The sequence below is a fragment of the Pseudobutyrivibrio sp. 49 genome (assembly GCF_900100545.1).
In the GTDB taxonomy this organism is placed as follows: Bacteria; Bacillota; Clostridia; order Lachnospirales; family Lachnospiraceae; genus Pseudobutyrivibrio.
Genome location: NZ_FNDP01000002.1, coordinates 115,343 through 173,013 on the forward strand (window position 1 = coordinate 115,343; position 57,671 = coordinate 173,013).

The following is a 57,671-nucleotide window of genomic DNA, read 5'->3' on the forward strand; positions in this document are numbered from 1 at the left end:
TATCTGGCGATATACTCTCTGAACCATTGATTCATAATTGCCGTCTTTATCTTTAAATATTTTTATAAATTGTTTTGATCTTATATCATTTGATAAAGGCCAAAGTCTTTTACCCGACCCGCCTGAAAGCAAAATAAGATTCATACATTTTTCTCCTTACACTCAAATAGACTGTTGTATTAACAACAGTCTATTGTATTTTACTATATATTCTTTTCTAATGCTACTTTCTTGGTATCATACTCAACCATGATTCTTACCAAATCTTCAAAGCTTGTCTTCGTAGGATTCCAACCAAGTTCTGTTTTAGCTTTTGTAGGGTCACCCCAAAGATTAACAACATCTGTAGGTCTATAAAACTCTGGTGATACTTCCACAACCACCTTTCCAGTAGCCTTATCGATCCCCTTTTCATCCATTCCATCACCCTGCCATTCAAGGTCAATGCCAGCATGATGGAAAGCTAATGTAGCAAATTCTCTGACTGAATGCTGCACTCCTGTGGCAATAACAAAGTCCTCTGGCTTTTCATTCTGAAGAATGAGCCACATACATTCTACATAATCTTTTGCATAGCCCCAATCTCTAAGAGATGAAAGATTTCCAAGATAGAGCTTGTCCTGAAGCCCAGCCGCTATTCTAGCAGCAGCAAGTGTAATCTTTCTAGTTACAAATGTTTCACCACGACGTTCAGATTCGTGATTAAATAAGATACCAGAACAGCAAAACATGTTATATGCTTCTCTATATTCCTTTATAATCCAGTAGCCATACTGTTTAGCAACAGCATACGGACTATATGGATGAAATGGTGTAGTCTCGCGCTGTGGTACTTCTTCAACTTTTCCAAAAAGTTCTGAAGTTGATGCTTGATATATTCTACATGTTTCAGCCAACCCGCAAATTCTTACAGCCTCAAGCACCCTTAATACACCTGTAGCTACGACATCTGCAGTGTATTCAGGAACATCAAATGAAACGCCTACATGGCTTTGAGCAGCAAGATTATAAATTTCATCCGGCCTGCATTCTCCTATAATTTTAACAAGGCTAATTGAATCACTAAGATCACCATACTTTAAATGAAAATGAGTATTTCCCTCTAGATGATTAATTCGTTCCCTGTACTCTGTTGAGCTACGTCGAATCATCCCATAAACCTCATATCCTTTTTCTAAGAGAAACTCTGATAAATATGAACCATCCTGCCCTGTTACTCCTGTAATAAGTGCTACTTTCATAATTTTACCCTTCTGATTTTATCAATATTTTATCCAGCATTTTGACCGCTGGTTTTTCTATGTAGTTAGTAATTGGAACTGCAATAATAAACGATACTATCGTTATAATCAAATATCGCACCCCACAATTCATCCACGGGTTAGTGAAGTGTATTTCACTATAGTTATAAAGATACAATAATCCATAATGGACTAAATATATTGCATAGGAATATTTTCCTAACATACAAAACACCGAATTACAAATTAGTTTGTTCTCATGCGCAATCTGTCCAAGAATAATCACAAGAAATATTATACCAAACAAGGTTATATGTGATAATCCTTCTATATTATTTACATTCCTTGCCATACCCTTTATCGGAAGTATTGCGCCAAACAAGGTTATATATGATATAAGTTTCTTATCGGTTTTATCCGCTTGCCCTCGACAATTAATCTTTCTTAAATAAAATAGAATGATCCCAAGGCCTAAGACTGGTATCTGATTCATAAAACAGAAGCTTCCAAAGTATGCTTCATATATATATACATCCGAGATTTGCTTTTCATATACATAGTTTATAATCACTCTCATTATTATTGGATTAACCATTGCTGTAAGAATAAAAAAAGCAATCGCTCTTTCTAAGCTGTTTATGTATTTATAGAGAATAGGTACTATTATATAAAAAATAGATAGTACACCTACATACCATTCTACTCCTATTACACTATCAGCATAATGAGGAACCAACCCGTGAACCAACAAAAAATGACATGCTAAATTCTTCCATGTAATTCCAGGTTCACTGCCAAGCCAGCCGCAGCCACCGATTGAGAGAGTATAAACTATTACAGCTATATAAAACAGCGGTATAATTCTAATGAATTTTTTCTTGTACCAATCCATAATATTATGTCTAAAATTGTAGTTATTCTCATAAGATTTATAAGTCAAATAAGCAGATATAATAAAAAATAACTGTACGCCATTCTGCCCAATTGAAACAAATTGATTAAGTGACTCTGGCAGTTCTGCCCCCCCCCGCCAGAATGCACTAAAATTACCCCCAGAATCGCCACTCCTTTTAGCGCGTCAATCCAAGACTCGTGGTTTTTCATCGCTCAGCCCTCCTTGGATTATTTAAAAAATCTTGATATGTAAGCTTTATTCCTTCTTTTAATTCAGTTTTATATGTCCACCCCAAATTTGTAGCCTTTGAAACGTCAAGAAGTTTTCTAGGCGTTCCATTTGGTTTTGATGTGTCCCATTTGATTTCGCCCTTATAGTCAACAACTTCAGCAACTAACTCAGTAAGTGTCTTTATTGAAAGCTCTTTACCAGTTCCAGCATTTACGGTTTCATCGCCACTGTAATTATTCATAAGAAATACACAAAGATTAGCTAAATCATCTACGTATAAAAATTCTCTTAATGGAGAGCCATCTCCCCAGCATGTTACGGATGGAAGATTCTGTTCCTTTGCTTCGTGAAATCTTCTAATAAGAGCTGGTAAAACATGACTATGTGTAGGATGATAATTATCGTTAGGTCCATAAAGATTAGTTGGCATTACAGATATATAGTCTGTTCCATACTGTCTATTTAGATACTCACAGTATTTTAATCCCGAAATCTTAGCTAAAGCATAAGCTTCGTTTGTTTCTTCCAATGAAGATGTTAATAAACAGTCTTCTTTCATTGGCTGAGGTGCAAATTTAGGATAAATACATGATGAGCCAAGAAACTCTAGCTTTTTGCATCCATTTTCATATGCTGCATGAATCACATTCATCTCCATAATCATGTTTTCATACATGAAGTCTGCAAGAGCCTCTGAATTTGCAACAATACCACCAACCTTTGCTGCTGCAAGGAAAACATATTCAGGCTTTTCCTCATCAAAGAAACGTCTAACATCGTTCTGTTCTGTTAAATCTAACTCACTATGAGTTTTTGTTATTAGATTTTCATATCCTTGTCTTACTAGCTCTCTGCAGATTGCCGAACCAACCATACCTCTATGACCAGCGACATATATCTTACTATTTTTTTCCATATTTTTACCTACCTTAAATCTAATGCAATCCAATTTTCCGGGTACCAATTGCCATTCATATATTGTACTTCAGGAGCAGAATCCCCAATAAAATCATGTGGACATACGACTTTTCTATTTGAATCATCTCCCAAATAAGCACCCCAAAAGGAGAATGATGAGTTAGCAATAATATTATTATCACATTTGCTCATCAGATACATGTCCATTATCGCAGAATTTCTTTCCATAAATACTGCATTCAAGTTTTGAAGATAATCCAAATTCCTAACAGCATCTATGTCATCAGAAAATACCACAAATAAGGTCTTATCTTTGTCAAATTTATCTATAGCTGCTTTATAATAATCATCTGAAAGATTTAATGATGAAATCAACAAATAATCTGTACGACGAAAATGTATTGAACAGGTAGTAGTTATTCCATCTTTTTTATTATTTTCAACCTTTTCACGCCATAATGAATCACCTTCATCTTTTGTCACTGGCTTATATGAAAAAATTTTAATTATATCATCGCGATATTTATCCCATTCTTTTATAGTACCAAAACCATCACATATATCGTAAAAGCGGTTTTCATCTAGCTTCAACAACCTTTTGTCGCATTCCACACCACCTTTTAAATCTGATATTCTGACTAATTCTTTTCGTCTCCTATACACGTTAGCAGTATAAAAGTGATCTATATATTGACGCCATCTATTTTTATATATTTTTGCAAAATTAGATTTCCAATTTCCCTGTGTACTATTAAGCAAATTGTTGTATAATTTTTGCCCCCCTCTGTTGTTATCAGACTCTAACATATTATCTGGGAAATCAAAAACTTCTACAAACTGATATCCTCTCCTGAAATATCTAAAATCTGATAGTAACTTGACAGATTGATTATTTTCTTTTGCGATATAATACAAATCAGCGAAATTGGTCATCTGTGCGCCAAGCTGATTTCCAAATCCAATGTTACTACATGTTATCAATATTTCTCCCCCCTTTAAGTACATCTATGTATATTTTTGCCGTCTTGTATGTCCCGCTAAATAGCAAAGCTAAAGCACCAATCATCATCGGTATAACTACGCATATTATCATTCTTTCTATGATACCAATTATTGTATTTGGCAATTCAAAAGAAATAATATTCATAAAACATAAACTAGCAATCAAAACAGCAATACGAATTATTTGTTTTCTAATATAAATGAAAACATTTTCTTCAATATATTCTGTATATAAAGCCTTTGTTCTACCTATCCAAAATCCAACATTACCTACCGCAGTACCTATTGCCACACCAGCAATACCAAAAGGCTTTATCAACAATATCGATATTACTAGATTAATAATCGCAGCCGTAAAACTTGCTTTCTTTTCCAAAGCATAATTTGCAAAACAATATCTAAATATGCACACACCTCTATGGTTCCAACCTATATATTCGTTTAATGCAATTGCTAATACGTATAATTGTGACAAAACGTATTTTTCACCAAGCCACGCTGTAATAAATGGATTAAACAGTGCAACAAACGAACCTGACACAAATAATGCTAAGATAAAAAAAAGTGTATCAAACATTTTAAATAATTGTAAACCCTCTTCTTTTGAATGTGAATAAACATAACTACCAACAGATGGCTGAAGAGGATTCACAAACTTAGATATAATAGCGTCAACAGAGCTCATAATCAAAGTATAATTAGCCATCATTCCTACCTGTGCCAGACCAATAAACTTAGAAACCAGAATATTATCAACACCAAAATAAATAGTAGCTGCTACTTTTCCATATATTCCATTTTTAAGTTCTGTAAATATCCCTTCTTCTTTTATCTCTTCAAATGATATGTCTCTTCTTTCTCTTAAGAAAGGATACTCATTATTCACTCTCCACGAAATAATGATATTTCTAAATATATTTGTAAACAAGTTACATATAAGATAAATAATATAACTTTCAAATATGACTAATGCTATTATCTTAAGAATGCTGTTTATTAGATTTCCATAGAAATCTATCTGAGTATTTTTATATTCTTTTTGATAAACAATAAATATTACTCTCTTATAAGCTAGAAAATAGGTACTAACAGTGCTTATAAGCTGAAGTAAATAAATAATTATGACATAATTCCAATTTGTTATCTCATCTTTAATAATATGAGGCAATAATGGTATAGCAATTATCCCTGCGACGAACATTATTATACCTACAATAGCATAGAGCCTTTTGTACATACACAGATATTTTATAATTGCAGTCTTGTCATCATTTTCTACTGCAGGATAAAGTTTGAAATTAATTAAAGTTTCAACCCCTAAATCTGCAAGTAAAAGGATACTAAAAACATTTCCAAATAATCCTTCATATCCTAAGAGACTAATGTCTGCATATTTAACAAAAACTGTTCTCACCACAATTCCTAAAAGACTAAGAATTATGAATGATCCAGCTGCATATATACCGTTTTTTACTACTTTTTTACTTCTCATATTAATCTAATATTGCTCGACACATTCTTTCTACATATGCTTCAACTGAAAAGTTTTCCTTAAAATAATCGCTATTTAAATAGTTTTTTGCAGCAACGCGATATTTTTCGTATTCCTCTTCTGTGAGTTTCTGGCAAAAATCCACCACTTCTTCAATCGATTTAAACTTCCTATAATCTATATAACATTCTTCAGGAATATAATTATCGATGTCCTCTGCCCCCCAATATATTGGGACTGTTCCAGCAAAGAAACAATCAAATATTTTTTCTGTCACATATCCTTTTAATCCACTACAATTTTCAAAAGTAAATGAAAACTTATACTGCGAGAGAGTCTCAAGCTTATCGTCAGTTCGACCTTTATATGTTTTTAGATTTTCCTTTTCCCAACCAAATCCATAAAATTCAAAATCATCATCATTCTGTTCAAAGAAATCAATCACCTTTTTTCTTTCAGAATATAGTTCATTGTCTCCAACACCCTTTTTATTTCCACTTATTTGAGTAAACATTTTCTTATCAGTAAATGGTACACTGTAAAGTTTTTCTGGAACAGGCTGTGGGTATTTAAAATCAAAATATTTTTTGTTATCCACTAAATCTGGATTCCATGTAAGAATCTTGCCAAAATATTTGTGATAATCCATATTATATGATTTCGGACTGACTACCGGTGGTTCTTGAACTATGAGTATTCTATTTTCAACCGATATTGTTTTCTCTAATTTAGAAAAACCATCGTTAAGCCATTTTCCCATCAATAGATATCTCACCCAACTTTGTATACTATTATTAAAAAAATATGAGTTGGAAGGAATATCAAAGCATATCAACTTATCAATATTATTATCTTTATATACATCATATGTATGGTATTTATCTCCATTCGTTTCTATATATTCTTTTAGTCTAATTCCTGGCAACAACAAATTTTGGCCAATATTACATGCTGTTCGATCAAACAATTTATCTCCATTATAATAATTCCCGTACATCGTCATCACAGCTATATTCATTTATCTATCACCCCTTATAAATTCGGTAATACAAAAGTTGCAAAGGAATTCTACAAAAATTAATTCCAGTCAATGCAGCATTTGTCACGCCTATTAATGTAGTGTTAATCTCTATTAAATCTCCAAAAGAATAATTTAACTTTTTCACATTTTTCAATGTGTTTTTTTTGGTAATTAGTTCCAAACATCTACTCAATTGAAAGCCCATCCATATACGGTACTTTTTCATTCTAATCCTATCAATATCTTTAGCAAAACGCCCTGCATTTCTTAAATATCTATATAGATCCAGATGCATATCTGTCCAATTAATCCATGAATCCTGTTCCGAATGAATTCTATAATACAATAATGGTTTTCTTATTTCGATAGCCTCCCCACCAGCCCTAAAAATATCCATGCAGAAAACAACATCTGCACACGGTCCTACATTTTCATCAATCATAATATTATTCTTTTTCAAAAACCTATTGTTGTACATTATTGATGGAAATAACAAAACCTTTCCATGTTCCATATAGTTATCAAAATAATCTACTCCTCTATAAAATTGATCATCATCCCAATTCCAAACCTTCCTAATTATATTATCTTCTTCATCTATATGATAGGCATTTGTAGAAACCATAACACAATCTGGATTTTTAATAAACGCTTGCATTTGTTCCTCAAACATATTATTCTCTATGCAATCATCATCATGTAAAACAATCAAGTAATCTGCTTTACAATGCGAAAAAGCATACCCGATATTGCTTAATCCTCCAATATTTTTTTCATGCTTGATATATTCTATTCTTTTATCATTATAGCTCTTAACCAATTTCTCTGTGTCATCAGTAGATGCATTATCAAGAATTATTAATCGAAAATTAATGTATGTCTGATTCAACACACTATCAATTTGTTTTTTTAGGTACTTTGAGCGATTATATGTCACAATATAACAAGTTAATGAGCACATCTTTCACAAACCTCACAGTAATTTTATTTACTACTATTGTTTTATACAATATATAATATTCATCATTATCTTACATATATAAAAAACTAAATTATCAAAACCTAGCATCACTGAAATCCTGAAAATTTTATATGCAAAACTCTCAAATCCGCCTCCGGCAATTCCTTTTGTTTCAATAATGTACTGTTTAAGTCTCAAATTATTTAATACTTCATCACGCCATTCTTTGTACTCTTCAAGCCCCCCAAGTGCTCTTCTTGAGAAATTCAGCGTCACAGCTTCTGCAAAAAACTGACTACTCAAAATTGATTCTCGCTCATACTTTTTCTCTAATTCCAGTATGTTATTTAATACTCGTGTTTGATTCTTCCATAATATATTGGGATTAATAGTGTTTTTTTTTGTCAGCGATCCACTAACAGCTAAATCATAGTTATACAGGCAATTATCTATTACATATAACTTATCTATATGCATAAACAATGAAATATTGAAATTATAATCCTCTGCATAGATTGTATTTGGTACATACGTAAGCATATTATCTAGAATTATTCTTCTTTTAATCAACTTATTACACGGGGAACCAATTAATGGATCTACCCTCCACCTTGCCATAATACCCATAAAATCACTCATCGAATAAAGTCCTGTTTTCTCAGAGCATTTTTTTACTTTATTATTCATAATCAAATTATACCCACAAATAACGAGATTAACGCATTGGTCCTTAGCAGATTGATACATTTTTTCAATCATATCCTCATTTAAATAATCATCCGCATCTACGAATAATATATATTCTCCTATGGCAGCTTTTATCCCATTATTTCGAGCCACAGATACCCCTTGATTATCTTGATGAATAACTACTATATGATTATTCACTTCTTCATATTTCTTGCATATGTTCAACGAATTATCTTCCGAACCATCATCTACTAATATTAATTCAAAATCATGAAACGTTTGATTTAACACGCTTTCAATGCATCGTGATAAATATCTCTCCTTATTATATACAGGTATTATTACCGAAACTGCTGCGCTCATTATTATCTTACTTTTTCCTCATTTTACTAAGTGATAAAATTTTTAATATTATATTATCTAGTTTCCATCTGTACGCAATCATATACAAAAAAATAACTGTACGAATTTTTACAGATTCACCTTTCGGTTTATTAAATGTAATATTTGAATTATTAAAACAATTTGGCATCTCGTTATTTATCCATTCAAAAATGCGCTTCTTGTATTTTAACAGTTCTGTATAACTTGTATATGGCGCAGTGTAAAGAATATGATATATTCCCGTTTTCACAACAAAATATTCAAAATATTCATCATTAATAATACTTTCAATATTATCTATATCAAGTATCCTAGAAAATAAAATAGTTACATCTGTTTCCCCTGTAACAGTTCGATGAATTGTATTAGAAACGGACTCCTCATTAAAAAGCCAAATATAACCAATATATTCTGTATAGGAAATCTTAGGTTCATTTAAAAAACAGGTAATATTAAAGTATATATCCTCGCCTAGCGGAAAAGCTAAAAATTTTATTCTTTTTTCTTTTAAATAATCTCTCCTATATAACTTTCCCCATGGTGTAATATTCATATATCTACACCATTCAGAATTACTCAATGATACTTTTTTTATTATTTTCCCCTTATTAGTTATATGCATATAACCAGATAATATTATATCAGAATCCGTTTCCAAGGCCTTTTCCAATAATATTTCAACATAATCATTCTTTATATAATCATCCTGGTCAACAAAAATAATATAATCTCCAGAAGCCACTTCTAGTCCTTTATTTCTTGCAGCTCCCTGTCCCGAATTCTCTTGTCGAACTAAGTTAAGCTGAAAATTATCCTTCTGACTAGATTTCGAATATCTATCAGCAATCTTTTCATAAGAAGTATCTGATGAACCATCATCAACAAATACTAATTCTAAATTTTTGTATGTCTGATTTTCAAATTGATAAAAAAGATTATCAATATATGCTTCTCCATTATAGATTGGCACTATAATGGACACTAATTCTTTTGACATTTAAACCTCTTCCCCAGGTGTAACGTATTAATAATTTTTATATGCGTTTGAATAAAAACGCATAATTAGTTTTGCTATGCCTCTTGGCCAAAAACGACAAAATATTTCATACTCATTATTATATCTATCATTTGTTGTTCTGAGTAAAACCGCCGTTTGATTGTCATCATTCATTCTATGATACAAAAGTATCTTATCAACATATACAAATGAACCCTCTAATTTCGATAATCTCTCCCACAAATCCCAATCCATAGCTGCTTTATATTCTTCTCTAAAGACAATTTCTGGCATCTTATTTCTAACGCACACTACTGAAGGATGTGTTATTGGATTGCCCAGACATTGAATCATTCTCTTTCCAAACTTTGTTCTCATTAATAATCTAGAATGAGCTGGACCTAATAATACTTTTTTTATTTTTATCATTTTTGATTGCTTTTTATCGACAATATTATTATGCATCTCTATATAATCGGTAAACACTATAATGGGGTCTTCACTTCTGTTTATTTTTTCAATTATTTCTTTTACAAAATCTTTATGAAGAACCTCGTCTTGATGAGCTAACATTATGAGAGGTGTCTCAGCCTGACGCATTGCGAAATTATAATCGGCAATCTGCCCACCATTTGGATTAACGCACATTTTAATACCGTATTTTTCTGCCAATCCTTCAATATGACCATTAGGTGTAGAAGTAGAAATAAGTATGTTAGCCTTCTCACTCTGATTCAGAAGACTTAATATACTTTCCTCTAAATACTCACACTCTTTATATGCGCAAATTACAAAAGTCAAATCTTTACAACTATAATAATTCATGTTATTCCTTTTCAGCATAATCTCTTTCTCGTATGGCAATTTCTTGAACCAAATTACTTACTTTCTGCTCCAAACTAGATACTTTTATTGTTAATAAAAATACTTTAATTATCAATAAAAATATTATACATAAAAATATAAAATTAGATGGTGAAATTATCCCTATTTTCCTTGCAAGAGTAATCGCTATTTCCGGAAAGAACCCTAAAATAACTAACACGCTAGAAAAAACAATCCAAAAAAATGCTTCGTTCACCTGTAACTGAGATTTTTTCAATTTTCTATAGATGAACATAAATAGTAATATTGCGCTAATCAATAAAAGCGCCCTCAAAAATAAAGACATAATTAACCTTTCTTTCTAAACCATTGCACAACAAGAATCGACGTAATCATGTGAAACATATATTTAACACCATTTGTAAAGCTTAAATAGCTTTCCCCAGCTATTCTTTCGTTCATTTTCACAGGATACTCTCCTACTTTTGCCCCACACCTTATTAAATAAGCTATAGTATCAGGTTCTGGTCCATAATTCATTTGGTATGCCAACTTTTTAATCATTTTCTTATCATACATTCGCATACCTGATGTCGAATCTTTTACTGTCTTTCCAGTAGTAATTTTTATAAGTGCATCAATCAATGAATTTCCAAACATCCTAAACGACATTCGTTTGTCACCTTCAAGAAATCTAGAGCCAATAACAATATCAAGCTTGTTATCCTCAGCGTATTGCATCATTGGATCCAAGAACTCAGGATTATGTTGTCCATCACCATCATACTGAATAGCATAATCATAATCCTTTTTTAAAGCATACCTCATTCCTGTTTGAAATGCTCCTGATAATCCCAAATTTACAGGAAGGTCTATCATATTATACCCGTTCTTTTTACATATCTCTGCAGTATTATCAATAGAGCCGTCATTTACCACTATATAATCAAACTGAGCATACTCATTCTGTAATTGTTCAACTACTCTTGCAATATTCTCTGCCTCATTGTATGCAGGTATCACCACTAACAATTTCTTCACTGTTTCTTCCCCTTATTACTTTTCAGTTGAATACACTATAAGCCCCGTATTCTCATATACTATCGGATAATCTTTCAAAATACTCTCATGGTCCGAATAAAAGGCTGAATTACGAAGGACGCAAACATATTCTGTCTCTTTATTATTCATTTTTTCGATTATATCTTCTAACTCGTCTGTTCTTTCAATATAGCCACTACTATCATTGCCCGTAATTCCCATGTACCAATAGCATCGTACTATATCACCAAACTCAGCTAGCATTGGAACCTCATCCTTTGGGAAGTTATCCATAACATATGAAATACCCTCCATTTCGTCCTCGCTAAAATTAGGCTCCGTTCTAACTCTGATGAATTCATTCTGATTCCACATATAGTAAAAATTGCTAGTATTATTACGAGGTTGTATATTCGTAGGACTAGAAGCCAACTTGTTTTCTATAAAGCAGAAATTCATTATAAATGGAATACTCATCATCACAATCATAGAAGGGAAAAGACGGTTCTTTTCATCTATCAATTTCACTATTGCTGATGAAGCTATTACAACACTAAACATGAAAAGCGGATAGTACAATTTATAGAAATAATAAGCGGATATCCACTCGCAAAATACCATAGGAGTTAATACTAATACAGAAACCACAAGAATTATCTCAGCAATCCATTCAAATCTTAATTCTTTTTTCTGAATACTTATAATGGCATCATAAACTATAAATGGCGATAGCCATACATACTGCCAATAATAATCACTATATATACTTCCTTGTTCTTTAGCGAAATCGAATATTGACGCTATATCTCCACCAGTTAGCTTGTAAACACCAGCCAACAATCCTAATCCAACAACAATAGAAAAAATGGCAAATACAGCTATCACTTTCTTTATGTTGAATGTTTTTCTTACTTTTATTTCATAGTATATCTCAAATACAAATACTGCTAAGACCATAAATGGAGCTAATAGCATATAACACATAGTTAAAGTAAATAGCATCAATGCCCATGCAATCAATAGCTCTATTCGATGATTTTCCCTATCTACATCCTCAGCCAGTACAATAAAACCTGTCATAAGAAGAACTGCCATTCCCCAATACAAAAATGAATATAGGAAACTGCTAAGAGGATACTGCGCGGTATATATTATAATCAGTACAACGCCAGCTATTTTCTTAAGCTTTGTATTTAATCTTTTATTTATGACTACCCATACTATTTCTATTTCAAAAATCAAGAATATGTTATCTACTAAAGTAAATAGCTTCACATACTCTATTTCCTTCACCCATGGGGAAAAGAAATCTATAACTACTGTATTTATAAGTGGAGCAAAATACATCCAAGGAAGATGTCTACTTCTAACAAGTGACATGGCATTCATGAAATGTACTGCTCCATCTACATTTAGAAAGGCAGGCGCATGACTAATATCCTTAAGTCTCAACAAATAAATTATTAACCCAATTGCTATTAATACTACCGCAACTACACTCAGCTTGTCGAGATAATACTCTTGTCTCTCGTCTTTCTTTTTGTTATAGAAATACAAAAGTCCTGCTGCAAAAATGTGCACTACAGAAACAGTTAATAGATTAATAGGAATTTTTACTACGTCTATTATTCCCACTGCTAATGTGTCAATTGCCATCACAAGAATAATTGTCATCAAAAGCCAGCGGGTAAATTCCAGCTTCTCCTTATTCTTTTGCAATTGCATTAAAAATGTAGTTTCAACTATTGTTGAAACTAAGTATAGTATTGAAACTATAACGCTATTCATGTATTACTCCCCTTGTTTTTATGATATTGCAAATACGAATAATCTTTTCGTCAATCTTAAAAAGCGCAAATAATGCTGCACGAATCTTATCCAGTACAAAGCATGCTACAAATATGCCAAGTGCAATCACTAAAATAGCTGCCATCATTTTAATTCCGCTCATCTGAGCTAAAAATGCAAATCTATTATGAATATACAAATTCCATATAAAAGGATTTACATGAATTATATAAATAAAAAATGTGGTTGGAGATAATATCTTAATCACCTTAGCAAACCTATCTCCAATCTTCATAGAAGTAAACAAAATCATTAGACATAGTGAGGTTGCAACAAGAATTGGCGACTGAAAGCATCGTACTTTATCCTGTAATCCCCAGAAATATATACATGCAACGCCTATACTCAAGCTTAGAATATATATAACAATGGCGTATACTTTTTTGTATTCTCGGTTCGCTTTCTTCATCATTCCACCAATTATATAAAGTATCATTAGCCATATGATGGAATATCCCTTATTTGTAAAGAACAAATCATCTACCGATATTGTTGCATAAAGCGAAAATACAAATAGCAACACAAAATTAACAATATTTGAGTACTTGTAATTACTATTAACAAATGTATTTAAAACCGGAATAAAAATAAATAATCCTACGTATGCATTCAAATACCAGTATTGATTACTCATTATTGGAAACAGTGCATTTTTCCAATCTATCACAGACACTGTTCCTGGAAGATAAAAGAAAAAGAATAAAGTTATCATCAATGTATGAAAAATCGTACGAACAAGTAGCAGTACAATATTCTCCACCTTATACTTTGATTCCACTCCAACATATCCTGAAATCAGTGCATAACAATTAATTGAAGCTACTACCATAAGCTCCAAAGTCCATATTATCACATACTTCATTGAGTTTGGTTCTAAAGACTCTATTACTCCTCCCCATCCTAAAATATGTGCTATTATGATTCCGTAAGTCGATATGATTCTTAATAAGTCGATTCCGTAATTACGTTTCATTTTAAACTCTCTCAATACATTTTTTTATTTTGCGCTTAACACATAAAATCATGTTATCAAAAAACCACTTACTTGTCCCTATACTATCTACTATAGCCTTAAGTGATTCCATTTCATCTTTTTGAATTTTTGCATTATCACGCCATTCCGGGAAATTTTCTTCCATCCAACGAGTTGACCGAATAATCTCTTTTGGATAAAAATAATTAGCGTTAGTCAACACATAATAGGTATTTCTGAAATACAAAGTTATGACAATATATTCCAGCTGTTTATAGTACTTCTCAAATAATCCACGCTTTTTAAGCTCATCATATAGCAGCTCTATAGCCTTGTATCTATCCAACTGATGTATTCCATTAATATCATGAACTGTAGATTCAGAAATTTGTCTGTAATAATATAAAGGCTCTTTATACAGACAAATCTTATTTATATACTCATTAATCAAAAATCCCCAGTAATTATCTTCAAATCTCATTCCCTGTGGGAAATACATATCATTGTCGATAAGAACCTCACGTCTATATATTCTTGTAACTAATCCACCTATAACACTAGTGCTAAGAATTCTTCGATCATCATCTGTTAATTCTTTTCCGTCTAAAGTTAAAAGCTCATCCGTCCATATGATACCAGGTTTTAGCTCTTCATCTGTTATAGTCTCACCAGTAAAAGTGGCTATCTGAGATGCTACGCAATCGGCATTATTTTCCTTTGCCATATTATATAATTTCTCATATGTAGACAAAGAGATGTAGTCGTCACTATCAATAAAGCCGATGTATTCGCCCTTAGCTATTTTCATACCAAGGTTCTTGGCACCACCCTGTTTTAGATTCACTTTTGAATCTATAACAATTATGTTGTCATATTTTGCTTCATATTCTCTCATAATGGCTATAGAATTGTCTGGAGAACAATCATTTACCAATATGATTTCTATATCTGATAGAGTCTGCCCCACAAGGCTATCTATACACGCTCTCAAATATGGTTCCACATTATATATTGGAACAATTACACTAACCTTTGGCTGCATATCTCTCCCTTTTCACTGTTAATCATTCAAAGCTTCTTTTAAAAGTCTCAGCTTCAAATCATTATTTTCTGTTTTGTGATTTTCCAAATAACTAATCTGCTTATCGATTCCAGCCGCATAATTATCTGGATTATACTTTGCTAGCTTTAAAACGTCACGGCAATTATCTAAGATGGCTCTCAATTCTTCCTGAGATTTGATCTTATTGCCGCCCCAGTATTTCTCATATTCCTTAGTTAATCCTGTGGAATCATTATCCTTGATTGCCTGTAAAATTCTCTTTCTATTTTTATTGTAAATATTATCTGGCTCAATAGCCTCGATATCTGCGCTATTTAAAATTTCAATCTTCTTTCCAAGACACATCGCGTAGCCTATCTGAGTACCCACTTCATCTACAGCTATAGCGTCAGCTAATTCGATAATAGTCTTAAGTCTTCTAATGAACTTTGTATCCCAACGTACTCCAGCTGATACTATCTTTACATTCTTTTTAAGGCAATCATCAATAAAAGCATTATCCAAATTAAACCAATAACCACATAAAATAATAGTTTTATAGCGTCCCTCAAACTGCTTAATCATTTCATCAACCAGCAATTTGCACTCTCGTGGTTTTACTTCCTCTGAATGGCTATGAAAAACTACAACAGTCTTTCCATTTTTCTCTCTCATATCTGCTATTGTTTCAGCATCATAAAAGCTTTTAGCATAATGAATATATGGTCCAATAGAATATACAGGAATATTAGGATTGAACTCATGAATCATTTTCTTTCTGTATTCGCCCTGGGTGATATGGCAAAAATTATAATCAGAGCATTCAAAGTCTCCTATTTCCTCACCGAATCTTACTCCGTGCTCCACCAATGGTACATAAACATTACTTCTCTTTCGTAAACCTGCAAATCGGTACAATTCATTAATATGCCCATAGTTTATTCCCTCTAAGCACAACTCTCCAGGAACAAATAGTGGCTTTGTTTTATCTAATTTCTTTATTTCTTCGATTAACTCATCACCATTTGCTATCGAATCAATTTTACAAAGCTGGTTGACTCCAAAATAAAAATCTAAACTTCTAATTTTATAAATCTTAAATAATAGGTCGGATAAATATATATTCTTCATGTTTCTTTCAGTTACCTAAATATATTGTAAATCAAACTCGCTCCCACTGATGATTATTGAAATTGTATTTTTTTATTATCTTAGCTGGATTACCAGCAACAATACAATAATCTGGTACATTCTTTGTAACCACACTACCTGCACCAATCACACATTTCTTTCCAAGTGTAACACCGGGAAGTATAATCGCCTTTTCTCCTAACCAGCTTCCCTCTCCAATAACCACTGGTGCTGTTATAAGTGGCTGGTCCATATAGGGTATATTGCTTTCAGGGTCTATAGAATGATTTTCAGATGTGATTAGAACATTACTAGCTATTAATACATTATCTTCTATTGTAATATCATCCCCACCTAAAAATGTGACATTATACGTTATAAAACAACCATTTCCAATTGTTATTCTTGCATTTCTGTTACCTCTGTCAGGGAAAAGTTGAATTCGTGAATTAGGAAGTATAGTGGTATTATTACCTATGAAAATATTTTTGGAAGTTTCGTCTAAAATATTAGGTGTATGAACTATAGAATTCTCACCAAGTGCACCATACTCCACAACGGGCGGCTTAGTACACCATCTTACAAATTTTCCTAATGCTCTTCTTATAATCATCATTAGCTCCCCATCTTAATCATATAATCTGTATATATATCATATTGCCAATCTCCCAAATCATTGTACCATCTATCAGGAACAATGACTATTTTATCCGGATAATTCGACATATACTGTGCCCACCAACCAAAGGAAGTGTTTCCAATTATAAAATGCTTACATCTTGCCATTACTGCAAGTGAAATATGCACAGGAAAATCCTTTGATTGACAAACCACATCATACTTACTTGTATCTATTAGATTTTCTTTCACATAATCTACATTGTCAGAGCAAATGAAAAACAAAGGATTCTCAACATGCTCCTGAATATAACGAATCGCATTTCTATAATACTGTTCATTACAGACATCATACATTGGATCTCCAGCATTATGCTGCACTTTAATACTGATACAAACTGTATTACGATTACAAATCTGTTCCAAATTTGGATATTCTGATTTATCTACCTCTTCATCTAGTCTAAAGGTAGCTTTTATTTCATTCTTAACTGGCTCAAAAAACTTTTCACTTTGGAAATAGCCATTAACATATACATTTTTCCTAAATCTTTTTGGATAGGCTACAAAGCCATCCTGCATATGAAAGACCCCCATAACATTGTAAAGCCACTGGTATTTTAAAGCCTGTGCTCGTTTGAAATCCAAATCTGTCGTATTCTTTTCGATATACTTATTTATGAATTTCCACTTAAAGTCGAATAATCTCATATTCTTCCACATACTATCATCATGGATGAATACAGCATTATTTAATTTGTAGTTCACTAAAGAATTCTCATAAGAAAATCCTTCAGGTGCTACGTTATCATAATCTTCAATTATAATCTGATCTTTGTCGCCTTTTAGAAACTGAATAGTTCTTGCACAAGCATACATAAATATCTGATTACCAATTCGACCTTGGAGCTTCAAATATATCATTCAACAAATCTTCCTTTTCAAAGATATCTGTATCTAAAGAATCTTAATTTATTAACAAATCCACCATCAATTAGCCTTATACTAAGCGATTCTTTCTTGATAAACGAATCAATTTTTTTGCATAATTCAACGGAGTCTTTATTCCTTTTACAAATCCATCTGTAAGCAAGTACATCTTTTAATACTGCAGACTTAGCTTTTCTATTCTCCTGCTCATCACCATTCTCACGATAAAAATCTAAGATGTTTGATGAATACAAAAGTAAATCGTCTATATGTCTATTTGTAACCTTTACTCCGGTGATACTATCATTTCGTAATCGATAATAATATAGATTCTGGCTTACAAAAGCCACCTTTTTCATCTTCCAAAAGGTGGTTATGTAATAGCAAACATCCTCATACAATTTGCCAAAAGGAAATTCTAAATCTATTACATCCTCCCTTTTAAACAGACAGCGCCACACAGAATAAGTCATTCGCTTATCTTCTTGGAAAACTGTAGCATTAACCAAATCTCTTCCAATAAATGTCTCATATGTCAGCTGCTGTTTCTCGGAAAGCTTTACTTCCTCTTCGCTTGATGAATAACCGCATATAGCAGCCTCGCTATCGCTTTGATTCATTGCTAATAAGAGCTTTTCGTACATATCTCTAGCAATGTAATCATCACTGTCCACAAAGCCAATATAGTCTCCTGTGGCAAATTTTAATCCAGCATTTCTGGCGTCAGCCAATCCACCATTTTCCTTGTGGACTACAATAATTCTAAAATCCTTTTCTTTCCAGTCATCACACTTCTTTCCCGAATTATCTGTGGAACCATCATCCACAAGAATAATCTGTATATGTGAGTATGTTTGAGCCAAAATAGATTCCACGCACTCATCTAAGTAAGCTTCCACATTGTAGATTGGTACTATTATCGAAATTACCTTATTATCCATTATTCTCCCGTAAATCCTCTTAGCTCATTTTACGTGCAACAGCTGCCAGTAGACTTGGACCACCTACATACAGCATTAATGCAGCCACCTTCATTTTCTTTCTACTGTAAGGGCTGAAAAGCATTGGGCCCTTCATTTCCTTCAATCCACTTATTACTCTATTATATTGGCAAACATCCAATTCTTTTAGATTTGGATTCTCTACTAATACCTGATAGTAATTAAAGAACTTTTTTATTACTGCGGCTTGCTGAAATTTCTTTCCATATTTTTCGCACTCAGAATATACATAATCTGCTGCATCAAGCTCATCTACAGATATTTTTCCGTAGCCACTATGCATAATGCTATTCTCTCGCTGATAGTAAAAATACATAGCGTCTTCTATATTAGCTACCCTTTTTGCACTATAGATGTATTTGTAGGAAATAAAATCATCCTCGTGGTATCTTCCACTAGGGAAAGTGATTTCCCTGGCCATAGCAGTTGGAACTAACATCGCGCAGGCACTGCTACCATGAATATTTCCAATAAGCATTTGTATCATGGCTTCTTCGCCATCCATTACCTGAATGGTGGGATTAAACTTGCTATTTATGTCTATCTCATCTTCGTTATGGAAATGTACAATATTACATACTGATATCTCTGCTGCATTGTCTTTTATTGAATTATAAAGGAGCTCAAGGTATTGAATATGTACTACATCATCGCTATCAATATATGTAACATATTCACCCTTTGCCTCAGCTATTCCCATATTTCTCGCATCAGAAGGGCCGCTATTTTCCTTGTGTATCACTCGCACACGAGAGTCTTTTTCTGAATACTCATCACATATGCTTCCACTGAAATCTGTTGATCCATCATCCACTAGCAAAAGCTCATAGTCCGAAAATGTTTGAGCCAAAATGGAATCAATACACTTTGATATATATTTTTCTACGTTATAAACTGGAACGATAACACTAATAATAGGATTCATTATCTTAAAACCTTTACCAATATATATTTAGGAATCATGGCAATCGCTCTAGCCACAACTTTTCTTTTGCTAAGGAAGACACCCAACGATTCATCAAGCCCAGATAAATCATAGGAACAAGGTGTCCTTAGAATTACAAAATTGCAGTAAAAACCTGCAACTAATATTTCATATCTTTTTATTATATGCTTAAGGGTCTTGGCACTAATATGTCCATCTAAGTACAAATTCAGCGGAATAGATATCTCTTCTATAGCAAACGCCTTGAACAAATCATATTTGCCCTTTTGCTTATGGCTAGTGTCTATATCAACTGCCCACTGATTATCTATAATCTTGTATTTTCGATTTTCCTTCACCCAGTAAAGCACATCCGAATGAGGGGATATCTTATTAAACTCATGATTCTCTGGAATAGTATCAAAATCCTCTTTCCAAACACCTACTCCAGTAGTCCATGATGCCACTTCACCTAAAGCCTTTGCATAGCCATCAATATCGTCGTACTCACGCTCTTTATCATATTTCAACGAACCATTAGACCAATATATTACTGGCTTCTGTTCAAGATTCTTTTTAATCTCATCTATAAACCATTGAACAGTACCATCTTTTATAATGGATCTATGATTAACGAATTTAAGATATTGACCCGACGCCAATCGAAGTGCCTCTATCTGGTTATCAAACAGATATGCATCTGTCTTCTTATAAACAAAATTCTCATATTTAGATTCATATTCAAGCATCTGCTTCTGAAAGGCTTCGTCTTTACCATTATCAGTAACGACAACCTCCCATAAAGAGCGGTCAGCTTTCTCTTGAAATATTTTATCTAAGACAGGAATTACCCATTCACTTATTCCATTTGTAGGAATACATAATGATAGATACTTCAATTTAATCTCCCCGTATATCACTCAACTTCACTTGCTTTTCTCTTTTGACTTATATATCTCAACAACATATAGAACAGACATACATATCCCATGAAATAGAAGGACAGTAAGTACATTATCCATCCAGCTGGTTCTGTGAGGATTATGATAGGAATTCTCACAATAACAGCTGTGCAAATGCCCCACAGAAACCACTGCTTCTTTACTAATAGCCTAATCCAAGCTACTAATAGTATAATTATTGGAATCAATGCATTCCATATAATTTTATACAGTACCCCGATAAATTCTCCTTCTGAGTTTCTGCAACACAATACATTTACCAGGCCTTTTCTTAAATCCTTGAAAATCGGTCTATATGCAAACCAATTAAATGTGTATGCTTCAATTTGTGCACTATTAGTTATTCCTTCATCAAAAATCTCTGCAGTATTAACATTAGTCGTAGCATCTCCAAAAATATTTGTGCTCTTGATGAACATTTTCATTCTTTCTTCAAAAACAACTTTAGGATATTTTAACGAAAGTCTAACTAAGGCTTTTATATAATCGTTATATTCGGCTTTAGTGTAACCTGTTCTTACGCAACCACCCCAATATAAATATTGACCTGCAATTTCAGGATTATTTCTGATGTACTCTAAATCAGTCACTCTATCCATCATTTCAAGTTCAACTTTATCCGCTTCAATATCAGCACATCTTACTAATTCACCGCCTGGACAAAGCAATGAAATCATCTGATAGTCATTATTTCTAGCTGCAAAACTCTGACATTTACTTGCGAAAATATAGCCTATAACAATAGCTAAAATACAAATAATCTTTCCATTCTTAGGGAATATATTCTTACTCAAGAATAATATAAGAACACATAATCCTGGAATATATACAATTGATTCAGTTCTCCATGTTGAAACAATCACACATAGAAAAACAACAAATAAGATAGTCGACCATGTCCATTCTTTTCCCTGGATTTTTGCTGTTATTATCTTTACTATTAATAACAATTCTAAATAAACATAAAGTCCCATTCTATATCCTGAAAACTGATACATCAGTACAGGTGGCAAAAAGAACGGTATGATTTTAACTAAAGTATCAATACAAACATTCTTCGATACCTTAATATCCAAAATACTTTCTAAATCAACAACTACTGCGGCTACACATAACGATATTATAAGATTCTGCAAAAAAATGATTCCACCTGGAAATGGCAAGAGCTGTAACAATATATCCTGATATAAGCCAGTAATAATATTATTCCATGGAAAAAAGGAAGTATAATATACTATACTTTCTAATGTATTAATATCATCCCACGCCCATGTTCCTGGCCACAATATTGTGAGTAATACCATAACCAACAAAAAATATATTAGAAAAATCTGCGCGCCTCTAATGTACACCGCATCTCGTTCTTTTAATTTTTGAAACACAAAGAAGATAAAACACCATGTTATTACTAGAACAATAGCATATGTTGCCTTCACTATATAAAAATATATTGTTGGAGCATCATATCTAAAGAATAATCTATCAACCTGAAATGCTGTAGTTAATATCCACTGTGCAATTGCGATTATTATTGGCTTATAGATTTTTTTTATGGCATTTGCCATTACTCATCCCCCTTTTTCCATATATCCAATTGTTCTTTGCTTTTTATCTCTTCATCAACTAGATATTGTCTCTTTTTTAGTTCTTCTTTAGTCATCGAACTAAAATCTATCTTTAATAGCTCATTAATTATTTCATTACTAAAACGTTTCTTTATTACTCGGGCTGGATTTCCTGCAACTATAGCATATGGCTCCACATCCTTTGTCACCACACTACCTGCAGCTATAACAGCTCCTTGACCGATGTGCACGCCAGAAAGAATAAGCGCGTTCTGTCCAATCCAGACATCGTCATCCACTACAATATCGCCCTTTGCGAAGGATTCATCTTCTCCTTCACCTAGTACCTTTACCTGTATAGGGAAGGTGGAAATTGTATTTAAGGCGTGCTCACCACGGAGTAAGAATTTAACATCTGTAGCTATAGACACAAAGCTACCAATCTTTAGCTTTGCATCATTTCCAGATGACATAACAAACAAATAACCATAGGTATAATTACCCACCTCTACACAATTTATATTAAATAAATTCTTAGGTGTAGTATCGTTATGTCTATTTCTTTTATGCCAAGCATATCTATTATGCTCAAGCTGTAGTCTTCTTTTAAAATCGCCTAACAACGAATATTTAAAAAACGACATAATCCTCCCCTATTCTTTAACAATCTTTTTGTCAACGACTCTGTAAATCGTATCGCAATTGCTGATAGTTGTAAGTCTATGGGCAATGATAATCATGATTTTCTCGCCCTTAAGACTATCTATCGATTCCATGATAGCTGCCTCTGTCTCATTATCCAAAGCAGATGTAGCTTCATCAAGGAAAATAACATCGGGATTTGTATAAAGGGCTCTGGCAATTCCTAATCTTTGTCTTTGTCCACCAGATAATCGTACTCCAGCCTCGCCAATCTCTGTATAAATTCCCTTTGGCAATGTGTTAACAAAATCCTCTAGCTGAGCTTCTTTTAATGCTCTATTAACCTGTGAATCGTCAATCTCAGATGGATTTAATCCAAATGCCACATTATCTCTTATTGTTCCGTCCAACAGGAAAATTTGCTGTGGAATATATGATATTCTCTTTAACCAACTGTAATAGCAATCCTCTAACTGGATATCATTAATTAATACTTTTCCTTCTAATGGCGCAAGCAAACCAAGAATAATATCAATTGTAGTAGTCTTGCCTGCTCCCGATGAACCTACAATACCAATAGACTCACCTTCACCAATTTTCAGAGAAGCTTTTTCCAGTAAAAGGTTATCATTATTAGGATATTTGAAAGAAATATTGTCTAACTCTATTGATAAAATCTTTTTGCAATCAGTAGTTGAAGCCTGCTCATCACTATCTGAATTTACTGCTTCACTAGTTAATGTATTAATAACATTATCCAGACCACCTTCTGAGAAAGGTACTTGGTTAATCATTGCGCTAATTCGATTTGCACTAGGTAATAACCTCATAGAGGCTAGAACGAATGCTGATAGCTGCGGAATTAAACCTTCTATTTCTACGCCTAATTTTACGGCTATGAGCATATATAACAATACGCCTGAAACAGTAACCGCTTCTATAAGTAATCGTGGAATATTGCTGATAATTTGATATTTCTTATCAGCATTGATTACCCCCTTAAGATGGTCGTTATAGTTGCCTTCAAAGAATGATTCTTTATGTTCTACCTTTACGCTCTTAATACCATTTATGGCCTGTAAAAACCATTTATTAGCAATGCTACTTTCTGAACGCTGTCTATCTCCCATTCTTTTCATTCTAGGCTTTACTATTTTTGCAATAATAAGCACTTCTATCAGAAGGAATACTAAAAGAATGCCGGTTATCTGTGGGCTAATAACAAAAATAGTAATTAATAAGATAGCACCGACAATTGCCTCAGTATAGAAGGTAAGAATCATTGTTAATAAAGTAAATGTGTGGCTAGTATCCACCTGCACTATTCGTAATATCTCTGCTGTACTCGAGCTCAAATAATACAAATATGGTTTCATTAAAAATTTATGAAACAACTTTTTTTGCATCTCAAGATGACTTTTGGCTATAAAAGAGAACTGTACATAATACTCAAACAACAGATAAATATTTTTGAAAAGAAAAATAAAAATCAATAGAACCAACAAAATCGAAATGTATTGAATCTTATTCTCTACATTGAAAACACTAGTTATTACTTTTGCAAATCTGTTGGAATCCCAATTTTTACTCTCAGTCACCGCCGAAACCAATGGAAATACCAATGATACGCTCAGTGACTCAACAGCGCCACCTATCAACATCAATATAAGCAAGCCAACCATTTCGACTTTTTGCTTTTTATTAAGTATATATAATAACTTCTTAGTGACACGTAACATTAATATTTCTCCTCTTTAATTACAGTTCTTTTAATCTCTTTCTAAATTCTGTAATCGACAAATCGTAAGTGTCTATCACACTCTTTATTTTCTCGCCATCCTTCACAGAATGATATGAACCATTTCCAACTGGCGTCTTCTTCATTGATTGCCAAAACTCCACATACTTGAATGCCTTTTTAAACATCGCTTTAGCAGCTACATCTAAGTTATTGTAGCTGCTCTTCAATGTTTCATTATCCGTATCATCAACAACTTCCTGAACTATGATAGGACCTTTATCAAGCCCTGCATTAATGTAGTGTAGTGTAACACCACGTGGTGTGTTCTCTACAATACTCCACAAATTAGGGTCTGCACCCCTGTTCCATGGCAACATGGAATTATGAATATTTACCACATTATCCTTTAATGAATTAATTATTTCTTCGGAAATAATGTATCTATATGTGTAGCTAACTGTAAGATCAAAAGCCTGTTCCTTACACCATTTTGCATCTAATCTGTCTGACCACAAAACAGTCTCATGCCCCTGCTCTTTCAACCATGCAAATAGCTCTACTGCACATTCATTGTTATACAAACAAAGTATTTTCATGTTTACCTCTTTACCAATTAATCATATCTTCAGATAATGGTGTTCCCTTTGGAATATTGCATTTTGCACTCTTATCAATAATATCCTTAAGATATTTAGGCTTCATTCCATAACCTGGTCTAATAACTCTAACATTTTCATCAGAGAATTTTTCACCTGGCATAATATCTTTTATTGAAAAGAGACTGCGTCTAAAAATAGTGGAACCTTTTTCGCCTTCAGTAAGCTCGTAGCATGGGCCCTGTGCAATCAGTTTTGCGTTTCTGACGTCTTCAACCATTTTTGCGAATTCACTGGTGCTCATGCTAAATTTGCTATCAGCACTGTCCACACCTTCAAGCATCACATGCTTTTCAACAACACATGCACCTAGTGTGGTACCTACTACTGCGCCCAGACTTCCGGCGCTATGGTCTGATAAACCAATCGGAAGATTAAATCTTTTTGCCATATCTGGAATATTACCAAGATGCATATCAGCCCAAGGTGCTGGATACTCACTACAGCACTTCAACAATACTATCTGATCATTACCAACTCTATGACAGGCATCAATAGCATCCTGAATCTCCTCAACAGAAGCCATGCCAGTTGACATAATCATAGGCTTGCCATTTGAAGCTGTGTACTCTATCAGTGGAATATCTACTAATTCAAAGCTTGCGATCTTATAAGCTTCAACACCCATAGACTCCAAAAAGTCAACTCCACCTTTATCAAATGGAGTTGACAAAAAATCCATGCCACATTTTTCACATTCAGCTTTTATATCTGCCTGCCATTCATAAGGAGTTCCGGCTTCCTGATACAAATCATAAAGCTTGTATCCATCCCACAGACCACCTTTAATTTTAAAATACTCATTATCACAATCTATTGTGAGAGAATCTGCAGTATATGTCTGTATTTTAAGACAATCAGCTCCTGCTTTTGCAGCTTCGTGAACTAATTTTATCGCATTTTCAAATGAGCCACCATGATTGGCGCTCATTTCTGCTATAACATATACTTCGTTATTTTTAATCTTTTCGTATAATCTAAACATTATTATTTCTCAGCTTCTAACAATTTATACTTTAACTCAGCAAGCTTCCAGTCCATCTCGGTATCAATGTCCTGAACCTCAAGCTCATCAAGAATGAATGGAACAGTGTTTGGAGATACTAAAGTGTTATTATCAATAAGGCTCTTTACAGAACAAATATAAAACTGACCTGCATCATGATAAATCTTATCCAAATCCTGTGAACGTGCTTTCTCAAATTCTGGCCATTTATATTTTACTTTTCCATCTGTAATTGAGAATCCTCTAAGTGGAGGAAATGAAAACTCTACCACAGGAACAAGTGAATCTGCCTTCTCCTTTTGAAAGAGCTCATAAGCAGCCTGAAGCTTTTCACCTTTGATAAACGGTGCTGTAGGATAAATACAGCAAACACTGTCAAACTCTTTTCCTCTGGCTTTATACTCGCAGATTACTTCCTTTAATACATCTACTGTAGTAGCAAAATCATTAGCGGTAGCTTCGCTTCTCAAGAATGGAACGGAAGCACCATATTTTTTAGCTATGCTGGCAATCTCCTCATCATCAGTGGAAACCATAACTTCATCGAAAATCCCACTTTTAAGAGTAGCTTCAATACTGTATGCAATAATAGGCTTTCCGCAGAAAACTTTTATGTTCTTTCGAGGAATTCTCTTGGACCCACCTCTAGCAGTAATAATCGCTAAACAGCTCATTTCCTATAAGCCTCCACTACCTTCTCTACAGCCTTGATTACATCGTGTACATCTCTGTCTGTCATCTTTGGATAGAGAGGAATACTCATAATACCCTTATAGACCTCTTCAGCATTTGGGCAAAGTCCCTTTTCATATCCCATATGCTGATAGTAAGGGAACCAATATACAGGCACATAATGAATCTGTGGCTGTACATTTTCTGCAGACATTGCATCAAAAAATTCCTTACGAGTACAATTCAGTTTATCTAAATCCAATCTGATGATGTATAAATGTCTACATGTATCAGATTCCGGAATCTCCTTCTGAACAATTATCTCTGGAATCTTTGAAAATGCTTCATTATACTTCTCTACGATTTCATGTCTTCTAGCCTTGAACGCTTCAAGCTTCTTCATCTGGCTAATAAGAAGTGCTGCCTGGAAGTCTGTCATTCTATAATTGAATCCCAATGAAATCTGCTCGTAATACCAAGGGCCTTCGTGAGGCGCACCTTCCATTAACTCTTCATCATGTGTGATTCCGTGTGTGTGAGCTAATACCAATTTCTTATATAATTCGTCATCATTTGTAAGAATTGCTCCACCTTCACCAGCTGTAATTGTTTTAACAGGATGGAATGAAAAGCAGGTCATATCTGCAAGACTACCTACTGGTTTTCCATTGTATTCTGTTCCAATTGAGTGTGCAGCATCCTCGATAAAAATAAGGCCGTGCTTGTCACAGATTTCTCTAATCTCTTTTACCTTAACAGCCTGACCCGTGAAATCTACTGCCACAACAGCCTTTGTCTTATCTGTAATATGAGCTTCGATGCTCTTTGGATCAATATTATAGGTTTCTGGATCAATATCAGCAAAAACAGGCTTAGCTCCACAATATAGGGCACAGTTTGCAGATGCTGCAAATGTCATTGGTGTAGTGATGACCTCATCTCCTTCACCAATACCAGCTGCTATACAAGCACAGTGAAGAGCTGCTGTTCCATTTGAAACTACTACCGCATGCTTTGCTGTGGTATATTTTTCAAGTTCACGCTCTATTTCATCTACTTTTGGTCCACATGTAATAAATGGGCCAGTGAGTGTTTCTACAACTTCCTTTGCATCATTTTCATCTATCCACTGACAACCATAAAATATTTTTTCTTTTCGAACAGGATATCCACCGTTAATAGCTAATTTTTCCATTGTTCATCCCACCTTTCGCAAACACAAATTACTTTCTATATATTATATTCCCTTGTTCAGTTATTACAACATTTTCATAGCCATATTCACTAATTATATCCTGAAGCTCTGAATACTCTTTGTCTATAAAAATCACTGAAGGTATTTTTTCTGGATTGAATTCATAATACGCAGACAATTTATTTATCCAATTTGCAGGTTCGCCAGAAAGCCATGCTGAATATGACATATTCTTATATCCACCCATCAAATAAAGATATGTTTTATCAGAAAGGAATAATACCTCATCGTCACTATTCAAATTGTTAGTTACATCTTCATAGTACTCATTGTATAAACTGTTCTTTTCTTCAGAGACAATCAAGCCTTTTTCAGGGCCAGCCATTAATCTGTAGCACTGAGTTTTGATTGAATCCTCCCAGAACACATTATAAATTCTTAGAAACATTTCCCCAACTAAGAACACTGAAACCAATGTATAAAATCCGACTTGTCCTATTCTATGGCTAATAATACTTCTATCTGCGCTTGTAAATTCACTAAATGCTTCATAAATAAATACCATGCTCGCCAGTACCATGATTACGCTTCCAGAAGTAATAGCATAATAAAACTGGTTTGATTGAATATGCATGGTTAATGAGAATATTAAGCCCGGAATATACACATACTCTAAAAGGTCTCTATATCTCACATTGTTGTAGAAATAAAAGATTATTCCTGTCATTGCTATTGGAAACATTAGCTTATTAATATAATGTTCAATAAATAATGAGAGAATAAGGTTTACTGTAATTATATAGAATAACAATGTAAGAAGCTTATTTCTCACTCCTTCTTTTAACACAAGCATTAAAATAAATGCGACAACATATATAGCTATGAAATATATATTAAAAATATTTCCTGTAAGTATCGTCTGTGGATAAGTAATAATTTTTGATATTATGCTAACACCGTGCTCCTCATCTCCACTAACCATTATTGATGCAATTTCAATAAATTTTTCTAATGGCATGTTAGATAATATACTGTAAATAACTCCAATAAGGAGAAATCCTCCTCCCAATACAAAAGCTACAATATACTTAAATCCACGTTTATTTATTACATCCATGATTACTAAATACAAAAATAAAATCACAGAATATGGGCAGCATAAAACAGCTAATCCAAATATGTATCCTCCAATAAACATATCCACTATGTTTTGCTTTTGCATATAGATAATTAGTGCAATAACCATACAGATTAATCCACCAGAATTATAACTCAGTGCACCTACACAAAATGGCGCGTAAATCAAAAAAGCAATGGAAGCCAACCATGCTCCCCATTCTGAATATCTCTTCAATCGCTTCCAGACGAATGCAGCTGTCAAGGTATTTACAAAAACAAAGGCGTATCTCATATACAGACAAATACCCTCAGTAGAATTTGTAAATAACATCCACAACTTAACAAATGGGTATGTTATATACGCTGACATTAATGAAATATTCCATTCATCCTTAAAAAGATTATCTCCCTGAAGTATTCTGTAAGGAATAGTAATGTAAAAGGATTCGTCTATATTTGAAAAACCATAGCGACATTTAAATATCATGCATATAGCTATTAATCCAAATATCATAATCTTTATAAGATTTGGAATACGTTCTTTGAAAATAAATTTATTCAACCTAATCTACACCTTTCAATCTACCATGTAGCCATCCATAATTTATATATTATAGTATCAATGGTGCTTCTTCTGCTTATATCTTTTGCAAATAATAACTTTAATATACCTTTTTTCTTATTTACAATATCAAATATCTCTTTCTGCTTGTCATTGAGCGGATAAATTTCAACAAACTCTTCGTTTTGGCTCATTACAGCCTGTTTCATTTTCTTGCTATTACTAATTATTCTTTTTGTTCTTTGAATGAATCCACCATCGAGACCTATTGTATTACTTCCGTGCTGTCTGTATAAGATTTTGGATTGCTTATCTATGTACAAAGCATCATATAGCATTCCCACTTTATATAACCACCAGTCATGTATATATTGATGTTTTGGTTTTTTATAGCTTCTTACCTTTTCTAAGAATGCTTTAGTCATTACTACCGTACATCCTGTAACCTGACTATCTATCATAGCATTACCAAATGTCGGCTCATGTCTATTCTTATCTATATTGTTAGCTATAGGCTCTAACTTCTCATCTACCATAGTATAGTAAGAACTATATATACCATAGCTAGAATTGTTCTCCAAAAATTCTACTCCTGTGCTCAGCTTATCTTTAAGCCAAAAATCATCTTGATCAGATAAGGCATAATAATCATAATCCAATGAGACATGCCACATTAAATCTATAAAAGAATTACATGCGCCTAGATTTCTAGAATCCACATAATAGTGCACGTTATCTCTCTTACAATATTCATCTAAAATTGATAGCGTAGCATCTTTTGAGCCGTCATCTCGAATAAGAATGCTTACATCTACATTTTCCTGTGCTAATATACTGTCCAGCTGTTCCCTAATGTATTTTTCACCATTGTATGTAGACATAAGGACACATATTTTTCGATTATCTTCCACTTTTATCCTCTTAATGCTCTCTCGACTTTGCACAAATCTCCTCAAGCTCCTCTGGAGTGTGCTTTAAAAATTCATCTGGTCTTACTGTTCTGTCATCTACATAAAAGCCCTTATGTCCTGGCCAAACCTTTCCAAATACGATTTCATCGTATGGAATATCCCATTTCTCAAGCCATTCGTGTAAAACTATTGCTGTATTCTTATTGATAAGACCAATATTTCCGTTGTAGGAATTCATATTTCTGGATGTATAAAGAATAATCTTGGCTCCATCAGCCTTGCATTCTCTAAGCTTTTCTACCATATCTGGATATGGCACTAAGTCCTCGTATCGCTCTTCCTTTTTCTTTATAGGGCAAAGCGTGCCATCAATATCAAACACAAATGAGTAGTCCTTATACATCTGCCTCAATCTCCTTCAAAATTCTATCCACGTTCAAGATAAATCCAAATACCTTGTGTGGGTTATCAATATGTAATGGAAGCATAGAAATAAATAATGATGCTTCGTAAATACGAACTGTTAAATAATCAAATCCGTTTTCTTCCACCTTAGTCTTGAATATCTTCATATATTCACTGTTGTCGAATGGTATCTCTAAATCATAACTGAAATCTTCTGCAATACTGATATCAAACAAGCCATTATTGAAGAAATCATACTTACCACAAACCGAATGACTAAGCTTTGCAATATCGTAATATGGATTAGTCCATAAATCCTCTTCCTTGCTGGCTCCCTTAGGGTCGATAAACTTCAAAGTCTGTGTAGACTTATTGTATAACGTATTTGCGAAGCATGGATCCCCATGACCTATTACAAGCTCTTTTGGATAATTATTTCTAGCTTCAATCTTGTCCTTGAGGGCATAATATCTCTTTAATAAATCATCGATAGAAATATTATCTGCTCCTGAAAGAAGAGTCTCAATTCTCTTGTACTCAGGAAGCTTCTTTAAATCCTCGATACGGCTATTTACCTTATTGATATAAAGCTCGTCTGCCATAGCCTTATATTCTGCCTCTGAACAAGCCTTTGAGTGGCGGCATTTGAAGAAATAGAAGTACTTATCCAAAAGTGTCTCAAACTCAGACTTCTCCATGGAGCCATGCACCCACTTGATGGCTAGGTCTGTCATGTGAAGACGTTCCATGGTGTAGCTGGCCTTCTGCTCATCCTCTTTATAGTCAAAAGGCATAACAAACCAATACTTCATGTCCTCTGGAAGTAAGTGATAGAAGTCATACTCAGCCTTTATCTTCTTTTTATTTGTAGATGATTTTACAAGGGTATACTCATTTCCCTTTAAACTATTGAAATATCTAGAATCAAAATTTCCTGTGACACACTGGATAAAGTTTCCGATGATTCCAATATCTACCATGCCATCGATATTGAAATGCTCCTCCAGCTCCTTTATAAGATCCCAAGCCTTGCGACCTGCAATGATATTCTTGCAAAAGGCCTTGTAAGAATCTAAGCTAGGGAAAAGAGCTGCTACAGCCCTGTTTCCATCAAGGGCGCCAAAAGGCTCATCTATAAATGCAAGCTTTTCAAAGGAAAGGCGAGCCTTGCTGCCATCTGACACGATATAATTAGAAAAGCAGTGAATCACCCTCACATCCTGCATGTTATACACATCTAAGTGCTTTAATAAATCAACATATTCAAATACTGAATGAATCTTATGCCATACCACATCAGAGAAGATTTTCTCCAGCTCTTCTCTGTAGTAATCCTCCAGACAGCGTTTTTTCACTACTACGTCAGCGAATCCCTTTTCGCCAATGATATCCTGAATTACTTCACTTTTTCTTCCTGTATCATCATAAATAATAATTGTCTTCATGCTACTTCCTCTCGCTCTTTGTTACATCAAAAGCTTTTACAAAAAGATAAATCACAATCATAAGCACTACGCTAAGTAGTACAAATCGTTTTAATTCTATTGTCTGATTTCCCATCAAAGCTGACTCCAGATACTCTGAAATCTTTCTTGTAAGGGAACCATCTGCTCTGATTCCATTCATGCTGGCTATGATTACTACACTGCCAATCTCTGTCACCCATGCCAAAAGAGATAATACATAAAGGATGATTCCTCTTCCTCGTGATACGTTCATTATTTCCAGATATACCTTGTTCATAGCCTCAAGTAACTTTAAAGCACCCAGCTTTCTTACTGACGCGTCAGCCCTTAATAAGTACTTTTTCCAGTATGAATACAAACCAGGAAAAACAAGAAACATCAGAACAAATACTACGATAAATACCAGCAACAAATATACGAGTGGAATAATCGCTTCCCCGCTGCCAAGCCACATCACAATAATCATAGTGACAAGTGCGATGGTATCCATAAAGCGATCCATTAAAACTGTAACCACACCCTTAAGCATGTTCCCCGTGTAATGGCCGTAGCAATACATTCTGAAGAACTCTCCCAGCTTAAATGGAAACAGAATACTTACGGGGGTAACCTTACAGTAGGTCTTCGCATAGGTAGATGGAGTAATATCTGCTCCATACAGTGCCAAATATAATCTCAGTGCCTTAAGAAAATGCACCAGCATAACAGTAGCTATGATAATCAGTATCTGCAATTCGCTAATCTGCCGAAAGTCTTTCAACCCCTCATAGTTAATAAAAAAGATTAACGCCGCTAACAACAGCACTACAATATTTATTAAGTTATAAGCAAAAGAATTTTTCTTCATCCTGTCACCACTACTGCTGATTTGTATATATAACTTGAGCAGTATAAGCCTCCACGATTTTATCTCTGTGTTCGTCTTCTACAAACTTCTTCTTGTTAATTATATAAGAACCAAGCATTTTTAACACTACCATTGCCTGATTTACCATCTTTACATTGGATACCTGGTCGTCCTCTCTCCAGATGATCGGGAAGAACTTTACTCTATGCTTGTAGTAAGCCTGTCCCATTACCATGCAATAATTAAACATAAGATTATCCTTATACTTCAGATAAAACTTATCTCTAAGGATATCTACGCGATACATATTTAATCCTGAGCCAAGGTCGTATACCTTACAGCCGCAGCCAATAGCAAATAATGTGTTGTAAACAATGTTTCCAAAGGTTCTAAACTTTGAGTAGCCCTGAAGCTGTGAGCCCTTCATGAAGCGGGCTCCGAGGAAACAATCATATTTTTCATATTCCTTATTCTTAAGATATGGAAGAATATTAACAATATCTCCCTGATCATCGCCATGAAGCACCATAGCATAATCAAATCCATTCTCCATGGCGTAGTTAAAAGCCACCTTGTGAGAGCCACCAAGACCGTAGTTATCATCATTTCTAAGAAGTGATACCTTTACTGGAAGCTGATGCTCCTTTAAATAATCCTGTACCACCTGCTCGCCATTATCAGTACTTCTGTTATTAATAACAAGTACCTCTGAAAGATAGCCGCACACCTCGTCAGTAAGCTGTCCTAATACTCTTGTAATCTGCTTTTCGCAGTTATACATTGGTATAAAGAGTAATATTTTATTATCCATAATTTATCATTCTCCTATATGTGTAAATTAATTTAGAATTTCACAATAATCTTTTCATCTATTATCTTTATTGATCCGTCATCAGGATAATGAGGCATCTGTTGATACTCTTCAGTATCTAAAATCGGATTATCAATGTCACTTTCCACCACTGGCTCATATCCACACCAATCGTTCATAAAAAAGTGCCATCTGTAATTATTCAGGTAGTCATAAAGATTTCCATATGGTTCAATTTTAATATCTCGCAATTCAGGCATGTCTGTCCAAGATTTATCGTCAATCTGATAACGATTGCAAAATACCACAGGCATATCATCATTATATCCATCAAGACTCTTTATCTGAGTAACCATTGTTGTGAAATAGCTGATTGCCTGCTGCTGCATTAAATCAGCCTTTAAATAACACCTATTGTCGTATCTGCAATACATCAAAATGGTAAAAGAAAGTAATACTAATGCCACGCGCTTAGTTATATTTCCTTTTGTATTTGTAAGCTGTATCTTATCTGCTAAAAATGCCAACATGATGAACACAAATACCTGCGAATAAACCATCAAAGAATGTGTTACTGACATATCCGCCATTACAAAAACAAAATTTGAACATAATGGGAATAAAATAATACAAACACCCATGAAGATTAACTTTTCTATATTGCTCTTTGCTTCATTTAACAATTTTATTAAATATACTACAGAAAGTAATACTACAAGATAATATACTGCACGTATTGTACCTGAATACATGTAGTATGGATTTTCTGCTGTTGGAACAAAAAACTCTTTATAGGCTACGACTACTCTATGAAGATATTCTCCTAAGCCCAGTTTTCCCATAGAGCTTATTCCCTGGTAATCTGCAAGTTGTACATTGTAAACAGTGAGGTATATCTTATTCATCACAAAATATACTGCCATGTAAAGAGCTGTACTTATAACTAGCTCTATCGCCTTAAAGATATATTCCTTAAAAGTATTATCATTTTCATATACGTACTTGAAGAAGAACATCAAAGTTAATGTAATATACATTGGAATGTAAGCCTGATAGATTCCAATAGAAAAACCTGCCAAAATTATTCCCGCTGCTTTTTTTAGATAGGATTCACCTGAGCAGATTAAGCTTATGCCCTCTATTCCCATAAAAACAGCAAGCATATAAAAATGTATCGTAAAAACATATCCAAACAAGCTTGTGATAACAGGGAAGCTCACCATAATACCTGCCGTAAGAAGGCATATAACATCACTCTTAATATCAAGCAGCTTAATTATTACACATGTAGCTAATGCCACAAAAAGAATAGCCAAAAATCCATTAAAGGTAGGCATGCTATAGTGTCCATCGCCGTAGAAAAAGCGTTCTACCTTTTCCAACACATCTAACATCCATCTACCTAATATAAGTGTATTTCCAACATCAAATAATGTTGTATCATCTCTGTAGGAATATTTGTTAAATAGTCCCATGCCCTGTGAAAGCAAGCCTACAATAAAAGATGTAATAAAAACCATCTTATATCTATAGTCCAAACTCTGAATATATTTTTTCATATTATCAACCATTTCACTATTCTCCTTTTCCCCCTAGACATAAACATACAATTTTATTATGTCAATTTATGATAAAAAGGGCAACCTTCTTTTCTTTTTTATTTAAAAAAGTGTTATTATACATACTATGAAAATATTAATGATTAATGTGGTCTGTGGCGTCAAAAGCACAGGAAGAATTTGCACGGATTTAGCTGTGCAGCTAGAGCAGCAAGGCCATGAGGTAAAAATTGCATATGGTAGGGATACAGTCCCTCCTCAATACGAACGTTTTGCTGTGCGCATTGGTTCCAATATAGATGTAAAGATGCATGGTCTAAAGGCTCGCCTTTTTGATGGAATGGGCCTTGGGAGCATAACTGCTACCGAAAAGTTCATTGAATGGGTAAGAGAATATGATCCCGATGTTATTCATCTTCACAATATTCACGGCTACTACATCAATGTTCCTGTTCTTTTTGAATATCTTAGAACCTGCGGAAAAAGAATCATTTGGACTATGCACGACTGCTGGGCTTTTACAGGTCACTGCACTTATTTTGATTTTGAAAATTGCAATAGATGGCTAACAGGATGTGGAGGTTGCCCTCAAAAGGGTGTGTATCCTGTTCTCTGGGGTGCTGACCGCTCAGCTGAGAATTTCAAATTAAAAAGAAATCTTTTTACAGGACTTCAGGATTTAACTTTAGTTACACCATCTCTATGGTTAGAAAAACTTGTGAAGGCTTCCTATATGCGGCAATATCCTATTCAGACAATCCATAACGGAGTCGACACCTCTATATTTAAACCTACTAAAAGTGATATTCATGAGAAGCTTGGGCTAGTTGGTAAAAAAATCATCTTAGGTGTAGCCGCTGTATGGGATAGAAGAAAGGGTCTTGATGATTTTATCCAGCTTTCTGAGCTTGTTGACGACAGCTATGCCATTGTACTTGTAGGTCTTAAAGAAAAGCAGATTGAGAAGCTTCCTGAAAAAATAATCGGAATCAGAAGAACTGATTCCGTAGCTGAATTAGTAGAGCTATACTCTGCTGCATATGTTTTTGTTAATCCTACCTACGAGGATAATTATCCTACCACAAATTTGGAAGCTATTGCCTGTGGCACTCCTGTAATCACATATAACACTGGGGGTAGCCCTGAAAGCGCCAACGAATATGGCATTACCCTAAAAGACAAAAATGCCAACGCTATCTATGATGCACTTTCATTCGTCGATAGTATCCCAAAATCAGACACTAGCTTTTCAAACGAAAAAACTATAGAAGAATATTTAGCTTTATATAAAGAAATCCTATGACCATTCTTTGGCCATAGGATTATTTTTATTGCACCTCTCTGCATTTAAGCAATCTTACTGTCTTTATTTCTGGAACTTGTATTGCTTTATCATTTTCTGTGACTGCTATTGTTATTTCTGAGTGACCATTCATCAGCCAGCCTCTCACAGCTCCTACAGGAAGAAGAAGCTTTCCTTCATCCATGTTGCAGGTCTGAGAACGTTTTTCACCCATATCACTAATCCATGATACCGTAACCTTGGTGTCAGGGTTATATTCTTTTCTCAGCAAACCTTTTATTATGCCTGCTGCATTCTGCTCCACAGGCGAATGATTATCATACAATACATAGCTGTAGTCCTGTGTCTGATTATCAAATTCGAGGTAAATAAAATCCGCCTCATTGCCATCAAAAGTTTTATCAAAAGCTACTTCTACAGAATCTCCCTTATTTGACAACTCATAGCTAATACCAGGCTCTGTAAAGATTGGCTCTAATGTCTCAAAAGAGCTTCCAAATGAACCTGCCACTTTTCCAATATCCTCTGCTACGTAATCAAGCGGCAGTGTTACATTATTGTTCTGAGCAAGTATCTGCTCCCTTGATACGCTTCCATCATTATGTAAGAATAATCTTGCGTTATTATCAAATACATACTCTCCTGATGTTAGCAACCAATGATACAGATAATAATTTCTCAATGGATTTACATTAAGACCTACTATAGAATCGTTTGCCTTAATATTTTCTATACTCTCCTCTACTGCGCCGTATCCTTTTATGGTGTTCAGGATTTCCATTACAGAATCACCTTTGATATCACAGAGATAGAACAAGCCAAAACTGTCTACCAAACCAAAATATGAGTTATCTCTTCCAAGAGTGTCTACATAGTTGTTTGTACGTGTGACATATTCGTACTCGCTCTGCTCAATGAAACACTCACCCAGTCTTGGCTTATCATTTGCCACATACACATATCCCTCAGGGACTGTGTAGCTGGCTTCCATTTTTGAATCATCTGCGATGTGAAGCACACCCTCTGCAGATACCACAGATATAATAAATATCGCAAATGCGAATATCCAAAGTGTATTTTTATTTTCATCCTTAACGAATCTGCCAATCAGGACTATCAATATCACAAAAGCTGCTGTTACCACACCATAGCTTCTAGCATAAATTTCATTGTAATCAAAGCGTACTACTGTATAGCTAAAGGAAACCAGCATCATTAGTCCCATTGAAAGAGCTAAAAAGCCATTCTCAGGATTACTAATCTTTATTCTCTTATTTTCTATACAAACGTTTCCGCTCTTTAAGAACAGCGCTACAGAAAGCCATACTATAGCAATAACAATCAGATACGAAAGAATGTAATACACAGCCACCTTTATTGGCATGTTTGAGATATATGACAAGAAGTTTTCTGGTGCCATCTGTCCAAAGCGCGCCATTCCATCAGCGTAAATGGTCTGTGCGCCCATAGCCAACATATGCTTTACTGTTCCAAGCAACCATCCTAATCCGCAGATGACTGGAACAAAGCACACTATCCACCATGCCCAGAATTTAACTGTCTTGACATCCTTCAAAAGCTCTCCTGATTTTGCATAGGTGTATATCTGCCATATTCCAAGTGGAAGGAAGCCAAAACATACTGCTGCACCAAACACAGGATAATAGAGCCCATGTACAAAGCTTGTTAAAAACCACGCCTTTAGCCATAGATTCTTTTTCTGAATCAGTGCAGGCCATGCCAAAAGCAGAGTGATTGGCACAATAAGTGCCACTCTATTGTAATCTGTCATCGTAAATACGATAGAAATAAGAAGTACCCATTCTGCCTTCAGCTGTTTTCTTAATAGATAAACAATTGCTGTCAAAATAAGCAGATAAAATAGATTCTGTGTAAGATAATAGAAGGACGCTAATCCATGTCCAAATACCTTAAAAATCCATCCTTGTAATAGCGGGTACATTCCAGATACAGGAATATATTCTGAGAAAGGCTTCTGTCCAAGTTCAAATATCTGTGAATATCCAATAATATTTTCAAATGGATGATGAAGATCTGTAGGCACGATAGAACCTGTGCCGCTAAATCTGTTGAAAGACATAATAGAAGCACATGCTCCAAGTGTAAGCACATTGCCTAATCCATTAGGGCTATACCATTCATTTTTAATCTTTAATACTGCCTCTGCCACGAAAGCAATAATAAATATCAAGACTAAAAGCAAAGCTCTTTTTGGTACATTTATCTTATAAAGCTCAGTGCCATACATATAGTTTGAGGTGATATAAATCAAAAGAGTAAAAGGAATCAAAAGCTGTCCTATTAGGATTCCTCTCATATAAGCTTTTTCACTTTTTCCAAATAGGAATACCACCATAGAGATAATAAATGCCAATAACGCTATCTTCTTCTCTCCTGCTGGTATTGTTCCACCGAAGAACACAAAAGCTCTATATAGGCCGCATATAGCGTATACAGCTATAAACACAAAAGCCGCGCCTGATACAACCAGATCTCTGTTTTTTATTCTGGCTACGGCAGTTATAATCAACGCTCCCAGCACAATCCAGCTTATGGTCTTATATAAAACCAGATTAGTAATAAGAGAAACTGCAAGTCCTACTGTAACAAAGCTGCCCCTGTCCCAAGTCACAACATCCTCTTTTTGTTTTCCATATTTCTCAAATAAGAAGTAGAGTCCATAAACAAAAGCACCAAAAAAAGAGAACAAATAAAACATTGTTCTCTCAGCACTTTTATTACTGCCATCCATAGCAGTAAACTCCACTACAATATCCGTAAACTTCTGATTATCATTTCCGGTCAGGGCTGAATATACCAAAATAAGTATGGCACCTAAAAACATCATGCCGGCAAAAAATGATAATCTTTTTTTACTAGTATCCTGTAATAGATTTTGATCCATATTTTCCTCGTTTAATTTTTGTTCTCAACGCTATCGTAGTTGATTATATTCTTAATGACATACTGTGGCGAATTATTAATGCTTATAAAAATTCGTCCTACGTACTCACCTATGAGACCTAATACTAATAAGATTAAACCTCCTAAGATTAGTAATACCGCCATTGTTGAGCTCCATCCAAGATACTCCGTAGGAGCTACTATTTTTCTAATTATTACATATAAAGCATATATAAAACCGATACACGCAATAGCACTACCACCATAAGATGCAATTCTAAGAGGAAGAATTGAAAAGGATGTAAATCCATTCATCCATAATCCAAGAAGCTTCTTGAAATTATAGCCTGATGCACCTTCAGTTCTTTCTCTATGATTTACCTCTACATTGCAAATATTTCTTGTAGTTCTAAGAACAAGACCGATTACGTATGGATAAGCGCCCTTATAATTAAGCATTTCATCCACAATATATCTCTTTGCAGCAAAGTAGCTAGAGATATAAAGCTCCTTTGGCTTTCCAAGCATTACTTCAGTCATTACTTTGTTAACGTGACTGCCCCAGTTTCTAAAACCAGAGTGCTGCTTATGTGCATATTCAGCGTAAGCCACATCATAATCTTCATCGATTACCTTAGCTAAAAGCTTGTCTACTTCGTTAGCTGGTGTCTGTCCATCATCATCTAGGCAAACAACAACGTCTCCAGAAACAAAATGGAAACCAGCCATTAACGCTGCATGCTGACCAAAATTCTTAGCATGATTAATTCCAATAATATTTTTATTATCATTACATAATCTACGAATGACACCCCAAGTATCATCTGGGCTACAGTCGTTCACCAGAATAATCTCATAATCCTGATGATTCATTTCAGACATCTTTGCCTGAATTTCCTCTATTACTTTATCAAGAGTCTTCTCTGATCTATAACAAGGAATCACAAATGAAAATCTCATATTTTTACTCCGCCTCTACTGACATAAACAACACTTCTGTGTCTACACCATCTATCTGAATTATTGATTTTCCATTGTCCTTTTCAGGCACAAATCCTGCTTTTTCATATGCATGAATCGCTCTATCATTAGAAGCTAAAACTCTAAGATAAATTTTTTTCATACCTAACTGTTCAAAGCCAAATTTATTAATAAGTCTGGCAGACTCTGAACCACGACCACCGTTTAAATAATCTGGCTCACCAATAAGAATTCCGAATTCACAATCCTTTTTCTCATTGTCTATCTTCTGCAGATATACTGAACCAATCTTCTTATTATCAGCCCTGTCCCAAATAATAAACTGAGCTACCTGACCGGTCTCAACCTTTGTCTTAATCCAGTTTCTCTGGTCTTCAACTGTAAGGTCTTTTCGATAAATAAAACGGGATTTTATCAGATCGCTGTTACGCCATCTGATATAATCCTCGCAATCATCATATGTGATAGGAGTTAAAAAAATCTTTTCGCCTTCTATTCTCATTTCTTACTTGCCTTCGTAAAACTTTCTAACAGTCTGAATTACCTTATCTCTGTCTTCCTTTGTAAGGCCATAGTAAAGTGGTAATCTGACTAAGCGCTCGCTCTCCTTTGTTGTATAAACATCCTCGCCATCAAATCTTCCATACTTCTTTCCTGCTGGTGCTGAGTGAAGTGGGATGTAGTGGAATACCATAAGGATATCGTTCTCCTTAGCAAAGCTAATAAGAGCTGTACGCTCCTCCAAATCCTTACACTTAAGGTAGAACATGTGAGCATTGTGCTGGCATCCCTCAGGAATAGTAGGAAGCTCAATCTTTCCTGCATCTGCCAAATCCTTAAATGCTGCGTAATACTCGTTCCAAGAATTCATTCTGTCATCAAAAATCTTGTCTGCTTCCTCAAGCTGACCATAAAGGTATGCAGCATTAAGCTCTGAAGGAAGGTATGAAGAACCTGCCTCTACCCATGTATACTTATCAATCTGTCCACGGAAAAACTTAGCACGGTTTGTACCCTTTTCACGAATGATTTCTGCTGGCTCCATCATATCCTGATTCTTGATAAGGATAGCTCCGCCTTCACCCATAGAGTAATTCTTTGTCTCATGGAAGCTGAAGCAACCGAAATCACCGATAGTACCAAGAGCCTTGCCCTTGTATGTGCTCATAACGCCCTGCGCAGCATCCTCTACTACCCAAAGGTTATGTCTGCGTGCAATATCCATAATCTTGTCCATCTCACAAGCAACACCTGCATAGTGTACAGGAACGATAGCCTTTGTCTTATCTGTAATAGCTGCCTCAATCTTATTCTCATCAATATTCATTGTATCTGGACGAATATCTACAAAGACAACCTTTGCTCCTCTAAGAACAAATGCATCTGCTGTAGATACGAATGTGAAAGAAGGCATAATAACCTCATCACCTGGCTGAATATCGCAAAGAAGAGCAGCCATCTCTGTAGCATGTGTACATGATGTTGTAAGAAGAACCTTTGGTGAACCTGTCTTCTCCTCTAACCATGCATTACATTTCTTAGTGTATTCGCCATCACCACAAATCTTGTGCTTTGCAATAGCGTCCTTAATATATTTCTCCTCTGTTCCAACTACTGGTGGTACATTAAATGGAATCATAGTCATACCTCGCTTGTTTTCAAACATAGTTTAATTTACATAGTGTATAATATACGCCTTTTGAAATTAAAATCAAATTTCTGAAGGCAAATATTTTCTGATGTCACCGGTCATATCGCTCATGATAAAGTAGCCATATCTGGTGGAGCTGTCAGTAATCTCTCCCTCCAGGCTATCCATTATCTCGTGTTCTATTACAGCTTCCGGCATCTCGCTCATAGCTGCATCCATAATGTCCTTGTCTTCCTGACTAAAGACATATCTGATGATGGCATATCCCCTTTTAGTAGGAGTAACCTCTGGCTTCTGACCAAGAGCAATATCTATTACCGCCTTTACGAAATCCACTCCTGTGGAAAGTTCTACAAGGCTGCTTCCGATACAGTCGCCACCCATTCTGCCGCCGATTTCGATAATACGAATATTTCCGTCCTTATCAATCTTTAGCTCAGAGTGTGATGCACTGTTTTTAATCTCAAGACTATCCAGCGCATGGAACACTGTATTCTTTACCTTTTCAGCCATTTCAGGTGTAAGGCTTGCTGGCTCGCTGTGAGCCGTCTCGATAAAATGAGGAGCCCCTGTTGTGTACTTTCTTGTGATAGCAAGCAGAGTATGCTCGCCCTTGTAGCTGACGCACTCGATACTATATTCAATGCCTGTAGCAAATTCTTCTATCAAAGCTGCCTTTTCAAAGCCAACTTCCTTGGCAGCCTCGATAGCTGCATCAAGCTCTGCAGGATTATCCACTCTTGTGATGCCTCGGCTACCTGAACGATCCAAAGGCTTTATAATTACTGGATACTGGAAATCTACCCCCTGGTAATCCTCTTTATTCTGTACCTTTACGCATTTTGGAGAAGGGTCTCCATTCGCTTCGAAGGCTGCTCGCATAGCCCATTTGTTAGTGGACTTTTCCGTGCACTCAAGACTGTTTCCCGCCAAGCCCATGTGGTGTGCTACATAATTCACTGGGACTGTAGCAAGGTCGGATGCGATGGTACAAATGCCATCGATACCAATCTCCTGACACTTTTCTAAAATCTGTTCCTTTTCAACAATACTTATGGGATAAAAGTAATCTGCAAGAGTCTCGCCAACATCACCAGCTGCCCACGCAAATACATGTGTCTCATATCCCAGGTCTTTCGCTTTATTAATCAAAGGTACCTGCAAGTACGAAGCACCTATGATTGCTAATTTCTTCAATTAATTCTACCTCTCTTCGCTGTCATCATTCAGAATCTGTCTGATAACAAACTTTGGTCTGTCCTTTGTCTGGACAAATATATTGCCCACGTAGATACCAACCATTCCTATAGTCATGATAGTAAGTCCTCCAATCAGAAAATTGGAAGCAACTATACTAGACCAGCCTGGATCCACATCTGCAATAAAATACTGAATCACAATTAAAATTATAGCAATAAACGACAGTAATGTCATTCCAAAGCCTAAGCCCACCACCAGTCGTAACATTTTATCAGACTGTGAAGTAAGAAGCTCGATGGCAAGATTAACCTTTTTCTGAAAGGTGTAGGAGCTTTCGCCCTCGAATCTTGCATTGTGCTCTACATCAATAGCTGTAGTTCTAAAGCCCAGCCATTTGATATACATTACGTAATCACGATACTGCTCTGGCATAGCACAATATTCTTTGATTACCTTTTTGTTTACTACTGAGAAGTTACATAAGGCTCCATCATAGGTACCGTCAGTAGCAAAATTATAAACCTTATAGAAACGGCTAGCCCAGAAAAGCTTTATCTTTGAATCCTGTCTGTCAGCTCTTCTAGCGAAGACAACATCATAGCCTTCCTGCGCTTTTGCATATAATCTAGGGATTTCTTCTGGTCTGTCCTGCAGATCGCAGTCCATAACGATAACCCATTCACCAGTACAGTGATTAAGTCCTGCAAGGATGGCATTCTGCTGACCAAAGTTACGCGAAAGCTCAATTCCCTTAACGTGAGAATCCTTTGCGCATAATTCCTCGATTACTTCCCATGAATTCTCTGGACAATTATCATTTACAAGAACGATCTCGTACTCAGTTGTCATGGCAGAGAAAGTCTCTGTCAATCTTCTATGTAATTCTGGAAGTGCAGCTCTACAGCCATACACAGGTATTACTGCTGAAAATAGCATTTCATTTCCTCTTTTCTATCTCAATTTATATACTACAGTATCATTAAACGAATATATTTTCTCACAAGATTGCTCCTGTAAAAATCTTTCAATATCGTCATCTACTCTAACTGCTACATATTTAGATGATAGCTCATCAAAATTATCTTTTATATATTCATTAAGGCAAAAGTTAATTCCCATTCCTGCTGGAAGTGCCATCATATCCTGATGATTTACTGTTCTGGAATAAATCACTGTGTTATCCCATTCATCCTCAGCTATCGGCATCAGCTCTGAAAGTTCCTTCTGAGCTGTGAGATATAGTGTTTCTCTTTCGCCATTAGCATCAATGGACAGTTGCTTAAAGAAGCTTTCTCCATCCAGCCAGAATAATAATGCTATCACTATTACAAATGAAATACAAACTGGCTTTTTATCTTCATATAGAGGCATAAGCATTAATGCCGTGATGGTCAGCGACATCAACTGTCTCGAGCCTTCCTTAGCATTATAAAGAACAAACATGGATGCAAGCACGATTAATAATGCTGCTGCAACAGAAATAAACATAGCATTCTTATTCCTTATACCCTTTACCAAGGTCCATACCATAATAGCAATATAACCAATATACCAGCAGCCTCTCATGGACTGAAGCTTTACCGCCTCAACCATGTATTTCAGTGCTTCTATTACACCTAGTATACCGCTCTTTATTAATGACTTTATGCTAAATAATGCTTCGCCGCTAATATCTCCTCCAGCCATATATGGAGCCTCCAGATATTTAGCTAAAAGAATAAAGCCTATTAAAGCAACAAACATTAAGATTATCTGGATAAGCCATTTCTGCCATTCAAACTTCTTGTCAGCCTTTATAAACATGGCCACCAAAATCAACACACCAAATATTCCATAAAAGCCTCTAAGCAAGGTAAGCCATATCATCATTATATCGCAAATGACCAGCCATACTAACTTAGAATCCTTTTCAAAAAACTTAATGAATGAAATTGCAAACAGTACTACTGACACAGAAATAAATGCTTCTGGTGTTGTCGAAAAAATATATCTGCTTGCACTTAGGTATGCAATAAACGATAACGAAATTATAATCTGCTGATTTAGGGTTGGCTTTAATACTATAGCAAAAAAGCCAAATACTAAAATCCATAAACAAAGATTAAATATAACTGGAGTTCCAAAGTGCCAACCAAATACTTTGCCTACCAAATAATATGGAATCAGGTTTGCTGGTGTCCATCCACCAAAATTTCCGTATACTGAGTGGCTCTCGTTATATCCAAAGAAGCCCTGTGGAGTGCCAAAATGTACCATACCTTCGATTTGCTTATAGTACATTGGCTCATCATTCCAATTTGTAGTTGCCAGTGAAAAATCCCATGGTGCAATTCCCTGACTCAAAAGCAATAACAAGCATCCTACTATAGGAGTCATTACAGCAATCAGGAAAACCCATATTTTTTTCTTATCACTCATTAATTCGCTTCACCCATTTTAACAATTACTTTATTATCGATTATAGCTATGCTTCCCTCATTAGGATATGTAGGCATAGCCTGTACCTGTGGCAGGCTGGTAATCTCTTCCATATCCTCCATTACCATCTTCTCATTTCCGATACCGAGATGATCTCGGGCGAACTGAATATTCACACCGTAGTTAAGCATCTCTTCCAAGGAATTATAATACTTTTCTAACTGAATACCATCAAGCTCTTCTTTTCTGGCAACTTCATTGATAGTCTCGTCAGCAATGTTATTAAATCCTACAAACACAATCTCCATATCATCAGAAAAACCATCTGTAGCTTTAATGTTTGCAAGAAGTGCTGTCATGTAAACCACTGCCTGCTCCTGGAAGATGGCAGCCTTGTTGTAAGCTGCATTATCGAGATATACGTATCCGATAGTTACCACTGATGTGCAGAAAATCAAAAGTAAAGATGTGCACTGTGCTGCTTTGTTTACTAGTGCGTTCTCAAAGCCTTCAAATCTTTCTATGAGAATCAGCGGAATAATAAATACAAACACTTCTGCATAAATCATGAGTGTAGTAACTGCAAACATATCACTGGTAGATAAGAGATATACCACCATCATGGCTACAGGAATAAGCGCTACGCCCACGATTGAAGAAAGCTTCACTGCAAGCTTTGCCTGCGACTTGATAAGAAGCATTACTATCATAACAACTGCTATTACGAAGATTAATAGTGAAAGCATTCTAAGGTATCTAAGTGCATTGATACCTTCCATTCTAAAGGTAAGGAAATTCTTAATGGCATTAACAAATACCTTTGGAAACTTTGCAAGATTATATGGCTCTGTCCAGCCCTTATAGTCGTTAGGTGTAATATTCTTCACCTTAATAAATATCTTTGAGATTACGGCCCAGATTCCAAGTCCTAAACCAAGTTCTACTAAAGATGATACGCCTGCTATAGCATATGCTACTACAGATTCTGTCTTACCATCGATTACATCCAGCAACATCTTTACAAGGAATAATGTTACCACAACTCCCAAATATGCCTGATAAATACTAAGTGTAAGAGCCAGCCAAAGGGAACTGATTATAAGGCGCTTTACTGATAATTCCTTTGTAAGCACCCTTGCAGCCTGGAAAGCGAAAATCAATCCAAGGAAATATGGCCAGCTTGTAAACATAAAAGAAAAAACACTTGTAACCATTGGGAATACCACCATGAGACCGCCAATAATTACTGCCACAAGCTTTGATTTCACCTCGAATATATCCATGAGAAGCATGGCTGCAACTCCAATGAATACAATGGACATAAATCCATTAAACAATGGAAGTGAAAAAGTCTTTGTGCTTAATACCATAAGTTTATAAAGAATTCCAAGCCCCCATCTGTTTACCTCATATGAGGCGCCAAGATCAAAAAGACAATGGCTGTTATCATGAACTGAAAGTCTGTTGGTCAATACAAAGCCATGAGCTAATAATCCAAAGATTATTGCAGAAAAGAATGTAAACTTCTGTGACTCTGTTAATCGACCAATGAATTCCTTAATTTTTAATTCGATGGTATTTGTTACGCTCATCTTATTATCCCTTCTTACGCCTGAAAATGATGATCATTCCGATAAATGCTACCCAACCTACTGTTGCAATCACAAGTCCCAGCTTTAATCCTGGAGTGCAATAGCTAAATTCTACATTATGATTTCCTGATGGCATCTTTATAAGCATCATTCCACCAGATTTTATAATGGAAGTCTCTGTTCCATCTACTGTGGCTGTCCAGCCCTCATCATATGGAACACTGAAATATACGTATGTGTCCTTATCATAGCCTGTGACACATTTCATTCCATGACCATCCTTGGTAAATCCAAGAACTGAGCCATAAGTGTTTTCTACAACATAGTCATCAATAGATTTATCAAAATCTATGTCAGTAGCTTTTGTTTCTGTTAAATCAGCCTTTATATCAGCTGTAATATCTTCCTCTGCCAGCACTGCGCTATCCATAAGCGCAATTGCACGCTGATTTACTGGAAGGCTCTTTAATTCATCTAATGTAATGTAGGAATCTACCGCAAAGCCGATAGGACAGGCTCCTGTCTCCATAAGATATGCCTTGCCTAAATCTGTGTCGTACTCAGCCACTACTGTTCCAGCACTTTCCTCATACATAAGGTAGTATTTTCCACCAAGTAAAGCTGCCAGGCCTGGAATATCGTTCTTTGGCATTCCCGCCACATTGTGATAGTAATCAAAAAGATCCTCAAATTCTATAATGCTGTTTGCATTTGTGGAAGTCTGATTGGTGAAGCCTGCTACATGAGCCTCCATACTAATCAGATTCATAGTATTGTTAAGTCGGTACTGCTGGCTAGGTAATTCCAGCTCCTTTGCAATATCATACTTTTGCTTGTAAGCCTGATAGCCCATCCAGTCGCAGGTCTTATATATGTATGTGGTGCATAGCATAAGACCAAGAGAAAACATGCAAACATTCGTAAATACGGTTTTATAATAGTCTGCTGACTTAGCTACAATCTTATAAGTTGCTATGGCTCCGATTATTGCCAGAGCTACAAATGCATAAAACCTTATAGGAAGACGAATCCATTCGTTGTCCTGCACCTTCAACGCATTAAGAATATTTATTATTACTACATATGCCGCTATAGCGATAATATATATCCTTGTACCAAGCTTTGTAGCCTTAACCTCTGGCTCCTCAAGCATTTTTACAGATGCAAGTACCACCATAAGGCTGAACATATACCACCATCTCATCTGTGCCGCACTGTACAGATAGAATAAATCACTGAGAAGTGGAATAAAGCTGGCTATGGTACAAAATACTATAATTTTAGAAAGCCAGTCTCTTATTCTAATTACATATGCTATTACTAATACAAGGCCTAAAAGCGGCATGTACATTCCATGGCTGGAGAAATTCTGCTCTGAGATAACACTCTGAGATGTCATGGTCTCCACAGGAAGCAACAGGCTCTTTAGGATATACATATAATCTGCAAGAGTAGTGTGAAGCATGGCGATAATGCCTGCAAACTGGCCAGTTCTAGGATTTCCAGTAACATACATTATGTTTGGAATAAACATAAATGCAGCCATGGCCACACCCAGTATGCCACAGCCCACACATTTCACTACATCTATTAAAAGTGTCTTGATATCTCGGCTTGCAAATCTAAAGAGATAATAAATCACAAGAAAAACTACTTCTCCAATGAAGAAGAAATAATTGATAAAGCAGTTTAAAAATATCGTAAATACGAAAAATCTACAGTCGTTCTTTTCCTTAAAGATTTCTAGGCCAATCAGCATCAATGGGAAGAAGATGATGGCATCATGGAAATGATAGAACAACATGTTAATTAGTGAGAAGCCTGAAAATGCATAAAGCACTGAGCCAAGTACTGCCCACTTGCTATCGTTAACAAATCTTCTCAGATACAAGCATGAGGTCACACCTGCAAAGGCGAACTTGAGCATGAATAACCAGCCTACGATGTATGGGAATACATTTGCTGGAAACAGCATGCTAAACCAAAAGAAAGGACCACCAAGCTCATAGAAGCTGTAGGCCTGGATGGTAGAGGTACCTAAATCCACATCCCAACTAAAACCGCTAAAACCCCCGTCTATCAGGGCGTTGTGTAATCCGATTGTAAATGGAATCTGCTGATCATTAAAATCATTTGTTAACACAAAAAAACCCTTGCCCTTTATTACCAGTGGTAATAAAGCAAGGCAAGCTATTATAAAACATATGATAAATGATTGGACATAATCTCGCTTAATCCATTCTTTTGCTCTAGTATTCATTATTTAATCCTTATATTAATCCCATGCTCTGATTAGCAATCTGACTGTAAGAGAAGGCTTTCATTCCCTTAGTTTCTGCTATCTGCTTCATGTTATTGTATTCTTCAGGTGAATTGAGGACCGAAGTGATAACCTTTTCCAATTCCTCTTCTGTATCCTCATAAAGGAACTTCACATTTCCGCCCAAATCTACATGAGTAGTTCCGTTCCAATATTTACAAATCATTGGCTTTCCAATACCAACTACCTGCTCCCAGAATACTGAATGTCTACCTGGGAACACTACCAAATCAGCACTGCCATAATACTCCAATGTCCTGTTGGAATCAATCCAACCGATGTACTGACAATTATCGCTGCACTGCTCCTGCACAGCGTCCTTCAGCTCATCCACTACAGAACCAAATACGATAAGCTTAATCTTTGGATTGGCTAGCTTATTGATAGTCTTCATAAGAGTTACTGTCTGTCGCTTAGCCATATCTATCTTGCCGCCAGTGATGATAAGAATATCATCCTCGGCGATACCGTACTGCTTTCTGATTTCTAATCGGGTCTCTGGTGCCAGTGCCTTGGGCACCTCGTCATCATCTACCCCCATTACCAAAAGCTCCAGCTTTTCTGCAGGGAGACCGTAAACCTCTCTAAGGAAATCTACTCTGGCTGGCATAACCCCATAAAACTTTGTAGTGTATGGAATGAGCTTTTTAGCATAGTGCTTCCATACTATTTTATGGAGTATATTTTTTGAAATCCAATTAGTAGCAGAATTAGAAAAATCTGCATGATTATCGGCGTATAAGACAACTTCAGGATGCTTTTTCACATAGTCAACTACTACTGTAATGTCCTGAAAGCTAACGCTGTGAAGAAAAAGAATATCTGGCTGCTCTTTTTCAAGGGTCTCTGCCAAGCCTACGAATCTTTTTAGCTTCTTAGTAAATTCATCCTTTCCTTTCATGGAAAGGCGGATAACCTTTACTCCATCTGCATTAACGTACTCATTTCTATCATCCCAGACTACATTACCCTTATCATCATTAATCCAATGGGAAGTGATATCTGTGACCTCCATTCCCATTTTTTTGTGATATTTGGTAAGAAGCTGGTCTTGATAAGACCAGCCATCTGTGAATAAACTATTTAAACTTATGTGTACGATTTTTTTATTAGTATCCATTTTACTCCTAAAAAAATGATTGTTATTAAGCTAATCATTTCTGATATGCGCCATAATACTGGCTCCACAAAGCCTACTCGAATCTTATCCGAAAAACCTGCTGCAACGGTAATGCTATACTGATTATTCTCTGTTGACTCGAGAGCTATTTCTTTATTATTCGAATCATATGCATGAATATATTTATAATCGAATACAGGAACTAATATAGTGGCATCTTTTTCTGAAGAATTGACAATATTAATCTCTCTCCAGCGACCATTATACCCAAAATCCTCTACTGTTGCCTCTCCTGTCAAAAGGATTGCTTCGGAAGCAAGATTTTCTGTATCGGTTCCATATCTTAAATATAATCCATCTGCAATAGCATCATGTCCTTCTACAGTCTGGATTGTGCGATTGTAGCATGACAGAGTGTACATGAAGATTCCTGTCTGCACTAACGCTATAAATATAACTGCTACTAGTACTCCGGATTTAAAAATCTTATTCTTTGCCTGCGAAATCTGTTCGCTAAATATCTTTAATGCATACACACCGCAAATATTCCAGCAGATAGTCTGTATAACTAAATATCTGCTAGGATACTGTACACTTCTCATGATATTTGAAATTGCATTATCTCCAGCAAATATAGACCACGGAAAGTATGCTGTAGACATCCACGCAGCCATAGCTCCAATGCCAAATACTGTGCATGCTAATCTAAACGACTTTTTCTGCTCATCATTAACAATAAATTTCTTTTTAAAAGCTATCAGTAAAATCATCATAAATAATGATATTACATGAAGCATTCCTATTCGAAGATACTCTTTACCTTCGCTAGACCAATCTACTCTGGCTCCTTTGGCCTCTGCGAAAAGCCCCAGAATCTGACTAAGATATAATCCATTCTTTTGAATATTTACACCTACAGTCTCTACACTTGCATTGAAAACGTAAGATGTGTAGCTATCTATAAACGGTATTAAAAAGAATGCGTTTAAACCTAATACTAAAAGCAATGCCAGCAATAATGGCTTTATATTTTTCATAGTATCCTTAAGGTACACTATCATAAATACAAGCACTGCCATCGCTACCATCAACGTAGTTAGTACATGTGACTGGATAATTCCAGTAACTCCAATTACTAATGGCAACACTTTTTTGATAGAGCCACCATCGATATTCTCAAAATAAATCCTATATATACCATACACTACAAGAGGGATAAAAATCGTAGCAGTGTACTCTCCCACTGCTGCACGCATATATACATTTGAAATGTAGTATCCAGCCATCATATACATGACAGTTGAGATTAGTGACCAATACCTATTCTTAAATAGACCATTGAAGCTATATAAGCAAATCCCTGTGCCAATAGTATTCACTAAAAGCACATAGATGTTATAGCACCTATAGGTCTCCACCCCTAACATATGAAGTAATGCTGGTATATATAGGAAAATATTTCCATACATGACAGTTGATATGTATCCATTTCCAAACCAGCTAAGTGTCTCATATCGTACAGGGAATTGACCATTTGCCAACTCCCTTGATATTGTTTCAATTCTTCCTAAATGAAACCATAAATCAAATCCATTGTAGATTCCACTTCGAAATGTTGGAATAGAAATAGCAAGAATCACACCGACTCCCACTAGCACATATAGGATTTTCTCTATGCTTTTAGTTTTTTCAGGAATTCTGGTTTCCATTCTAACTCTGGTCCCTCATCTTCATCTGTAGCAGATTTGCAAATCATTCCATAAATGAACATTCCAAGTATGAAAATGTATTTGCTGTTATATGCTGCTGCCTCAAACATAAAGTGATAATTGAATAATACAAAAGCAACTATTAATACATAATCTGAAAGCTGCTTGCCCTTATTCTTAATCATCTTTATAAAACAAACAAATGCCCATATTTCAAAGGCTAACAAAAGACCAAATACAATAAGACCATAGTCTCTATCAAAATCCAACCAGGTATTAAAGGATGTAAGTACTCCAGACTTATTCTCGTGAGCCCATCTCCAAGAAATACCAAACTGCATTGGAATTTTATTTTCCTTTTCCCATGCTCTGTAAAGTCTAAACTGTGTGTAATAGATTAATCTAAGAGCTTCTTTGATATATGGGATTCTATTGTTCTTGATAAATGAAGCAAATACTGCTCCTGTAACTATAGTTGGAATAATTGCTGTAAGTGCCTTGTTAAATCTAATCTTATACAATACAAATCCAGCCACTAGTGCTATAGGAATAATCCAAAGGCCTGTATATGCACCCTTTTCAACAATTATTTTCTTGAATGGATCCATATAATAACCTGCTACATAATATTCTGTCTGTTTTGATATATGTCTCATGTAGATTGCAATAACTATACTGATACCACAAACCGAGACTAACCCTATATTTCTCCATTTTCCCTTTGGACACATCGAACCTGCTAAGAAGGCAAATGCTGGTAATATCATTGCTGGAAGCATCTTTATCTCATATACATACCAGTCCGTATATACGATACCTACAAAAGCAAACATTAAAAGTGAGAATGTAAAAATCACATGTCTATACCTATTTGGAGAATAGGTAGCCCCCAATGTGATATAATCGCTAGCATCTGCCACCGAATATAGCCCACTTGCAATTCCACAAACAAACAAAAACAGATATTGTAAATCCATACCCAAATAGCAATCCGGATTCATCATTGAAATAATGAAAAATGCTAACTTAGACCCTACTGCGAAATATACTATCTTGTATTTCTTACCATATTTATATAGCAGTTTAAAATCAATGATTATAGATGCTACAAGGAAGAACACCAAAAACATGAAGAGTACTATGTCATAATTTCTTCCAAATTCCAACCAGCTATTATGAGCATAATCTAATACGTATTTTTTAGTATCTAATCTCCAGCCACCCATTTGTTTCTTAAAAATATAAATAAGACCACCTTTCCATGTGACCAAGCGGACATTTCCAAAAATACCACCATCACGTCCCATGAAGGAGTTGTTATATATATCTGCAAAACCGCCAATGTTGAATACATAGGCAGCAATAACCACTATTATTAAAGCTAGAATTCCCCATAGTACTTTTTTATACTTTATGAGAATTTCATGATGTCCAACCATAACATAGAGAAATGCCATGGTCATAAATACTGCCACAATAATAAATACAGCAGTACGCCCCTCAAAATATAAATTGATACCAGCACCTATTGCGCAAGCAATCATTTCAAATATAAAGAACTTTTTATTCTGCTTTCTTACTAAGAACGCATAGAACAATCCTCCAAACAATACTGTAAAGCCAACATCATAAGCATTTCTTCCCCAAAGCTTAGTATGATCAAAAAAGGCTGTTCCACCAACCATTCCATCTCCACCAAATACTGTGAGAATTCTAGAGTAATTTAAAACACCCTGAATATACATTCCAATGGCAAAGGTTGTTAATACGAGAAATCCTCTTTTTTCCAATTCGCTTTTACGATTTCCAACTGACATTCTACCAAGAATATATATCATAGGAAGTCCCCATGCATTTGTAGTAAAATCCCAGTCTTTACCAATAATAGGTTTATTTATAAATTTGTACATACCCATGACAAAGTAAGCCATCAACAAAAGAAAGAACGATATATTTAAAGGATTGTCCTTTCTCTCAGGATCAAAGAAATAATACAAGGCAAATAGAACCATTATAAAGAATGGTTTGTGTCCTAGGAAAATATCATCATATCCAAATCTCAATGCATAGAAAAACTCCATACCCAAAAACAACGCAAAAATAAATCTCTGGGCTGTTGGTGAGTATAAATAATCCATTATTGTCTTTTTTCTAACGTCAACCATATTTTTCCCTTCCAAGTAAGTTAGTTGGCTACTGCCACGTAATACATTCCAAACTGAGCGAAAGACATGTCCTGTGTCTGCATCCACTCTACATCTTCTGTTGAATCAATTAAACAGATATATACATCTCCTGACACTGCATCATTTACTGTATAATCTGTAAAATCATAGCCTTCCCATCGGATAGGCTGTAAAAACTTTGCGTGATCATCCTCATATTCTACAGTCTCTACATATTTATCAACGGGATATTTGCTGTAGCACAATACTATAGGATGTCGCATTCCTGACACATGAATGGTGCCATCATACTGCATAGCAAACTGAATAGCTTCCTCTGCACCTGCTGGCCAAACTCTATCCATCATCTCGTTGTAATCTGTAAAGTAATAACCTGCAAACAGGATGACACTAACGCTGTAAAGTGCTGTTATCACCGCTACTGTTGCCTTTTTATATTTCTTTACCCAATCTATTACAAACGCAATTCCCGTTCCAATAAAGAATATTAATGGAAGGAAGAGGATGTTTAATCTCTGGAAATTAGTCTCAATAGATAAGCCCATGAATATTCCGCAGGCAAACCATATCCACATAACAATTGCTTTTGCATTTCTTTTTACTACACTTACAATCAAACCAATTACTAGAAACAGGTTAGAAAAAATGTAATAGGTACCAAAAATTCTTGTTGCATCAAAGGATACATAATCGTACTGAGTCCAAAAATATGTAATAAGTGTGCCAAGATTTTTAAACGATGGCTTTACATCACCACTTCTAAAATAGCTAAGTCTAGGTATTGAGATAAATCCGGTCTTTATTTCCTCAATAACATCTAAGTTTACTAAAACAAAAAGAAGAAGAGGAGAAACTAGGACTCCTAGCACTATCGTGAAAAGAATTATAGATTTCAGTGAAATCTCTTTCTTAACAAACAAATATATAAGTGTGCCATAAACAAGTACAGGCATAATGACCCATGGCGAGGCGTAGCTGTAAATTGCAATAGCCGTAATTACTGCTGCTATTATTGTCTTCCACCAAACGTTTCTTGATGTAATAATCAAATACAGGGCTATGGTTACGAATCCCACATAGTAATTGCAATCAAGTCCCCAGCGGCTCATATTGATGTGCCATGGACTGACAGCCAACACAAGCGTAGACCAAAAGGCCACCTGTTCATTTGATAGCTCTTTTAAAAGTAAATAGAAAAAAAGTAAGGTGACACATCCCAATATTGCCTGTGGTAATCTTACTGCTACAGAATTAAATCCCAAAATCTTAATGAACAACATTTGGAAATAACACTGCACAGCACTCATTCCACTACCCCATGTCTCCAAATACACTGGATTATGATAGCCATGGGAATCCATTCCATAATTCAACATGGAGTATGCCTCATAAGCTGAGAATGCTTCATCCCTAAAATAGTTATTATTTGCAGGTATTCTGCCTACAAAAGCAAGTCGCAGAATACATCCTATAATAATAACTATTAATATCCTGTTTTTTAAAATGTTACTCTTTACTTTATCTAACAACTTTGTTCTCTCCTATTTCACTTCTCGGAGCTTTAATAATCTTACGTTGGTGATTTTTGGGACATTATCCATTACATCATAACCACCTTGTACTTGAATTTGAATAAAAGAATGGGAATCGAAAAGCCATCCTCCTGCTGCACCCATAGGTATGAGCAATTTGCCCTCGTCCATTTGTGCTGCTATCTTATGAACTTCTCCTGTATCATCCATCCAAAAAACATAAACCGTAGTATCTAAATTATAGTATTTCTTAGTGAGAAGTTTTTTCCACTTGGATTTATCATCCCAGGAATTATTTTCATAAACGTAAGTAATGTTATCACTCACGCCATCAAATTCAAGGTATAAATAATCTGCATCTTCCCCTTTTATCTTTGAATCAAATTCAATTACTGTTGCTTTATCAACATCTTCAGTCGTATATTTTACATTTGCATCTCTAAATATAG

At 35.1% G+C, this 57,671-nt stretch carries 51 protein-coding genes (2 of these 51 running past the window's edge); 1 reads left to right on the plus strand and 50 read right to left on the minus strand.

The window, feature by feature from the left end:
- The 36 genes from BLP54_RS03850 to BLP54_RS04025 all read right to left on the minus strand — a co-directional run.
- Nucleotides 1–144: the beginning of a sugar phosphate nucleotidyltransferase gene (locus tag BLP54_RS03850; protein WP_090166958.1), read on the minus strand. Its footprint begins 1,173 nt before the window's first position; only the first 144 of its 1,317 coding nucleotides appear in the window; the start codon lies at nucleotides 142–144; the stop codon falls past the left edge of the window.
- 59 nt (nucleotides 145–203) lie between these two features.
- Nucleotides 204–1,244 carry a GDP-mannose 4,6-dehydratase gene (gene gmd, locus BLP54_RS03855; protein ID WP_090166960.1) on the minus strand — a complete coding sequence of 347 codons (1,041 nt, stop codon included), beginning with the start codon at nucleotides 1,242–1,244 and terminating at the stop codon, nucleotides 204–206.
- A 1-nt stretch (nucleotide 1,245) separates the two neighbouring features.
- Nucleotides 1,246–2,256, minus strand: a complete 1,011-nt coding sequence (locus BLP54_RS03860; protein WP_090166962.1) for an acyltransferase family protein — start codon at nucleotides 2,254–2,256, stop codon at nucleotides 1,246–1,248.
- Nucleotides 2,257–2,341: 85 nt separating this feature from the next.
- Entirely contained in the window at nucleotides 2,342–3,283 is a 942-nt protein-coding gene (locus tag BLP54_RS03865; RefSeq protein WP_090166964.1) for a GDP-L-fucose synthase family protein, read from the minus strand.
- A gap of 8 nt (nucleotides 3,284–3,291) precedes the next feature.
- A complete protein-coding gene (locus BLP54_RS03870) occupies nucleotides 3,292–4,266 on the minus strand; it encodes an alpha-1,2-fucosyltransferase (protein WP_176754461.1) in 975 nt (324 codons plus the stop codon).
- Nucleotides 4,253–5,779 carry a lipopolysaccharide biosynthesis protein gene (locus BLP54_RS03875; protein ID WP_090166968.1) on the minus strand — a complete coding sequence of 509 codons (1,527 nt, stop codon included), beginning with the start codon at nucleotides 5,777–5,779 and terminating at the stop codon, nucleotides 4,253–4,255. Before BLP54_RS03875 ends, BLP54_RS03870 begins: the two co-directional genes overlap by 14 nt.
- 1 nt (nucleotide 5,780) lies before the next feature.
- On the minus strand, nucleotides 5,781–6,797 hold the full coding sequence (locus BLP54_RS15775) for a glycosyltransferase family 10 domain-containing protein (RefSeq protein WP_207646773.1): 1,017 nt from the start codon (nucleotides 6,795–6,797) through the stop codon (nucleotides 5,781–5,783).
- Nucleotides 6,798–6,804: 7 nt separating this feature from the next.
- Nucleotides 6,805–7,761, minus strand: a complete 957-nt coding sequence (locus tag BLP54_RS03885; RefSeq protein WP_090166970.1) for a glycosyltransferase — start codon at nucleotides 7,759–7,761, stop codon at nucleotides 6,805–6,807.
- Nucleotides 7,762–7,794: 33 nt separating this feature from the next.
- A complete protein-coding gene (locus tag BLP54_RS03890) occupies nucleotides 7,795–8,814 on the minus strand; it encodes a glycosyltransferase family 2 protein (protein WP_090166972.1) in 1,020 nt (339 codons plus the stop codon).
- A 7-nt stretch (nucleotides 8,815–8,821) separates the two neighbouring features.
- The gene (locus BLP54_RS03895; RefSeq protein WP_090166974.1) at nucleotides 8,822–9,832 is read right to left on the minus strand and encodes a glycosyltransferase; all 1,011 of its coding nucleotides are present in this window, start codon (nucleotides 9,830–9,832) and stop codon (nucleotides 8,822–8,824) included.
- A gap of 27 nt (nucleotides 9,833–9,859) precedes the next feature.
- Nucleotides 9,860–10,657: a glycosyltransferase gene (locus tag BLP54_RS03900; RefSeq protein ID WP_176754462.1), complete on the minus strand. Its 798-nt coding sequence runs from the start codon at nucleotides 10,655–10,657 to the stop codon at nucleotides 9,860–9,862.
- Between the two features lies 1 nt (nucleotide 10,658).
- Nucleotides 10,659–11,003: a DUF2304 domain-containing protein gene (locus tag BLP54_RS16335; RefSeq protein WP_090166978.1), complete on the minus strand. Its 345-nt coding sequence runs from the start codon at nucleotides 11,001–11,003 to the stop codon at nucleotides 10,659–10,661.
- Between the two features lie 2 nt (nucleotides 11,004–11,005).
- The gene (locus tag BLP54_RS03910; RefSeq protein ID WP_090166981.1) at nucleotides 11,006–11,698 is read right to left on the minus strand and encodes a glycosyltransferase family 2 protein; all 693 of its coding nucleotides are present in this window, start codon (nucleotides 11,696–11,698) and stop codon (nucleotides 11,006–11,008) included.
- 15 nt (nucleotides 11,699–11,713) lie between these two features.
- A complete protein-coding gene (locus BLP54_RS03915) occupies nucleotides 11,714–13,486 on the minus strand; it encodes a hypothetical protein (RefSeq protein ID WP_090166983.1) in 1,773 nt (590 codons plus the stop codon).
- Nucleotides 13,479–14,519, minus strand: coding sequence for an acyltransferase family protein (locus BLP54_RS03920; protein WP_090166985.1), 1,041 nt, complete (start codon nucleotides 14,517–14,519; stop codon nucleotides 13,479–13,481). The genes BLP54_RS03915 and BLP54_RS03920 overlap by 8 nt, the downstream gene beginning before the upstream one ends.
- Before the next feature lies 1 nt (nucleotide 14,520).
- The gene (locus BLP54_RS03925; protein WP_090166987.1) at nucleotides 14,521–15,561 is read right to left on the minus strand and encodes a glycosyltransferase; all 1,041 of its coding nucleotides are present in this window, start codon (nucleotides 15,559–15,561) and stop codon (nucleotides 14,521–14,523) included.
- Between the two features lie 18 nt (nucleotides 15,562–15,579).
- Nucleotides 15,580–16,692, minus strand: a complete 1,113-nt coding sequence (locus BLP54_RS03930) for a hypothetical protein (protein ID WP_090166989.1) — start codon at nucleotides 16,690–16,692, stop codon at nucleotides 15,580–15,582.
- Between the two features lie 31 nt (nucleotides 16,693–16,723).
- Nucleotides 16,724–17,308 carry an acyltransferase gene (locus BLP54_RS03935; protein ID WP_090166992.1) on the minus strand — a complete coding sequence of 195 codons (585 nt, stop codon included), beginning with the start codon at nucleotides 17,306–17,308 and terminating at the stop codon, nucleotides 16,724–16,726.
- A complete protein-coding gene (locus tag BLP54_RS03940) occupies nucleotides 17,308–18,234 on the minus strand; it encodes an alpha-1,2-fucosyltransferase (protein WP_090166994.1) in 927 nt (308 codons plus the stop codon). The genes BLP54_RS03935 and BLP54_RS03940 overlap by 1 nt, the downstream gene beginning before the upstream one ends.
- A gap of 17 nt (nucleotides 18,235–18,251) precedes the next feature.
- Entirely contained in the window at nucleotides 18,252–19,181 is a 930-nt protein-coding gene (locus BLP54_RS03945) for a glycosyltransferase (protein WP_090166996.1), read from the minus strand.
- Nucleotides 19,182–19,200: 19 nt separating this feature from the next.
- Nucleotides 19,201–20,166 (minus strand): glycosyltransferase family 2 protein, encoded by a 966-nt coding sequence (locus BLP54_RS03950; RefSeq protein WP_090166998.1) that lies wholly within the window; start codon nucleotides 20,164–20,166, stop codon nucleotides 19,201–19,203.
- The gene (locus tag BLP54_RS03955) at nucleotides 20,166–21,065 is read right to left on the minus strand and encodes a hypothetical protein (RefSeq protein ID WP_090167000.1); all 900 of its coding nucleotides are present in this window, start codon (nucleotides 21,063–21,065) and stop codon (nucleotides 20,166–20,168) included. The genes BLP54_RS03950 and BLP54_RS03955 overlap by 1 nt, the downstream gene beginning before the upstream one ends.
- 17 nt (nucleotides 21,066–21,082) lie before the next feature.
- Nucleotides 21,083–22,693, minus strand: a complete 1,611-nt coding sequence (locus tag BLP54_RS03960) for a hypothetical protein (protein WP_090167002.1) — start codon at nucleotides 22,691–22,693, stop codon at nucleotides 21,083–21,085.
- A complete protein-coding gene (locus BLP54_RS16215; protein WP_090167004.1) occupies nucleotides 22,693–23,337 on the minus strand; it encodes a CatB-related O-acetyltransferase in 645 nt (214 codons plus the stop codon). Before BLP54_RS16215 ends, BLP54_RS03960 begins: the two co-directional genes overlap by 1 nt.
- A gap of 9 nt (nucleotides 23,338–23,346) precedes the next feature.
- Nucleotides 23,347–25,074: an ABC transporter ATP-binding protein gene (locus BLP54_RS03970; RefSeq protein WP_090167006.1), complete on the minus strand. Its 1,728-nt coding sequence runs from the start codon at nucleotides 25,072–25,074 to the stop codon at nucleotides 23,347–23,349.
- A gap of 19 nt (nucleotides 25,075–25,093) precedes the next feature.
- Nucleotides 25,094–25,672, minus strand: coding sequence for a formyltransferase family protein (locus BLP54_RS03975; RefSeq protein ID WP_090167008.1), 579 nt, complete (start codon nucleotides 25,670–25,672; stop codon nucleotides 25,094–25,096).
- 10 nt (nucleotides 25,673–25,682) lie between these two features.
- On the minus strand, nucleotides 25,683–26,717 hold the full coding sequence (gene pseI / locus BLP54_RS03980; protein ID WP_090167010.1) for a pseudaminic acid synthase: 1,035 nt from the start codon (nucleotides 26,715–26,717) through the stop codon (nucleotides 25,683–25,685).
- 2 nt (nucleotides 26,718–26,719) lie between these two features.
- On the minus strand, nucleotides 26,720–27,412 hold the full coding sequence (gene pseF, locus BLP54_RS03985; protein ID WP_090167012.1) for a pseudaminic acid cytidylyltransferase: 693 nt from the start codon (nucleotides 27,410–27,412) through the stop codon (nucleotides 26,720–26,722).
- A complete protein-coding gene (pseC, locus tag BLP54_RS03990) occupies nucleotides 27,409–28,605 on the minus strand; it encodes a UDP-4-amino-4,6-dideoxy-N-acetyl-beta-L-altrosamine transaminase (protein ID WP_090167014.1) in 1,197 nt (398 codons plus the stop codon). The genes pseF and pseC overlap by 4 nt, the downstream gene beginning before the upstream one ends.
- Nucleotides 28,606–28,633: 28 nt before the next feature.
- Nucleotides 28,634–30,286 carry a hypothetical protein gene (locus BLP54_RS03995; RefSeq protein WP_090167015.1) on the minus strand — a complete coding sequence of 551 codons (1,653 nt, stop codon included), beginning with the start codon at nucleotides 30,284–30,286 and terminating at the stop codon, nucleotides 28,634–28,636.
- A 20-nt stretch (nucleotides 30,287–30,306) separates the two neighbouring features.
- A complete protein-coding gene (locus BLP54_RS04000) occupies nucleotides 30,307–31,197 on the minus strand; it encodes a glycosyltransferase (protein WP_090167018.1) in 891 nt (296 codons plus the stop codon).
- Nucleotides 31,198–31,207: 10 nt separating this feature from the next.
- Nucleotides 31,208–31,600, minus strand: coding sequence for an HAD family hydrolase (locus BLP54_RS04005; protein WP_090167020.1), 393 nt, complete (start codon nucleotides 31,598–31,600; stop codon nucleotides 31,208–31,210).
- Nucleotides 31,593–33,047 (minus strand): hypothetical protein, encoded by a 1,455-nt coding sequence (locus tag BLP54_RS04010; RefSeq protein WP_090167022.1) that lies wholly within the window; start codon nucleotides 33,045–33,047, stop codon nucleotides 31,593–31,595. Before BLP54_RS04010 ends, BLP54_RS04005 begins: the two co-directional genes overlap by 8 nt.
- 1 nt (nucleotide 33,048) lies before the next feature.
- Nucleotides 33,049–33,915 (minus strand): lysylphosphatidylglycerol synthase domain-containing protein, encoded by an 867-nt coding sequence (locus BLP54_RS04015; protein ID WP_090167024.1) that lies wholly within the window; start codon nucleotides 33,913–33,915, stop codon nucleotides 33,049–33,051.
- Nucleotides 33,916–33,925: 10 nt separating this feature from the next.
- Nucleotides 33,926–34,726, minus strand: a complete 801-nt coding sequence (locus tag BLP54_RS04020; RefSeq protein ID WP_090167026.1) for a glycosyltransferase family 2 protein — start codon at nucleotides 34,724–34,726, stop codon at nucleotides 33,926–33,928.
- Nucleotides 34,727–34,758: 32 nt separating this feature from the next.
- Nucleotides 34,759–36,297, minus strand: a complete 1,539-nt coding sequence (locus tag BLP54_RS04025) for a glucosyltransferase domain-containing protein (RefSeq protein ID WP_090167028.1) — start codon at nucleotides 36,295–36,297, stop codon at nucleotides 34,759–34,761.
- A 127-nt stretch (nucleotides 36,298–36,424) separates the two neighbouring features.
- Here BLP54_RS04025 and BLP54_RS04030 point away from each other — a divergent pair, with 127 nt between their 5' ends.
- Nucleotides 36,425–37,588, plus strand: coding sequence for a glycosyltransferase (locus BLP54_RS04030; RefSeq protein WP_207646774.1), 1,164 nt, complete (start codon nucleotides 36,425–36,427; stop codon nucleotides 37,586–37,588).
- 25 nt (nucleotides 37,589–37,613) lie between these two features.
- On the opposite strand, the gene BLP54_RS04035 is transcribed toward BLP54_RS04030, so the two are convergent.
- The 14 genes from BLP54_RS04035 to BLP54_RS04100 form a co-directional block, all read right to left on the minus strand.
- On the minus strand, nucleotides 37,614–40,514 hold the full coding sequence (locus BLP54_RS04035) for a hypothetical protein (RefSeq protein WP_090167032.1): 2,901 nt from the start codon (nucleotides 40,512–40,514) through the stop codon (nucleotides 37,614–37,616).
- Between the two features lie 11 nt (nucleotides 40,515–40,525).
- Nucleotides 40,526–41,473 (minus strand): glycosyltransferase family 2 protein, encoded by a 948-nt coding sequence (locus BLP54_RS04040; protein WP_090167034.1) that lies wholly within the window; start codon nucleotides 41,471–41,473, stop codon nucleotides 40,526–40,528.
- A gap of 4 nt (nucleotides 41,474–41,477) precedes the next feature.
- A complete protein-coding gene (locus BLP54_RS04045; RefSeq protein WP_090167036.1) occupies nucleotides 41,478–41,996 on the minus strand; it encodes a GNAT family N-acetyltransferase in 519 nt (172 codons plus the stop codon).
- Nucleotides 41,997–41,999: 3 nt separating this feature from the next.
- A complete protein-coding gene (gene rffA, locus BLP54_RS04050) occupies nucleotides 42,000–43,133 on the minus strand; it encodes a dTDP-4-amino-4,6-dideoxygalactose transaminase (protein WP_090167037.1) in 1,134 nt (377 codons plus the stop codon).
- A gap of 72 nt (nucleotides 43,134–43,205) precedes the next feature.
- On the minus strand, nucleotides 43,206–44,342 hold the full coding sequence (locus BLP54_RS04055) for an ATP-grasp domain-containing protein (protein ID WP_090167040.1): 1,137 nt from the start codon (nucleotides 44,340–44,342) through the stop codon (nucleotides 43,206–43,208).
- A 6-nt stretch (nucleotides 44,343–44,348) separates the two neighbouring features.
- Nucleotides 44,349–45,281 (minus strand): glycosyltransferase family 2 protein, encoded by a 933-nt coding sequence (locus BLP54_RS04060; RefSeq protein ID WP_090167042.1) that lies wholly within the window; start codon nucleotides 45,279–45,281, stop codon nucleotides 44,349–44,351.
- 15 nt (nucleotides 45,282–45,296) lie between these two features.
- A complete protein-coding gene (locus tag BLP54_RS04065) occupies nucleotides 45,297–46,763 on the minus strand; it encodes a hypothetical protein (RefSeq protein ID WP_090167044.1) in 1,467 nt (488 codons plus the stop codon).
- Nucleotides 46,763–48,355, minus strand: a complete 1,593-nt coding sequence (locus tag BLP54_RS04070) for a glucosyltransferase domain-containing protein (RefSeq protein WP_090167046.1) — start codon at nucleotides 48,353–48,355, stop codon at nucleotides 46,763–46,765. Before BLP54_RS04070 ends, BLP54_RS04065 begins: the two co-directional genes overlap by 1 nt.
- Nucleotides 48,356–48,359: 4 nt before the next feature.
- The gene (locus BLP54_RS04075; RefSeq protein WP_090167048.1) at nucleotides 48,360–50,615 is read right to left on the minus strand and encodes a YfhO family protein; all 2,256 of its coding nucleotides are present in this window, start codon (nucleotides 50,613–50,615) and stop codon (nucleotides 48,360–48,362) included.
- Between the two features lie 10 nt (nucleotides 50,616–50,625).
- Nucleotides 50,626–51,795, minus strand: coding sequence for a glycosyltransferase family 4 protein (locus BLP54_RS04080; RefSeq protein ID WP_090167050.1), 1,170 nt, complete (start codon nucleotides 51,793–51,795; stop codon nucleotides 50,626–50,628).
- Entirely contained in the window at nucleotides 51,765–53,504 is a 1,740-nt protein-coding gene (locus BLP54_RS04085) for a hypothetical protein (protein ID WP_090167052.1), read from the minus strand. Before BLP54_RS04085 ends, BLP54_RS04080 begins: the two co-directional genes overlap by 31 nt.
- Nucleotides 53,468–55,669 carry an O-antigen ligase family protein gene (locus BLP54_RS04090; RefSeq protein WP_090167054.1) on the minus strand — a complete coding sequence of 734 codons (2,202 nt, stop codon included), beginning with the start codon at nucleotides 55,667–55,669 and terminating at the stop codon, nucleotides 53,468–53,470. The genes BLP54_RS04085 and BLP54_RS04090 overlap by 37 nt, the downstream gene beginning before the upstream one ends.
- 20 nt (nucleotides 55,670–55,689) lie before the next feature.
- Nucleotides 55,690–57,219: a glycosyltransferase family 39 protein gene (locus tag BLP54_RS04095; protein ID WP_090167056.1), complete on the minus strand. Its 1,530-nt coding sequence runs from the start codon at nucleotides 57,217–57,219 to the stop codon at nucleotides 55,690–55,692.
- Between the two features lie 12 nt (nucleotides 57,220–57,231).
- A protein-coding gene (locus BLP54_RS04100) for a hypothetical protein (protein WP_176754463.1) crosses the window boundary here: on the minus strand, nucleotides 57,232–57,671 show its 3' portion. It continues 2,323 nt past the right edge of the window; the window shows 440 of its 2,763 coding nt (coding positions 2,324–2,763); its start codon lies beyond the right edge, outside the window; it ends in the stop codon at nucleotides 57,232–57,234.

What these genes read in the sequence shown, in the direction of transcription:
- BLP54_RS03865 (WP_090166964.1), bottom strand. Translation starts at nt 3,283, where the DNA reads ATGGAAAAAAATAGTAAGATATATGTCGCTGGTCATAGAGGTATGGTT.
- BLP54_RS03875 (WP_090166968.1), bottom strand. Translation starts at nt 5,779, where the DNA reads ATGAGAAGTAAAAAAGTAGTAAAAAACGGTATATATGCAGCTGGATCA.
- BLP54_RS15775 (WP_207646773.1), bottom strand. Translation starts at nt 6,797, where the DNA reads ATGAATATAGCTGTGATGACGATGTACGGGAATTATTATAATGGAGAT.
- BLP54_RS03885 (WP_090166970.1), bottom strand. Translation starts at nt 7,761, where the DNA reads ATGTGCTCATTAACTTGTTATATTGTGACATATAATCGCTCAAAGTAC.
- BLP54_RS03890 (WP_090166972.1), bottom strand. Translation starts at nt 8,814, where the DNA reads ATGAGCGCAGCAGTTTCGGTAATAATACCTGTATATAATAAGGAGAGA.
- BLP54_RS03895 (WP_090166974.1), bottom strand. Translation starts at nt 9,832, where the DNA reads ATGTCAAAAGAATTAGTGTCCATTATAGTGCCAATCTATAATGGAGAA.
- BLP54_RS03900 (WP_176754462.1), bottom strand. Translation starts at nt 10,657, where the DNA reads ATGAATTATTATAGTTGTAAAGATTTGACTTTTGTAATTTGCGCATAT.
- BLP54_RS16335 (WP_090166978.1), bottom strand. Translation starts at nt 11,003, where the DNA reads ATGTCTTTATTTTTGAGGGCGCTTTTATTGATTAGCGCAATATTACTA.
- BLP54_RS03915 (WP_090166983.1), bottom strand. Translation starts at nt 13,486, where the DNA reads ATGAATAGCGTTATAGTTTCAATACTATACTTAGTTTCAACAATAGTT.
- BLP54_RS03920 (WP_090166985.1), bottom strand. Translation starts at nt 14,519, where the DNA reads ATGAAACGTAATTACGGAATCGACTTATTAAGAATCATATCGACTTAC.
- BLP54_RS03925 (WP_090166987.1), bottom strand. Translation starts at nt 15,561, where the DNA reads ATGCAGCCAAAGGTTAGTGTAATTGTTCCAATATATAATGTGGAACCA.
- BLP54_RS03930 (WP_090166989.1), bottom strand. Translation starts at nt 16,692, where the DNA reads ATGAAGAATATATATTTATCCGACCTATTATTTAAGATTTATAAAATT.
- BLP54_RS03935 (WP_090166992.1), bottom strand. Translation starts at nt 17,308, where the DNA reads ATGATGATTATAAGAAGAGCATTAGGAAAATTTGTAAGATGGTGTACT.
- BLP54_RS03940 (WP_090166994.1), bottom strand. Translation starts at nt 18,234, where the DNA reads ATGATATATTTGAAGCTCCAAGGTCGAATTGGTAATCAGATATTTATG.
- BLP54_RS03945 (WP_090166996.1), bottom strand. Translation starts at nt 19,181, where the DNA reads ATGGATAATAAGGTAATTTCGATAATAGTACCAATCTACAATGTGGAA.
- BLP54_RS03950 (WP_090166998.1), bottom strand. Translation starts at nt 20,166, where the DNA reads ATGAATCCTATTATTAGTGTTATCGTTCCAGTTTATAACGTAGAAAAA.
- BLP54_RS03960 (WP_090167002.1), bottom strand. Translation starts at nt 22,693, where the DNA reads ATGGCAAATGCCATAAAAAAAATCTATAAGCCAATAATAATCGCAATT.
- BLP54_RS16215 (WP_090167004.1), bottom strand. Translation starts at nt 23,337, where the DNA reads ATGTCGTTTTTTAAATATTCGTTGTTAGGCGATTTTAAAAGAAGACTA.
- BLP54_RS03970 (WP_090167006.1), bottom strand. Translation starts at nt 25,074, where the DNA reads ATGTTACGTGTCACTAAGAAGTTATTATATATACTTAATAAAAAGCAA.
- BLP54_RS03975 (WP_090167008.1), bottom strand. Translation starts at nt 25,672, where the DNA reads ATGAAAATACTTTGTTTGTATAACAATGAATGTGCAGTAGAGCTATTT.
- pseI (WP_090167010.1), bottom strand. Translation starts at nt 26,717, where the DNA reads ATGTTTAGATTATACGAAAAGATTAAAAATAACGAAGTATATGTTATA.
- pseF (WP_090167012.1), bottom strand. Translation starts at nt 27,412, where the DNA reads ATGAGCTGTTTAGCGATTATTACTGCTAGAGGTGGGTCCAAGAGAATT.
- pseC (WP_090167014.1), bottom strand. Translation starts at nt 28,605, where the DNA reads ATGGAAAAATTAGCTATTAACGGTGGATATCCTGTTCGAAAAGAAAAA.
- BLP54_RS04005 (WP_090167020.1), bottom strand. Translation starts at nt 31,600, where the DNA reads ATGTATAAGGACTACTCATTTGTGTTTGATATTGATGGCACGCTTTGC.
- BLP54_RS04010 (WP_090167022.1), bottom strand. Translation starts at nt 33,047, where the DNA reads ATGAAGACAATTATTATTTATGATGATACAGGAAGAAAAAGTGAAGTA.
- BLP54_RS04015 (WP_090167024.1), bottom strand. Translation starts at nt 33,915, where the DNA reads ATGAAGAAAAATTCTTTTGCTTATAACTTAATAAATATTGTAGTGCTG.
- BLP54_RS04020 (WP_090167026.1), bottom strand. Translation starts at nt 34,726, where the DNA reads ATGGATAATAAAATATTACTCTTTATACCAATGTATAACTGCGAAAAG.
- BLP54_RS04025 (WP_090167028.1), bottom strand. Translation starts at nt 36,297, where the DNA reads ATGGTTGATAATATGAAAAAATATATTCAGAGTTTGGACTATAGATAT.
- BLP54_RS04030 (WP_207646774.1), top strand. Translation starts at nt 36,425, where the DNA reads ATGATTAATGTGGTCTGTGGCGTCAAAAGCACAGGAAGAATTTGCACG.
- BLP54_RS04035 (WP_090167032.1), bottom strand. Translation starts at nt 40,514, where the DNA reads ATGGATCAAAATCTATTACAGGATACTAGTAAAAAAAGATTATCATTT.
- BLP54_RS04040 (WP_090167034.1), bottom strand. Translation starts at nt 41,473, where the DNA reads ATGAGATTTTCATTTGTGATTCCTTGTTATAGATCAGAGAAGACTCTT.
- BLP54_RS04045 (WP_090167036.1), bottom strand. Translation starts at nt 41,996, where the DNA reads ATGAGAATAGAAGGCGAAAAGATTTTTTTAACTCCTATCACATATGAT.
- rffA (WP_090167037.1), bottom strand. Translation starts at nt 43,133, where the DNA reads ATGATTCCATTTAATGTACCACCAGTAGTTGGAACAGAGGAGAAATAT.
- BLP54_RS04060 (WP_090167042.1), bottom strand. Translation starts at nt 45,281, where the DNA reads ATGCTATTTTCAGCAGTAATACCTGTGTATGGCTGTAGAGCTGCACTT.
- BLP54_RS04065 (WP_090167044.1), bottom strand. Translation starts at nt 46,763, where the DNA reads ATGAGTGATAAGAAAAAAATATGGGTTTTCCTGATTGCTGTAATGACT.
- BLP54_RS04070 (WP_090167046.1), bottom strand. Translation starts at nt 48,355, where the DNA reads ATGAGCGTAACAAATACCATCGAATTAAAAATTAAGGAATTCATTGGT.
- BLP54_RS04075 (WP_090167048.1), bottom strand. Translation starts at nt 50,615, where the DNA reads ATGAATACTAGAGCAAAAGAATGGATTAAGCGAGATTATGTCCAATCA.
- BLP54_RS04080 (WP_090167050.1), bottom strand. Translation starts at nt 51,795, where the DNA reads ATGGATACTAATAAAAAAATCGTACACATAAGTTTAAATAGTTTATTC.
- BLP54_RS04085 (WP_090167052.1), bottom strand. Translation starts at nt 53,504, where the DNA reads ATGGAAACCAGAATTCCTGAAAAAACTAAAAGCATAGAGAAAATCCTA.
- BLP54_RS04090 (WP_090167054.1), bottom strand. Translation starts at nt 55,669, where the DNA reads ATGGTTGACGTTAGAAAAAAGACAATAATGGATTATTTATACTCACCA.